Annotated in this window: 45 protein-coding genes and 1 tRNA gene (1 of these 46 running past the window's edge); 19 read left to right on the top strand and 27 right to left on the bottom strand. The window is 60.4% G+C overall.

The window, feature by feature from the left end; translation table 11 throughout:
- The 7 genes from GNZ12_RS11005 to def form a co-directional block, all read right to left on the bottom strand.
- Positions 1-633 carry the 5' end (the start) of a sensor histidine kinase gene (locus GNZ12_RS11005; protein ID WP_172310369.1) on the bottom strand. It extends 1782 nt beyond the left edge of the window, so only the first 633 of its 2415 coding nucleotides appear in the window; the start codon lies at positions 631-633; its stop codon lies off the left edge, out of view.
- On the bottom strand, positions 623-1222 hold the full coding sequence (locus tag GNZ12_RS11000; protein WP_172310368.1) for a DUF4390 domain-containing protein: 600 nt from the start codon (positions 1220-1222) through the stop codon (positions 623-625). Before GNZ12_RS11000 ends, GNZ12_RS11005 begins: the two co-directional genes overlap by 11 nt.
- On the bottom strand, positions 1219-2658 hold the full coding sequence (rsmB, locus tag GNZ12_RS10995) for a 16S rRNA (cytosine(967)-C(5))-methyltransferase RsmB (protein ID WP_172310367.1): 1440 nt from the start codon (positions 2656-2658) through the stop codon (positions 1219-1221). The genes GNZ12_RS11000 and rsmB overlap by 4 nt, the downstream gene beginning before the upstream one ends.
- Before the next feature lie 160 nt (positions 2659-2818).
- Positions 2819-3676 (bottom strand): zinc metalloprotease HtpX, encoded by an 858-nt coding sequence (gene htpX, locus GNZ12_RS10990; protein WP_172310366.1) that lies wholly within the window; start codon positions 3674-3676, stop codon positions 2819-2821.
- A gap of 103 nt (positions 3677-3779) precedes the next feature.
- Positions 3780-4421 carry a LysE family translocator gene (locus GNZ12_RS10985; protein WP_172310365.1) on the bottom strand — a complete coding sequence of 214 codons (642 nt, stop codon included), beginning with the start codon at positions 4419-4421 and terminating at the stop codon, positions 3780-3782.
- Positions 4422-4534: 113 nt separating this feature from the next.
- Positions 4535-5521, bottom strand: coding sequence for a methionyl-tRNA formyltransferase (gene fmt / locus GNZ12_RS10980; RefSeq protein WP_172310364.1), 987 nt, complete (start codon positions 5519-5521; stop codon positions 4535-4537).
- 31 nt (positions 5522-5552) lie between these two features.
- Positions 5553-6056, bottom strand: coding sequence for a peptide deformylase (gene def, locus GNZ12_RS10975; protein WP_172310363.1), 504 nt, complete (start codon positions 6054-6056; stop codon positions 5553-5555).
- 244 nt (positions 6057-6300) lie between these two features.
- On the opposite strand from def, the gene dprA reads away from it, so the two are divergent.
- The 3 genes from dprA to GNZ12_RS10960 all read left to right on the top strand — a co-directional run bounded on the left by dprA (position 6301) and on the right by GNZ12_RS10960 (position 10955).
- The gene (gene dprA, locus GNZ12_RS10970; RefSeq protein WP_172310362.1) at positions 6301-7560 is read left to right on the top strand and encodes a DNA-processing protein DprA; all 1260 of its coding nucleotides are present in this window, start codon (positions 6301-6303) and stop codon (positions 7558-7560) included.
- A gap of 89 nt (positions 7561-7649) precedes the next feature.
- The gene (locus GNZ12_RS10965; protein ID WP_172310361.1) at positions 7650-8027 is read left to right on the top strand and encodes a thioredoxin family protein; all 378 of its coding nucleotides are present in this window, start codon (positions 7650-7652) and stop codon (positions 8025-8027) included.
- 249 nt (positions 8028-8276) lie between these two features.
- Positions 8277-10955, top strand: a complete 2679-nt coding sequence (locus GNZ12_RS10960) for a DNA topoisomerase III (protein ID WP_172310360.1) — start codon at positions 8277-8279, stop codon at positions 10953-10955.
- A gap of 149 nt (positions 10956-11104) precedes the next feature.
- On the opposite strand, the gene GNZ12_RS10955 is transcribed toward GNZ12_RS10960, so the two are convergent.
- Positions 11105-12205, bottom strand: coding sequence for a LysR family transcriptional regulator (locus tag GNZ12_RS10955; RefSeq protein ID WP_172310359.1), 1101 nt, complete (start codon positions 12203-12205; stop codon positions 11105-11107).
- A 341-nt stretch (positions 12206-12546) separates the two neighbouring features.
- Positions 12547-14415: a phosphoenolpyruvate carboxykinase (GTP) gene (locus GNZ12_RS10950; protein WP_172310358.1), complete on the bottom strand. Its 1869-nt coding sequence runs from the start codon at positions 14413-14415 to the stop codon at positions 12547-12549.
- Between the two features lie 386 nt (positions 14416-14801).
- On the opposite strand from GNZ12_RS10950, the gene GNZ12_RS10945 reads away from it, so the two are divergent.
- Positions 14802-15815, top strand: a complete 1014-nt coding sequence (locus GNZ12_RS10945) for a D-2-hydroxyacid dehydrogenase family protein (RefSeq protein WP_172310357.1) — start codon at positions 14802-14804, stop codon at positions 15813-15815.
- 111 nt (positions 15816-15926) lie between these two features.
- On the opposite strand, the gene GNZ12_RS10940 is transcribed toward GNZ12_RS10945, so the two are convergent.
- On the bottom strand, positions 15927-16802 hold the full coding sequence (locus GNZ12_RS10940) for a patatin-like phospholipase family protein (RefSeq protein WP_172310356.1): 876 nt from the start codon (positions 16800-16802) through the stop codon (positions 15927-15929).
- 45 nt (positions 16803-16847) lie between these two features.
- Entirely contained in the window at positions 16848-17252 is a 405-nt protein-coding gene (locus GNZ12_RS10935) for a PaaI family thioesterase (RefSeq protein ID WP_028197697.1), read from the bottom strand.
- A 201-nt stretch (positions 17253-17453) separates the two neighbouring features.
- Between GNZ12_RS10935 and GNZ12_RS10930 the strand changes: the two genes are divergently transcribed.
- The 3 genes from GNZ12_RS10930 (at position 17454) to GNZ12_RS10920 (ending at position 19078) form a co-directional block, all read left to right on the top strand.
- Positions 17454-17529, top strand: a tRNA-Lys gene (locus GNZ12_RS10930).
- Positions 17530-17663: 134 nt separating this feature from the next.
- On the top strand, positions 17664-18404 hold the full coding sequence (locus GNZ12_RS10925; RefSeq protein WP_172310355.1) for a UPF0149 family protein: 741 nt from the start codon (positions 17664-17666) through the stop codon (positions 18402-18404).
- Positions 18405-18490: 86 nt separating this feature from the next.
- Positions 18491-19078 (top strand): LysE family translocator, encoded by a 588-nt coding sequence (locus GNZ12_RS10920; RefSeq protein WP_172310354.1) that lies wholly within the window; start codon positions 18491-18493, stop codon positions 19076-19078.
- A 125-nt stretch (positions 19079-19203) separates the two neighbouring features.
- Here the strand turns inward: GNZ12_RS10920 and GNZ12_RS10915 are convergent, their stop codons facing one another.
- Positions 19204-20049, bottom strand: coding sequence for a helix-turn-helix transcriptional regulator (locus GNZ12_RS10915; protein WP_172310353.1), 846 nt, complete (start codon positions 20047-20049; stop codon positions 19204-19206).
- A 243-nt stretch (positions 20050-20292) separates the two neighbouring features.
- Here GNZ12_RS10915 and GNZ12_RS10910 point away from each other — a divergent pair, with 243 nt between their 5' ends.
- On the top strand, positions 20293-20952 hold the full coding sequence (locus GNZ12_RS10910; protein WP_172310352.1) for a PadR family transcriptional regulator: 660 nt from the start codon (positions 20293-20295) through the stop codon (positions 20950-20952).
- Positions 20949-22316 (top strand): FAD-dependent oxidoreductase, encoded by a 1368-nt coding sequence (locus GNZ12_RS10905; protein ID WP_172310351.1) that lies wholly within the window; start codon positions 20949-20951, stop codon positions 22314-22316. Before GNZ12_RS10910 ends, GNZ12_RS10905 begins: the two co-directional genes overlap by 4 nt.
- Before the next feature lie 16 nt (positions 22317-22332).
- On the opposite strand, the gene GNZ12_RS10900 is transcribed toward GNZ12_RS10905, so the two are convergent.
- The 5 genes from GNZ12_RS10900 to cadR all read right to left on the bottom strand — a co-directional run bounded on the left by GNZ12_RS10900 (position 22333) and on the right by cadR (position 26874).
- Positions 22333-23127 carry an ABC transporter substrate-binding protein gene (locus tag GNZ12_RS10900; protein WP_172310350.1) on the bottom strand — a complete coding sequence of 265 codons (795 nt, stop codon included), beginning with the start codon at positions 23125-23127 and terminating at the stop codon, positions 22333-22335.
- Between the two features lie 28 nt (positions 23128-23155).
- Entirely contained in the window at positions 23156-24310 is a 1155-nt protein-coding gene (locus tag GNZ12_RS10895; protein ID WP_172310349.1) for a pyridoxal phosphate-dependent aminotransferase, read from the bottom strand.
- Positions 24311-24664: 354 nt separating this feature from the next.
- Positions 24665-26068, bottom strand: a complete 1404-nt coding sequence (gene dbpA, locus GNZ12_RS10890; RefSeq protein ID WP_172310348.1) for an ATP-dependent RNA helicase DbpA — start codon at positions 26066-26068, stop codon at positions 24665-24667.
- Between the two features lie 44 nt (positions 26069-26112).
- Positions 26113-26313, bottom strand: coding sequence for a hypothetical protein (locus tag GNZ12_RS10885; protein WP_028197690.1), 201 nt, complete (start codon positions 26311-26313; stop codon positions 26113-26115).
- 129 nt (positions 26314-26442) lie between these two features.
- A complete protein-coding gene (gene cadR, locus GNZ12_RS10880; RefSeq protein WP_074285772.1) occupies positions 26443-26874 on the bottom strand; it encodes a Cd(II)/Pb(II)-responsive transcriptional regulator in 432 nt (143 codons plus the stop codon).
- 80 nt (positions 26875-26954) lie between these two features.
- Here cadR and GNZ12_RS10870 point away from each other — a divergent pair, with 80 nt between their 5' ends.
- Positions 26955-29654, top strand: coding sequence for a heavy metal translocating P-type ATPase (locus tag GNZ12_RS10870; RefSeq protein WP_456238560.1), 2700 nt, complete (start codon positions 26955-26957; stop codon positions 29652-29654).
- A gap of 95 nt (positions 29655-29749) precedes the next feature.
- Here GNZ12_RS10870 and GNZ12_RS10865 read toward each other — a convergent pair whose 3' ends face one another.
- Positions 29750-30793, bottom strand: coding sequence for a helix-turn-helix domain-containing protein (locus tag GNZ12_RS10865; protein WP_172310346.1), 1044 nt, complete (start codon positions 30791-30793; stop codon positions 29750-29752).
- 326 nt (positions 30794-31119) lie between these two features.
- Here GNZ12_RS10865 and adh point away from each other — a divergent pair, with 326 nt between their 5' ends.
- Both adh and GNZ12_RS10855 read left to right on the top strand, forming a co-directional pair.
- Complete coding sequence (gene adh / locus GNZ12_RS10860; RefSeq protein WP_120302662.1) at positions 31120-32640, top strand: aldehyde dehydrogenase; 1521 nt, start codon at positions 31120-31122, stop codon at positions 32638-32640.
- Between the two features lie 64 nt (positions 32641-32704).
- Entirely contained in the window at positions 32705-33100 is a 396-nt protein-coding gene (locus tag GNZ12_RS10855; RefSeq protein ID WP_172310345.1) for a DUF779 domain-containing protein, read from the top strand.
- Between the two features lie 185 nt (positions 33101-33285).
- Here the strand turns inward: GNZ12_RS10855 and eutC are convergent, their stop codons facing one another.
- The 3 genes from eutC to eat are packed head-to-tail and all read right to left on the bottom strand — an operon-like array spanning position 33286 to position 36909.
- Positions 33286-34071: an ethanolamine ammonia-lyase subunit EutC gene (gene eutC / locus GNZ12_RS10850; RefSeq protein WP_172310344.1), complete on the bottom strand. Its 786-nt coding sequence runs from the start codon at positions 34069-34071 to the stop codon at positions 33286-33288.
- Positions 34068-35462 carry an ethanolamine ammonia-lyase subunit EutB gene (locus GNZ12_RS10845; RefSeq protein WP_120302664.1) on the bottom strand — a complete coding sequence of 465 codons (1395 nt, stop codon included), beginning with the start codon at positions 35460-35462 and terminating at the stop codon, positions 34068-34070. The genes eutC and GNZ12_RS10845 overlap by 4 nt, the downstream gene beginning before the upstream one ends.
- Before the next feature lie 43 nt (positions 35463-35505).
- Positions 35506-36909 (bottom strand): ethanolamine permease, encoded by a 1404-nt coding sequence (eat, locus tag GNZ12_RS10840; RefSeq protein WP_172310343.1) that lies wholly within the window; start codon positions 36907-36909, stop codon positions 35506-35508.
- A gap of 256 nt (positions 36910-37165) precedes the next feature.
- Between eat and GNZ12_RS10835 the strand changes: the two genes are divergently transcribed.
- Positions 37166-38032, top strand: a complete 867-nt coding sequence (locus tag GNZ12_RS10835; protein ID WP_172310342.1) for an AraC family transcriptional regulator — start codon at positions 37166-37168, stop codon at positions 38030-38032.
- 347 nt (positions 38033-38379) lie between these two features.
- Here GNZ12_RS10835 and GNZ12_RS10830 read toward each other — a convergent pair whose 3' ends face one another.
- Positions 38380-39495: a Fic family protein gene (locus GNZ12_RS10830; RefSeq protein ID WP_172310341.1), complete on the bottom strand. Its 1116-nt coding sequence runs from the start codon at positions 39493-39495 to the stop codon at positions 38380-38382.
- A 288-nt stretch (positions 39496-39783) separates the two neighbouring features.
- Here GNZ12_RS10830 and GNZ12_RS10825 point away from each other — a divergent pair, with 288 nt between their 5' ends.
- The 5 genes from GNZ12_RS10825 to GNZ12_RS10805 all read left to right on the top strand — a co-directional run bounded on the left by GNZ12_RS10825 (position 39784) and on the right by GNZ12_RS10805 (position 48184).
- Positions 39784-41238 (top strand): DUF3375 domain-containing protein, encoded by a 1455-nt coding sequence (locus GNZ12_RS10825; protein WP_172310340.1) that lies wholly within the window; start codon positions 39784-39786, stop codon positions 41236-41238.
- Positions 41239-41240: 2 nt separating this feature from the next.
- Positions 41241-41888, top strand: coding sequence for a DUF4194 domain-containing protein (locus GNZ12_RS10820; protein ID WP_120302667.1), 648 nt, complete (start codon positions 41241-41243; stop codon positions 41886-41888).
- Entirely contained in the window at positions 41881-45255 is a 3375-nt protein-coding gene (locus tag GNZ12_RS10815) for an ATP-binding protein (RefSeq protein WP_172310339.1), read from the top strand. Before GNZ12_RS10820 ends, GNZ12_RS10815 begins: the two co-directional genes overlap by 8 nt.
- Positions 45252-46427: a Wadjet anti-phage system protein JetD domain-containing protein gene (locus GNZ12_RS10810; RefSeq protein ID WP_172310338.1), complete on the top strand. Its 1176-nt coding sequence runs from the start codon at positions 45252-45254 to the stop codon at positions 46425-46427. Before GNZ12_RS10815 ends, GNZ12_RS10810 begins: the two co-directional genes overlap by 4 nt.
- 536 nt (positions 46428-46963) lie before the next feature.
- Positions 46964-48184 carry a reverse transcriptase family protein gene (locus GNZ12_RS10805; RefSeq protein WP_328805981.1) on the top strand — a complete coding sequence of 407 codons (1221 nt, stop codon included), beginning with the start codon at positions 46964-46966 and terminating at the stop codon, positions 48182-48184.
- Positions 48185-48536: 352 nt separating this feature from the next.
- Here GNZ12_RS10805 and GNZ12_RS10800 read toward each other — a convergent pair whose 3' ends face one another.
- The 5 genes from GNZ12_RS10800 to GNZ12_RS10780 form a co-directional block, all read right to left on the bottom strand.
- Entirely contained in the window at positions 48537-48800 is a 264-nt protein-coding gene (locus tag GNZ12_RS10800; RefSeq protein WP_172310404.1) for a PAAR domain-containing protein, read from the bottom strand.
- 467 nt (positions 48801-49267) lie between these two features.
- Positions 49268-50917: a type VI lipase adapter Tla3 domain-containing protein gene (locus tag GNZ12_RS10795; RefSeq protein WP_172310337.1), complete on the bottom strand. Its 1650-nt coding sequence runs from the start codon at positions 50915-50917 to the stop codon at positions 49268-49270.
- Entirely contained in the window at positions 50914-53022 is a 2109-nt protein-coding gene (locus GNZ12_RS10790) for a T6SS effector phospholipase Tle3 domain-containing protein (protein WP_172310336.1), read from the bottom strand. The genes GNZ12_RS10795 and GNZ12_RS10790 overlap by 4 nt, the downstream gene beginning before the upstream one ends.
- 18 nt (positions 53023-53040) lie before the next feature.
- Positions 53041-55866 (bottom strand): type VI secretion system Vgr family protein, encoded by a 2826-nt coding sequence (locus GNZ12_RS10785; protein WP_172310335.1) that lies wholly within the window; start codon positions 55864-55866, stop codon positions 53041-53043.
- Positions 55867-55953: 87 nt separating this feature from the next.
- The gene (locus GNZ12_RS10780) at positions 55954-56247 is read right to left on the bottom strand and encodes a hypothetical protein (RefSeq protein ID WP_172310334.1); all 294 of its coding nucleotides are present in this window, start codon (positions 56245-56247) and stop codon (positions 55954-55956) included.
- 665 nt (positions 56248-56912) lie between these two features.
- On the opposite strand from GNZ12_RS10780, the gene GNZ12_RS10775 reads away from it, so the two are divergent.
- A complete protein-coding gene (locus GNZ12_RS10775; RefSeq protein ID WP_172310333.1) occupies positions 56913-57269 on the top strand; it encodes a nucleotide pyrophosphohydrolase in 357 nt (118 codons plus the stop codon).
- Positions 57270-57671: the final 402 nt, after the last annotated feature.

The raw sequence follows: 57671 nt of genomic DNA, 5'->3' as shown, positions 1-57671 counted from the left end.
GAGCGTCGCGTAATTGCCGGATGCCTGCGCCACCACATGCATGTCCGGTGTCGCGCCCGACATGCTGCGCGTGGGTTCGACGATCGTCGCGTCCTGCACGCCGAACTGATCGCGCAAGCGCAGGAGCGTGAGCGTGGTGCCGGCGGCATCTGCGCTCGCCAGCTGCTCGGACATCAAGCGGCCCTTGGTCTGCAGATCGGACAGCGACGCGTCGAGCATGCCGCGGCCGAGATTCAGGCCCGAGGTCAGCGCGGTTTCGACGTTCACGTCGAACCACGACTCGATACTGCGCGATACGAACTGGTACGAGACGACGTAAATGATGCCCCCCGGCACCACGCCGACCAGCGCCATGAAGAACGCGAGTTTCGCTAACAGCCGCGTGCCGAACTTACCTTTTTTAAGCCGGGCAATGATGATGATGACGAGCGTCGCCACCACCAGCAAAAAGATCATCGCGACAATGAGGTTGGCCGCGTACAACCACTGGTAATAGCGGTCGAAAAATTCGGTATTCGCGCTCGCCGCTGCAAGCAGCACGAGCAGCAGCACGGCCGTTACGGCGACCGTGGACACCAGCACGCGCACGACGATGCTGCTGACACTGGTGTCGCGGCGCACTCTATTTAGCACGTTCGGTCACCGTGAAGGTAAAGCGCTTCCAATCCGACGAAAGGCTCCAGTCGCGGTTGTTCACCGCGTCGATCTGGAACGGCTTGGGCATCAGCGCGATGTCGAGTTGCATGCGCACCGACGCGTTGTACGTCTCTCCGACATGCACCTGATTGCGGTCGATCACATGCCACGACGTGACGTGCTTGATCACCGCGAGCGCATCTTTCAGCGTCGAGAAGCCGAGCTGCAACCCACCCGACGACACGCTCGACACGCGGTACTCACGCGTGAGCGGCTGGAACGACAGGCGGATGCTCTGCGACACGCTCACCGGCTGTTCGTCGAACCAGTACCAGCGCGGCCGGCTCAGTTCGAAGTCCGTCGTGAAGTACAGCGGAATGCCTTTGTTGACGGCGTCTTCGAGATTGCTGTTCAGGTCAAAATCGAAACGCGCGTCGATATTCCAGCCGGTGTTGTCCGATTGCAGCGAGGCGCGCTGCACCGCGATCGAATCGGCATACGCCGCGCCCGGTGCGGCAAGCCATACGGCCAGCACGATCCAGAGCACGGCAGCGAGCCGAAGCGGGAAGAAGCGTTTGATGGTCACCGTTTCTGAAAGCGCGCGTAGAAAAATCCGTCGTGGTCTGAGTTCGAGCCGGCGCTGTCTTCAGCGGCGTGTCCGGCATGAGAACCGGCCGATGTGTCGGCGGGCGCGCAGGCAACGGAGGGTAAAAGTTGCCCCGGCGCGTCCAATCGTACCGCATCCTGGTACTTGTCTCCAAACCACTGTGCCTGCAACTCGCCTTCTTCGGGGAAGATCGAACACGTAACGTAGAGCAACTCGCCGCCTGGTTTCACGAGCGGCCATAGCGCGTCGAGAATGCGGCGCTGCTCGGCGACCAGCGCAGGGATATCGGACGCGCGGCGCAGCCAGCGAATATCCGGATGACGCCGCACGATGCCCGAGGCCGAACACGGCACGTCGGCCAGAATGCGATCGAACGGCTGGTCGATGTCGTCATGCCATTTTGCGGGCGCACCCGCGTCGCCGATCCGCACTTCCGCTTCGAGCTTGAGCCGCTGCAAGTTTTCACCAATGCGACGCGCGCGCGACGCATCGCTTTCGAGCGCCACGAGCTGCAGGTTGGCGAGTTCGAGCAGGTGGCCGGTTTTACCGCCAGGCGCCGCGCACGCGTCGAGCACGCGCATGCCGTCACGCACGCCAAGCAATTCCGCGGCGAGTTGTGCGCCGGCGTCCTGCACCGACACCACGCCGTCGTTGAAGCCGGGGATGCGGTCGACCGGCATCGGCGTGGCGAGCTTGACGGCGTACTCGCCGGCTCTGCTCGCGGGGATGTGATGGTTTTGCAGTACCTGCAGATAGGCATCGACCGTCGAGCGGCGTGCATTCACGCGCAACGTCAGCGGACCTTGCGTATTGCCGGAAGCGAGCACCGCTTGCCATGCGTCGGGCCAAGCGGCTTTCACCGCGTCGATCCACCACACCGGGTAGTTCCAGCGCGCAACTTCGTCGGCTTGCGCTGCGCTCAGCAGCGCCTCGCGCTCGCGTAGGAAATTGCGCAGCACGGCGTTGACGAGGCCCTTCGCGAACGCGAATTCACGACGCGCGGCGATGGCGCCCACCGCCTGGTCGACAACCGTGAACGGCGCGTAGGCGGCGTTCGCTTCGTCGTCGACGAGCAAGGCGAGCGCGCACGCGAGCACATGACCGACGTGCGGCGGCGGCGCCTTCTTCACCAGTTTCGCGATCAGCCACTCGGCGGTCGCCAGGCGCCGCATGGTGCGGTACGCGATGTCCTGCACGGCGCCGCGCGCAGCGGCGGCGCTGCCCTCAGGCGCGGAGACGAATACGGATTGCAGCGCGGCTGGCAAAGCCGCGCCGAGGCGCACGGCACCGACGGCCTGGCCCGCGCAGTCGAGCGCGAAACCGAGCGATTCGGGCGCGAGGTGCAGCATCGACAAACGGGATTCGCGCGGACGCGCCGATGAGGAAGCAGAACGCGAAGAAGGCTTTGGAGTCATGAAAGAGGCAAAGGCAGGCCGCGCGGTGCGCGCGACGCAAACAGCACCCATTGTAGCGTGGCGCGGGGCGGGGGCCGCCGAGGGCGGCCCGGCGGTGACGCTCGAACAAAAAAGGCGAGCCCGCAGACTCGCCTCTCATCACGCCGGGTTAGTGCGCCCGTTACTCGAAGCGCCCCGTACGCGCCATCTCCATCAAACGTGCGATGCGCTCCTCGGTGGCCGGGTGCGTGGAGAACAGATTCGCAATGCCCCCGCTCGCCAGCGGATTCATGATCATCATCTGCGCGGTGGCCGGATGCTGCTCGGCCGTGGGGAACGGAATCCCGCTCGCGTAGCGATGGATCTTGTCGAGCGCCGAGGCGAGCGCCTGCGGATCGCCGGAAATCTGCGCGCCGCCGCGGTCCGCTTCGAATTCACGCGCACGCGAGATCGCCATCTGAATCAGCGCACCGGCGATCGGCGCGAGCAACGCAACGGCAATGCCCGCGATCGGGTTCGTCGGACGGCCGTTTTCGTCGCGGCTGCCGAAGAACATCGCGAAGTTCGCCAGCGCGGAAATGGCGCCGGCCATGGTCGCCGACACCGTGGAGATCAGGATGTCGCGGTGCTTCACGTGCGCCAGTTCGTGCGCCATCACGCCGCGCATTTCGCGCTCGGACAGCACGCGCAAGATGCCGGTGGTGGCGGCAACCGCCGCATGCTCCGGATTGCGGCCGGTGGCGAAGGCGTTCGGCGCGTCTTCGTTGATCAGATAGACGCGCGGCATCGGCAGATTGGCGCGGGTGGCGAGCTCGCGCACCATGCGATAGAACTGCGGCGCGCTGTTTTCGTCGACTTCCTGCGCGTTGTACATGCGCAGGACCATCTTGTCCGAGAACCAGTACGAAAAGAAATTCATCCCAAGGGCGATCACGAGCGCGATCATCATGCCGCGCGACCCGCCGATCATCCCGCCGATCACGATGAAAAGGGCCGTGATCGCGGCCATCAACATCGCGGTTTTGACCCAATTGAACATGTCTGCAACTCCTTGCCCTGACGCGGGTTCATATCTGCGCCGCATGATCGCGGCGGCCGATTGTAAGCTAAATGTTAGATATGGGCGCGTGAGGAAAATTCAATCATCTTGATGCGGTGGCGAGCTTGATGCCCAAGCCGACGAATGCGCTGCCGACGCCGCGATCCAGCCACCGCTTGACCGACGGCTTGCCCGAGAAACGCCGGGTCACACTGCCGGCGATCCACGCGACAAAACTGTTCCAGATCATGCTCATCACGACGAATACCGCGCCGAGCGTGAGAAACGCCAACGCCTTATGGTCGCTGCCCGTTGTGACGAATTGCGGAAAGAACGACACGAAGAACAGCACGACCTTGGGGTTCAGCACATTGGTCCAGAAACCCTGCAGGAAAAGCTGACGCAGCGATTTCGGCGCGCCGGCCGCGCGCGCTTCGCCCACCGCCTGGTCTGCCTCCGGTTTCGCGAAAACCAGGCGCACGCCGAGATAGATCAGATAAATAGCGCCGACGAACTTGATGACGGTGAACGCGGTGGCCGAAGCGGCCAGCAGCGCCGTCAAGCCGAACGCACAAGCCAGTGAATGAACGCAGCAACCGGCAGAGATGCCGAGCGCGGACATCAGACCTGCGCCACGCCCCTGAGCGACGCTGCGCCCGACGATGTAAGCCGTATCGGGGCCGGGCGTCACGTTCAGCAGAAAGACCGCGACGACGAAAAACTCGAAATGGGTGATGCCGAACATGGGGATCCTCGGAATGCGGGGCGTTGCATAGAGGATTCTAACGCGCCGCGGGCTTGCGGCGAGGGTCTTGACCATCGGCCGAACGGACGATGGTCAAGGTCTGCGCAAGACGGTTATTTTGCTTCCGGAAGCTGGAAACGCTGACCCGGGGCCAGCGTTGCGCCGGCCAGGAATTCACGCACCGGCAAGCGCTTGCCGCCGGGTTTCTGCAGTTGCGTGAGACGCAGCGCGCCTTCGCCACAGGCAACCACCACGCCTTCGAGAGAGACGTCGGCGATCGTGCCGGGCGCTTTGTTGCCTTGCGCCTCGAGCGGGACCGCTGCCCAGATTTTGATCGACGTGCCATCTTCCAGCGTCCCCACGCCGCCGGGGAACGGGTCGAACGCGCGCACCTGACGCGCCAGGACTGCGGCCGGCTTACGCCAGTCGAGCGCGGCTTCGTGCTTGCCGATCTTTTCCGCGTAGGTCACACCGTCTGCAGGCTGCGGCGTTGCCGGCAGCTTGCCGCTGCGCTCGAGTTCGATCAGCGCTTCGACGATCAGTCTCGCGCCGTCTTGTGCGAGGCGGTCGTGGAGGGTGGCCGTGGTGTCGTCGTCCGAAATCTGCGTGCGTGCTTCAGAGATCATCGCGCCAGTGTCGAGACCGACGTCCATCTGCATCAACGTGATGCCGGTTTCAGCGTCGCCCGCCTCGATCGCGCGGTGGATCGGCGCGGCGCCGCGCCAGCGCGGCAACAACGACGCGTGAATGTTGATGCAACCCAGCAGCGGAATATCGAGCACTTCCTGCGGCAGGATCAGGCCATAGGCAGCCACCACCATCACGTCGTGGGGCGTAGCGTGCAACTGGTCAATCGCAGCGACGGCTTCAGCCGGATATTTGCCGGTGCGGCGCAGCGAAGGCGGCTGCGCCACGGTAAGCCCATGCTCCTGCGCGTAACGCTTGACCGGGCTCGCCTGCAATTTCATCCCGCGTCCGGCGGGCCGGTCGGGCTGGGTCAGCACCAGCGGCACCGGAAACCCGGCGCTGTGGATCGCGGCCAGCGCGGCCGCGGCGAACTCCGGCGTACCGGCAAAGATGACGCGCAACGAATGACTCATGAAGGGGTGCGGTAGGCGAGGTGGACGCGCATTACATCGCGTGGGCGAGCTTCTTCATCTTGCTCTTGATGCGCGTCTGCTTGAGCGACGACAGGTACTCGACGAACACGCGGCCCATCAGGTGATCCATTTCGTGCTGAATGCACACGGCCAGCAAGCCTTCGCAATCCAGCTCGAAGGTTTCGCCCTTCTCGTTCAGCGCCCGCACGCGCACTTTCTCAGCGCGCTCGACGTTGTCGTAAATGCCCGGCACCGAGAGGCAGCCCTCTTCCGAGAGCTTCTTCTCGTCGCTCGACCAGATGATTTCCGGGTTGATGAAAGCGAGCAGTTCGTCGTGCGTTTCCGACACGTCGATCACGACCACGCGTTCATGCACGTCCACCTGGGTCGCGGCGAGACCGACGCCGGGCGCCGAGTACATCGTTTCGGCCATGTCGGCGACGAGCCGGCGGATGCGGTCGTTGACCACGTCGACCGGCTTCGCAATCTTGTGCAGCCGCTTGTCCGGGTAATTGAGGATGTTCAGTAAAGCCATGATCTTGAGTGTGTTTTTTCGGCGCCGCTGACCAGTGGAAGGCTAGCGTTGGCCATTCGGCCAGGTTGTGGGCGCATCGCGTTACGCAGAGGATAGAGGCTGTCGAACCGGTTCGATTCAACGCGCCACGTGCGCTAAACGACGAGCCCGCGCGGGTGGGCGCGGCGCTGCAGTTATTTCGGATGATGAAAATTTTAGCATGGCGCCCGCCTGCCCGCTGGCCCTGTATGAGGATCGACTGTCAATGCGTACCTTGCCCGCAACCGATATTGAACTCGCCGCCTGGCTGCGGCTCTCGCTCGCGCCGGGGCTGAAACCCGCTACCCTGCGTTTACTGCTGGCCGCTTTGGGACTGCCGGAAGCGATTTTCAATCAATCGCCCGAGGCGCTTGCCGAGATCGCGGGCGAGGCTGCGGCGCGCGCGGTGCTGGCCCCGCACATTCCAGACTTCGACGCGCGACTCGACGCGGTCATTGCATGGCGCGAGCTACCCGGCAACCACCTGGTGACACTCGACGATCCTGCCTACCCGCCCACGCTGCTCACCATGCCCGATCCGCCGCCACTACTATATATAAAGGGTCGGCTGGATCTGTTGCACACGCGGGCGGTCGCCCTGGTGGGCAGCCGCAGCGCGACCCCGCAAGGCGTTGAAGACGCCGAGCGCTTCGCGCGTGAGCTTTCACAAGCCGCCGTCACGATCGTGTCGGGGCTGGCGCTGGGTATCGACGGTGCCGCGCATCGGGGCGGACTGGAAGGCGTCGGCGGCACGGTAGCCGTGATCGGCACCGGCGCGGACATCGTGTATCCGGCCGCGCATCACGCGCTGGCGCGGCAGATTGCAACGCAAGGCGCGATCCTTTCGGAATGGCCGCTCGGCACCCCGGCGCGCGCCGCCAATTTTCCGCAACGGAACCGTTTGATCGCCGGCCTCGTCAGCGGGGTTGTGATCGTCGAGGCCGCCATGCGCTCGGGCTCGCTGATCACGGCTCGGCTCGCCAATGAAATGGGGCGCGATATCTTCGCGTTGCCCGGCTCGATCCACGCGCCGCTGTCGCGCGGTTGTCATCGAATCATCAAGCAGGGCGCCAAGCTGGTGGAAACGCCCGATGAGGTGCTGGAGGAACTGGGCTTCGCCAAGCCCGTGGCAACGAACACCGCCAGCAAGCAGGCGGCTCTTTGGGACGGCGCGGGCGGGCGGGATGCCTCAATGGGGCTGGCGTCGGTGGCAGATCAATCGGATCCGGTAGCCACGCCAGCATCAGGTGCGATTCAGCCCGAATTGAGGGCGGCGCCGGCATCACCCACTGCCCCGCCGGCCATGAGCGCCGAAGCGCTGCAACTCCTCGACGCACTCGGCCATGCCCCCGCCACGCTTGAAATTCTTGCCACCCGCACCGAGATGGGGGACGCGGCATTACAAAACACGCTGCTGCAACTCGAACTCGCCGGCCAGGTGACCGCGCTGCCCGGCGGCCGCTTCACGCGAGCGACCCATGGCTGACCCCGCATTGACCAGGGTTGACCACGATTCGGGATCGGCCATGCTACATTCGCGCCAAAGCACCTGATAAAAGTACGCAAGGAACCACCATGCCCGCGCTGAATCTCGACACCGACCAAGACCGGATTGCCGAGCGCGTCAACGAACCCGACACGCTGTTCGTCGCCTGCCTGTGCGCGGAGTGGTGCGGGACCTGTCGTGACTACCGGGACGCCTTCAACCGGCTGGCGGATAAGCATCCGGAGATCTGTTTCGCATGGATTGACATCGAAACCCATGCGGACCGCTTCGACGATCTGGATGTCGAGAATTTCCCGACCATCCTGATCGAAGACTCGGTAACGACACGTTTCTTTGGCACGGTTTTGCCGCAAGCGGCGATTGTGGAACGGATGTTGTCTGATCTGACGGCCGTGCCCGGCGTCAGCGGCGCGCCCAAACTGCGGCCCGCGCTGGCCGTCGCGTGAATGTGGCCACCTGCCGCCGAACCTTGCGGCACGGGCGTTGCAAGCGGTACACGCCGCGTTTTCCGCAGCTTGCCCAGTTACTGAGTGCGCAATTATCATGGCGCGCTTTTTATGGCACTTGACACGCCGCTCTCGCGCCGTGTGCTATAAAGCGGTCGTTATTGGGTCGCAAAGGTCGCAAACGAGGGTCGCGCTAATTCAAGCGCACTCAAGGCCATCAACCCGGATCTACCAACCTCACATCGAGTCATGTCCAAAGCACTGATCATCGCCGAAAAGCCTTCCGTCGCGAACGACATCGCGCGCGCTTTGGGCGGTTTTACCAAGCATGACGAATACTACGAAAGCGACGACTACGTGCTTTCCTCGGCAGTCGGCCACTTGCTGGAAATCGCCGCGCCCGAAGACTATGAAGTCAAACGCGGCAAGTGGAGTTTCGCCAACTTGCCCGTCATTCCGCCGCATTTCGATCTGAATCCGATCGCCAAGAGCGAGTCGCGCCTGAAGGTGCTGACCAAGCTGCTCAAGCGTAAAGACATCGACCGTCTGATTAACGCATGTGACGCGGGGCGCGAGGGCGAGCTGATTTTCCGCCTGATCGCGCAGCACGCGAAAGCCAAGCAGCCGGTGCAGCGCCTGTGGCTTCAGTCGATGACAGCCGGTTCGATCCGCGACGGTTTTGCCCGTCTGCGTAGCGACGAAGAAATGCAGCCGCTCGCCGATGCGGCACGCTGCCGCTCGGAAGCGGACTGGCTGGTCGGCATCAACGGCACGCGGGCCATGACCGCGTTCAACAGCAAGGGCGGCGGCTTCTTCCTGACCACGGTCGGGCGGGTGCAGACGCCGACGCTGTCGATCGTCGTTGAGCGCGAAGAAAAGATTCGCCGCTTCGTGCCGCGCGATTATTGGGAAGTGAAGGCGGACTTCGTCTGTGCGGGCGGCTTCTACGAAGGCCGCTGGTTCGATCCGAAATTCAAGCGCGACGAGTTCGATCCGGAAAAACGCGATTCGCGTCTGTGGGCGCTGCCCGCGGCTGAGACGATCGTCGCGGCCTGCCGTGGCCAGATCGGCACGGTGACGGAAGAATCGAAACCGTCCACGCAACTGTCGCCGGCGCTGTTCGACCTGACCAGCTTGCAGCGTGAAGCCAACGGCCGCTTCGGCTTCTCGGCCAAGAACACGCTCGGCCTCGCCCAGGCGCTGTACGAAAAGCATAAGGTGCTGACCTATCCCCGGACCGACGCGCGCGCGTTGCCGGAAGACTATATGGATACGGTCAAGGAAACGCTGGTCATGCTCAAGGAGAGCAACAACTATCTCCCGCATGCCAAGCAGGTGTTGGACAAGGGCTGGGTGAAGCCGAACAAGCGCATCTTCGATAACTCGAAGATCAGCGACCACTTCGCAATCATCCCGACGGCGCAAGCGCCGAAGAATCTGTCCGAGCCGGAACAGAAGCTCTACGACCTGGTGGTGAAGCGATTCCTGTCAGTGTTCTTCCCGGCCGCCGAATACCGGGTGACGACGCGGATCACGGAAGTGGTCGGCCATCACTTCAAGACCGAAGGCAAGGTGCTGGTCGAACCGGGCTGGTTGCAGGTCTACGGCCGCGAAATCAGCGGCGAAGACGCGAACCTCGTGCCGGTGCAGAAGGACGAGAAGGTCAAGACGGACAAGATCGCCGCCCAGCAACTGGTGACGAAACCGCCCGCACGCTACAACGAAGCGACCTTGCTGTCGGCCATGGAAGGCGCGGGCAAGCTGGTCGAAGACGACGAATTGCGCGAAGCCATGGCGGCCAAGGGGCTCGGCACGCCGGCCACGCGCGCCGCCATCATCGAAGGGCTGTTGGGCGAAAAGTATCTGATCCGCGAAGGCCGCGATCTGATTCCGACCGCCAAGGCGTTCCAGTTGATGACACTGCTGCGCGGCCTCGGCGTCAAGGAATTGACCGCACCGGAATTGACGGGCGAGTGGGAATACAAGCTTTCGCAGATGGAGCGGGGCAACCTGCCGCGCGACGCGTTCATGCAGGAAATCGCCCGCATGACGCAGACCATCGTCAAGCGCGCGAAAGAGTACGATTCCGACACGATCCCGGGCGATTACGCGACGTTGCAGACGCCGTGTCCGAATTGCGGCGGTCAGGTGAAGGAAAACTACCGGCGTTTCGCGTGCTCGAAGTGCGAGTTCTCGATCTCGAAGATTCCGGGCGGACGTCAGTTCGAAATTCCGGAAGTTGAAGAGCTCCTGCAGAACAAGACGATCGGTCCGCTGTCGGGTTTCCGCAGCAAGATGGGCCGCCCGTTCTCCGCGATCCTCAAGCTCTCGCTCGATGACGAGATCAAGAACTACAAGCTCGAATTCGACTTCGGTCAGGACTCGGGCGGCGAAGACGGCGAACCGCCTGACTTCTCCGACCAGCAGGCGGTCGGCGCGTGCCCGAAGTGCAAGGGCCGCGTGTTCGAACACGGCATGAGCTATGTCTGCGAGAACTCGGTTGCGAATCCGAAGACTTGCGACTTCCGCTCGGGCAAGGTGATTCTGCAGCAGGAAATCGCGCGTGAGCAGATGGCGAAATTGCTTGAGGAAGGACGCACCGACCTGCTGACGAACTTCAAGTCGTCGCGTACCGGCCGCAACTTCAAGGCGTTCCTCGTCAAGCAAAACGACGGCAAGATCGGCTTCGAATTCGAGAAGAAGGAGCCGTCCGCCAAGACGGCGGCGAAGACTGCGGCGGCCAAGGCGGCAGCCAAGGCAGCGCCGGAGTCGGATGACGAAGATGCACCGGTCGCCGTGAAGGCGGTGCCCGCCAAGAAGGTCGCGGCCAAGAAAGCACCCGCTACGAAGACTGCGGCTGCGAAGAAGACCGCTGCTGCCAAGAAGGCGCCGGCCAAGAAAACGGTCGCGCGCAAGACGGGCTCGTAAATCGGGCGCATGGGCCGGAAGGTTATTCAGCTTCCGGCAAGCGTCGAACTTGCCTGAAAAAAGGCGCAGTCACTTTCGTGACTGCGCCTTTTTATTTGTCGGCCAGATAGCGCTCACCTCAAGCGCTGCCGGCACCCTCGCCCGAATCGTTACAGCGGCGACAGCGCGGTGGGCCGTGGACGATTCGTCGTCTTTGCCAACGTCTTCGGTATCGGCGATAACTCGCTATCCAGCAGCCGTGACAGCGGCTCAGCGCCATCGAATGCTTCCGGCGGCATGAGGTTCGCGGCATCGAGCGCGGCGGACGTAGCAGGCCTCTCAAGGCCGTCCTTGATCCACTGCTCACCGAGCAGACTGTTCGGCGTCTGGCTGAAATGCTCGACCAGATGATCGATGAACGTACGCACCTTTGCCGGCAAGTGGCGACGGCTCGGATACGCGATGTTGATCTCGACCTGCGGCAAACGGAAATCGCCGAGCAAACGCACGAGCCTGCCGCGCGTCATGTCACGGCCGATCAGATAGCTCGGCAAAATCGCGATGCCCATGCCAAGCAGCGCGAACTGTCGCAGCATTTCCGTGTTGTTGGCCACGATCACGTTGGACGGACGCACGCGCACTTCACCTTCTGAGCCCGTGAATACACGCTCGTCGCCCCAATACTCGGACGGCAAGCTCAGGCACGGATGCTCGAGCAGATGTTCGGGACGCGTCGGCGTGCCGTGCTTTTCCAGATACGCGGGCGTCGCGCACACCGTCATACAACCGGTGGTCAAACGCCGCGTGACAATGCTCGCGCTGCGCATCTGCCGTGTGACCACCACGCCCACGTCGAAGCCTTCTTCGACCAGATCGACCTGACGGTCGACCAGCGTGACATCGGGAATGACTTTCGGATAGCGCTCTGCATACGTCTGCAGCACGGGCGCAAGGTTATGCAACCCGAACACAACCGGTGCGACGATTCGCAATGTGCCGACGGGTTCGTGATTCCGCGCGACCACCATCTGCTCGACGTCTTCCAGTTCGTCGAGAATCTGGCGCGCGCGCTCAAGATAAACCTGGCCGGATTCGGTCAGGGACAAGCTGCGGGTTGTGCGATTGAGCAGCCGCGTACCAAGACGGCCTTCGAGATCGGCAACGTGACGGGTGGCAACTGCGTTGGAAATATCCATCGCGCTCGCAGCGCGGGCAAAACTGCCGAGATCCGCCACTTTGACGAAAACTCGCATCGACTGCAAATGATCCATGGGACAACTCCTGCCGTGTTACTGCTTCCTGACAATTAGTGAAAACCAGTGAAGCGAACTTGGAATTCTCCTACGACTCGCGAAATCGTGCAGAAGTTGCCCGCCAAAGCGGAAATATTGTCGATATTTGTGCGACTGTGTCCCTCAATGTAGGACATGAACCTCGATTGTTCCGACAAGAGCAACAATCTGCTGCACTGCAGCTTGCACTGTCTTTTTTGTTCGAACAGATGCAAAGGTCACCTCGCATTGCGGAATCGGAAAAAGTCGCGATGCGGGGTCGGACCGGAAATGAAAAGCCGCCCGAAGGCGGCTTTCGTACGAAGTGAATACTCACCTTATCAGGCAGCGAGTTTTCCTTCGAGCGTGAGTTTAGTCTGCGTCAAAGCCGGCGGCAGACCTTGCTGCAATGTGTCAAACAGTTTGGCATGTAGCGCGAGTTCATCGCGCCAGGCCGCGTCGTCGACGGAAATTACCTGTTGGAATTGCTCGCGGCTGAAATCCAGGCCGCGCCAGTCGATGTCTTCATAGTGCGGCGAAATGCCGAACGTGTGTTCTTCACCTTGCGCCTTGCCTTCGACGCGCCCGACCACCCAGCTCAACACGCGCATGTTCTCGCCGAAGCCCGGCCAGACGAACTTGCCGTCCGCGCCCTTGCGGAACCAGTTGACGCAGAAGATTTTCGGCAGCTTCGCGTTCAGTTTCTCGAGACGCTCGCCGGTTTTCAGCCAGTGCCCGAAGTAGTCGCTCATGTTGTAGCCGCAGAACGGCAGCATCGCGAACGGGTCACGGCGCACTACGCCCTGCTGCCCCGCCGCCGCCGCAGTTGTTTCCGAGCCCATGGTCGCCGCCATGTAGACGCCTTCGACCCAGTTGCGCGCTTCGGTGACGAGCGGCACGGTGGTCGAGCGGCGGCCGCCGAAAATGAACGCGTCGATTGCGACGCCCGCCGGGTCCTCCCAGTCGGCATCGATCGACGGACATTGCGAAGCCGGTGCCGTGAAGCGCGCGTTCGGGTGCGCGGCCTTGCGCCCGCTCTCCTTCGCGCTCGCCGGCGTCCAATCCTTGCCCTGCCAGTCGATCAGGTGCGCGGGCGGCTCGTCGGTCATGCCTTCCCACCAGACGTCACCGTCGTCCGTCAGCGCGACGTTCGTGAAGATGACGTTTTCCTTCAGCGTGGCCATCGCGTTGAAGTTGGTTTTTTCGCTCGTGCCCGGCGCGACGCCGAAATACCCTGCCTCAGGGTTGATCGCGTACAGACGGCCGTCCTTACCCGGTTTGATCCACGCAATATCGTCACCGATCGTGGAGATTTTCCAGCCGTTCAGGCCTGCCGGCGGAATCAGCATGGCGAAGTTGGTCTTGCCGCAAGCTGACGGAAACGCAGCTGCAACGTGATGTTTTTGCCCTTCCGGCGACGTCACGCCGAGAATCAGCATGTGTTCGGCGAGCCAGCCTTCGTCGCGGCCCATCGTGGAGGCGATGCGCAGCGCGAAACACTTCTTGCCCAGCAGCGCATTGCCGCCGTAGCCCGAACCATAGCTCCAGATTTCGCGCGATTCGGGGAAATGGACGATGTATTTGGTGTCGTTGCACGGCCACGACACGTCTTTCGCGCCCGCGGCGAGCGGCGCGCCGACCGAATGCACACACGGCACGAACTCGCCGTCTTCGCCCAGCACCTCGTACACCTTGCGGCCCATACGCGTCATGATGCGCATGTTGGTCACGACATATGGGCTATCGCTCAATTCGACGCCGATGTGCGCGATCGGCGAACCGAGCGGCCCCATCGAGAACGGCACCACGTACATGGTGCGGCCGCGCATGGCGCCATCGAACAGGCCGTCCAGCGTCGCGCGCATCTCAGCCGGTTCGATCCAGTTGTTGGTGGGCCCGGCATCTTCCCGGCGCTTCGAGCAGATGAATGTGCGGTCTTCGACACGCGCCACGTCTGATGGATCGGACCATGCCAGATAGGAATTGGGACGTTTGGCGGGATTGAGTTTCTTGAGGGTGCCGGCTTCGACCATCTGGGTGCAGAGGCGGTCGTACTCCTCCTGCGAACCGTCGCACCAGACGATTCGATCGGGCTTGGTCATGGCGGCAACGCGCTGGACCCAGTCGATCAGTTTTCGGTGTTTGACCCACGCGGGTGCACCTGCAGACGCCTCAATGGTGGGTTTTCCTTCGAATGAGGGATGATTCATCGACTTGTCTCCGTTTTGAAAGCAATAGAAAAACGGTACAAGCCCAGCGACGCTGCATGCGAGAGGCGTTCAATTCATTGCATCGACTTTCCTGCAAGCCGACGCGCAATTGTGCAGGTCATCGTGGGCTACATGGCCTGTTGCGCGGAGGCTTCCGAACGGCCTTGCCGACGGCCGTCTGCAACCGTCTGTAAAGCGACTTGCCTCAACACGCAACAAACTGTTAAAAACGATGTCAATCGGCCTTGCCGTGGCGCTGCCGTTCTACGCGGCAGCTTCTACGGTAAGGCATCCAGCCAGACCGGCATGTGACCTAGGTCACATGGTGGGACAGTCAGCATAACACTCCGTTCCGCACCGCTATTGTGCGTCGCAAGACACATACCATGAAGATTGCCATCCTCGACGATTACCAGGACGCCGTCCGCAAGCTCGACTGCTTTCAACTGCTGGCCGACCATGAGGTCAAGGTTTTCAACAACACCGTCCGCGGTCTCGGCCAACTGGCGAGCCGCCTTTCTGAGGTCGACGCCCTCGTCCTGATTCGCGAACGTACCCGCATCAACTCGCAACTGCTCGACAAGTTGCCGCGTTTGCGCATGATCAGCCAAACCGGCAAGGTTTCCAGCCATATCGATCTGGCAGCCTGTACCGAGCGCGGCATCGCCGTGCTGGAAGGCAGCGGCTCGCCAATCGCGCCGGCCGAACTGACTTGGGCCCTTATCATGGCGGCTCAGCGGCGGATTCCGCAATACGTAGCAAACCTTAAGCAAGGGGCCTGGCAACAGTCCGGTTTGAAGACATCGGCGCTGCCGCCGAACTTCGGCTTGGGCCAGGTGTTGCGCGGTCAGACATTGGGGATTTGGGGTTACGGCAAGATCGGGCGGCTGCTTGCCGGATACGGCAAGGCGTTCGGCATGAACGTGCTGATCTGGGGCCGCGAGCATTCGCGCGAAGCGGCGCTCGCGGATGGATATGGCGTGGCCGAGAGCCGCGAGGCGCTGTTCGAGCAGAGCGATGTGCTGTCGTTGCACCTGCGTCTGCATGACGACACGCGCGGCATCGTCAAGCAGGAAGACCTGATGCGGATGAAGCCGACTGCGTTGCTCGTGAACACGAGCCGAGCTGAACTGCTCGACGAAAACGCGCTGGTGAACGCGCTATCGCACAACCGTCCGGGGATGGTCGCGATCGATGTCTACGAAAGCGAGCCGATTCTGCAGGGCTACAGCCTGCTGCGCATGGAGAACGTGATCTGCACACCGCACATCGGCTACGTGGAGCGCGAGAGCTACGAGCTGTATTTCACCGCGGCATTCCAGAACATTCTGGCTTTCGACGCCGGCGATACGTCCAGCGTGGCGAATCCGGAGGCGTTGCAGGGCGGGCGGCGGCGGTAATCTTCGCGCGGTAGTTGTGCGGGCTTCAACCCTGCGCGCCAATCTCGTTGGCGCGCGGTCTACGGCTCACGCAGCGGTCCTGGAAACCGGACCCTCGTTACTCACCTCGCCTCAGCGCGCTTCGTGCGCACCGGCTTCCAGCAGATCGGGCATGCGTTCCAGAAAGGCCTCGCCGTCGGCGCGGCCGAGGTTGTACGCCTGCACCATCTGCGACGGGCTGGTGTAATCCCAACTCGAAATCGGCACCTTGCGCGACGGCTGCACGTAGAGCCGTTGCTGCACGCCGTGCGGTACGACGAACATCTGTGGCCGCGGATAAAGGCGCGTCACCATGACCAGTACGTTGCCGGGTGCCTCGGCATCGAGCGCCCCGACCGGCACGTTGTCGACCATCCCACCGTCGAGCACCGGCCGGCCATTGCGCCGTAAGACCGGCGTGAACGGCGGCGTACTCGAGGATTGCAGAATCAGATCGGCGAGGTCCTCGACCGTCGCACAATCCTGCGCGCGCACGAATTCCGGATGAAAACCGAGCGTCTGACCCAGTGTCGGATGCAGCGTTTTGCGCACGTATTTCTCGATGTTGTACGCAATCAGGCCCGCGGCGACCGCGCTGCGCGCGCCAAGCCAGCGCGGCAGATGCGACACGCCGATGCGGATTTCGGGCGCGTCCGCGAGCGTGGAGAACTTGTCACCATAGATGTCGAGCAGCGCCTGCCGGTAGATCCGGTAATGCGGAAACACCGATTCACCACGCAGCAGATTGCCCCAGTACGCGTTGCGGGTGTTGTGGCGCAGCGCGTCTTCGTAATAGCGCATGACCCAGTCGGAATCGCGCGTGTAAAGCATGCACGCGGTCGCCGCGCCGGCTGAAATGCTGGTGATGACGCGCGGACGGATATCCAACTCCGGCTGCACCACGTCCCAGAATCCCGCCTGCCACCAGCAGCGATTGCCGCCGCCGGCGAATACGACCTGATCGAACATCTTGGCTTTTTCCTCTAATACGGCTTGCGGGCCCGTTTTCAGGTTTCAGTCGAGCAGCGCATAGGTGGTGGTCGCATGGACGGCCATGTTGCCGGCTTCGTCGAATAACTCGACTTCGCCGAACACGAGATTGCGGCCCATGCGCAGCACGCGCGCAGTGATCAGCACGTCGCCGTTGCGGACCGCGCGCATGAAACTGATGTTGAGCGAGACGGTGCTCATCGGCTTGAAGCCGCCCAGCGCGGCCGAAATCGCGACGATCATTGCCGTGTCGGCGGCTGCCATGAAGACCTGGCCGCAGATCACGCCGCCCGAATGGCGCAGCCCACCGGAAAACGGCAGGCGCAAAGTCGCACTTTCTTCGTCGACCTTGACCGGGGTCAGCGTGAGCGCGCGGACCCACGGGGCGAGGATGCGGTCGAGCAACTCGTTAATCTCTTTGTCATCCATGGTGGTTCCCGGTCGAAAGCCGCGCGACGCTTCGAGCGGCAGGTGTCCGCGACATGATACCGGGACGGTGACCCGCGCGCCTCTCTGGTGCCTGACGGCAGGCAGCGCACGCGCCGGGCGTGCCAGCTCCAGATTTTTATAAGAAATCTGCTAAAGGGGCTTGGCAATCTCGGAAAGTTTCGGCATAATTTCGCTTCTGTTGGGGCGTTAGCTCAGCTGGTAGAGCAGCGGACTCTTAATCCGTAGGTCGACAGTTCGAATCTGTCACGCCCCACCAAAGTATTCAACAAAAAGCCCGGTCCTTGCGACTGGGCTTTTTGCTTTGCGGGGCCGGCACCGTGTGAAAATGCCGGCTCCGCATTCCCCTGACATGCCATCGGGACCCACGATCCGAAGCGCCGGAGCCGCACTATGTCCAAGTCAAAGTTACGCCCCGGCGATCTGGGTGCCCCGCTCTCCGAAAAAGAGTTCGAAGAACTCGATGACTTTCTGATTTCCGACCAGACGTCGGACGAGACCCTGACAATCGTGGGCCTGGACGGTTATCTGACCGCCTTGGCCATCGGCCCCACTACCGTACCCCCAAGTTACTGGCTGCCACGAGTCTGGGGCCCGAGCGAGGATGACGCTCCCAAATTCGAGACAACGGATCAGGCGCAGCATATTCTCGGGCTGATCTTGCGAGACATGAACGGCATCATCACCAGCCTCGAAAACGACCCGGACGATTTCGACCCAGTGCTTACCTTGAGACCGATAGGTGACCGCGAATACCTCGACGGCGAAGCGTGGGCTTTGGGCTTCATGGAGGGCCTCATGCTGGTTCGGGCAGATTGGCAAGCGCTGTTCGATAACGAGCAGGGCCGGGAATGGCTGAATCCGCTTTACCTGATGGGCTCAGATGAGATCCTGCCGGAAGAGCAGCAGTTGATCGCCACGCCAGAACAGCGCGAAGTCCTTACCAAAAAGATCCCCGCCAGCGTCGCTGCGATCTATCGTTTCTGGCTTCCTCACCGTCAGGCCGTCCATGAGCGGAATCTCGCCGCCGCGATGCAGCGCACCGAACCCAAGGTCGGCCGCAACAACCCCTGTCCTTGCGGCAGCGGCAAGAAATTCAAGAAATGCTGTGGCGCTGCGGCGGAACTTCACTGAAAGTCATTTCCTTCAATACACCCCGCCCCACTGCCCGATACCGTTGAGCGTCGCAAATCCTGCGCACTCACGTATCGAGGCATCAGATGACCGTCTTACTCTCCATGGCCGCCTTTGCGTTGGCCTCGTCGATTTCGCCCGGGCCGGTCAATGTCGTCGCACTCAGCGCCGGCGCGCAGCATGGATTCGCCGCGAGCATGCGGCATGTGACCGGCGCGACCGTCGGGTTCACGCTGCTGCTGTTGCTCATCGGCCTAGGCCTGCATGAGTTGCTCGCGCTTTTCCCCAATCTGATCGACATCGTCAAATGGGCCGGCGTCGGCTTTCTGCTTTACATGGCCTACAAACTCGCCATCGATGACGGCAAGCTCGGCGCGGACAAGCCCACTCGCGGGCCGTCCTTCGCCTACGGCGCGGCGATGCAATGGCTCAATCCGAAAGCATGGCTCGCTTCATTGGCCGGCATGGGCGCCTACGCAGCCGATGGCGACGGCCGGCTCGTCTGGCAATTCACCGTCGTGTACTTCGTGGTTTGCTATCTGTCGATTGCCAGCTGGGCGTATGCCGGCACGTTCCTGCGTCGATACTTGCAGGAGCCGAAGCGCGTGAGATTATTCAATCGTGCGATGGCAGCCTTGCTCGCGGCAAGCGCGTTGTATCTGCTTGTAGCGTGACGCGGACGGCAGGACGCACTCACAGGCGCAGCCGCTACTTCAACCACCGCCCTTGCACCCGCGCAATCGCAATCAGCCGCTTGAAGGTCTCTCGCCCGTGCGCCTGGTCGGCCGGCCACCTAGCGTCAACTTCGATACTGACCCGGCGTCGCCGCAACCAGCCGCTTGAAGGTCCGCTGCAAATGCGCCTGATCGGCAAAGCCCGCATCGAGCGCGACGTCCGCTATCGGGTAGCCGCGCCGGAGTTGTGCGCGGCTGTACTGGATGCGCCGATTGATCAGATACGCGTGCGGCGTCATGCCATAACGCTGCTTGAAAGCGCGGATCAAGTGCGAGGCGGAAAGCTCAGCCGCCTTGCAGACATCCTCCAGCTTCAGCGGACGAGTGCAGTTTTCGTCGATGAATTCCGCGGCTCGCGCGAGTTGACCGCTCGCGTCGTGATCCGGCAAGGGCGCCGGATTCAACTTCTGTTGTACGTCCGAGAAGAAAGTGACCACAGCGCTTTCCTTGCGCATGGGCTCGCTATCGGCGTCGACGAGGACCGCGTATAGACGGTTCAAACCCTCGAACAACGCCGGTTCCATCGTCATGGCCTGCGAGAAAGCGCGAAACGCGTGGTTGTCGCTGAACCCCAGGTCGTGTTGCAAACCCGTGAGCCAATCAACCTCGACATGCAGCATCCGATACGACCAGCGCTCGTCGGCAACCGGGTTGCACGCGTGCACGTCGTCCGGATTCATCATCACGACCGCACCGGCGCCGATCCATTCACTCTCGTGGCGATTCACATACACGCTGTGGCCGCCAGTGACGGCGCCGATCGAGAACGTCTCGTGTGAGTGTTTGGCATAGCAGACTTCTCGGCCGTCTTCGATAGAACGCGCCTCGATGAACGGCAAGGCTTCATCACGCCAGAACTTTGGCGCCGCAGCCGTCACCGCTGAATCACTCCCGTCATTCGTCCCGCTCATCGCGTGCTCCTCGGTCATGCGCTTGATCCCATCACTGCCTGATCCCACCGCTGCCTGATCCCACCGCTGCTTTACCGCCCGTACACGTCGGCCCGAACCACATCGTAACGGCGCAATCCGCCGCGGACCAGCGCCGGAACCATGGCGCCCGCGGAAAACTTCGAAATTCCGTACTTGCCAATCCCGAAAATATAGTTATATTATGACTAGCAAAACAAAGACTAGCTCGCCAACACCCTGACTATGGTCCGCCACTCTCCGCTCGCCCTCGCCGTCCTCGCCATGCTGACTGAAGCGCCGATGCATCCGTACCGGATGCAGCAGCTCATCAAGGCACGCGGCAAGGACGAAGTCATCAACGTCGGTCAGCGCAACAGCCTGTACCAAACGATCAATCGCCTGGTGCGCGGCGACCTGATCGCCATCCGCGAAACGGAACGCGACGGCGCGTTCCCCGAACGCACGGTCTATGAAATTACCGAAGCCGGCCGCGACACCGCCCGTCTGTGGTTGCGCGAACAGCTCGCGCAACCCGCCCGGGATTTCCCGGCCTTTCCGGCCGCGCTCTCCTTTCTGCCGCTGCTTTCGGCCGACGACGCCTGTCGTCAACTCGAGACCCGCATCGGCGCACTCGAACGGGAATTGATCCGATTCGACGAGGCCACCGCCCACGCCACCCAGCTGCAAGTGCCGCGGCTTTTCCTGCTCGAAGGCGAATTGGTGCGCGCGCAACTGGTTGTCGAGCTGGACTGGGTGCGCACCGTGGTGACCGATCTGAAGGCCGGCACGCTGACCTGGAGCCCGGAATGGCTCGAAGAAATTGCTCAACGTTTCACGCTGCCGGCCGGCGAATACAAGTACAGGCCGGCCCAACCCGCCACAAAAAAGGAGGCGAAGTCATGAACCGTGAACCCATGAATGTGATTGTGATTGGGGCCGGCACCGGCGGCCTCTGCCTTGCGCACGGATTGAAGCGCGCCGGCATCAATGTGAATGTGTATGAACGCGACCGCACGCGCGCGGACGGTTTGCAGGGCTACCGCGTCGGCATCAATCCGCACGGGCTCGCGTCGCTGAAAGCGTGCCTTCCGCCCGAACTCTATGCGACATTTCTCGCGACTTGCGCACGCACGCCCGGCCACTTCAACATCCTGACCGAGCGGATGACCGAATTACTCACGGTGCCGCTCGAAGACGAATCGATGAGCGGCGGCAAATCGGTCAGCCGGATGACGCTCAGGCAAGTGCTGCTGACGGGTCTCGAAGCGCAGGTGCATTTTGGCAAGACCTTCACGTCGTACGAACAGCATGCCGACGGTAGCGTCACCGCGCATTTCGAAGACGGCACCCACGCCACGGCGGATCTGCTGATCGGCGCGGACGGCGCGCGCTCGAAGGTGCGCCGCCAATTGCTGCCGCACGCGCGGCTGGAAAACACCGGCATCGTCAGCGTTGGCGCAAAGGTGCCCATGGACGAAACGTCACGTGCGCTGCTGCCGCCCAAGGTGCTCGACGGCATCACGCTGATCAACGCGCCGAAGGGCTTTGGCGGCATCGTGCATGTGATGGAATTTCCGTGGCGTGCGGACGGCGACGGCATGAAGGAAGGCATCGGCAGCAACGACGCCGAGTTGCTCTCGCGCTGGCCGGGATTGCTCTACGACAACACGCGCGACTATCTGATGTGGGGTGTGTGGGGCGCACTGCACAACTTGCCGGCCGATCCCAAACCGCTCGGGCAGGCCGCGTTACTCGCACTCGCCACGCAGATCACCGACGGCTGGCATCCCAATCTGCGCGCCCTGATTCGCGCTTCGGATCCTTCCACCGCCTTCAGCGTCGACGTGCGCACATCGGTTCCGGTCGACGCATGGCCGACCAGCAACGTCACGGTCCTGGGCGACGCGGTGCATCTGATGACGCCGGGCCGCGGCGTCGGTGCGAACACCGCGCTGCGCGATGCCGCGCTCCTTGCTGCGCGTCTGGCCGATGCGCAGCAGGGCAAGCTGTCGGGCCACGACGCCGTCGCAGGTTACGAGGAGGAGATGCGCCGCTACGGCTTTCACGCGGTCGCGGAATCGCGCAAGCAGTTCGATGCGCGCAGTGCGCTGCATCGGCCGGTGGTCGGAAGAATGGCGCTGAGTGCCATGCGCACCAGCCTGCGCGTGGTGAACAACGTGCCGATGCTCAAGCGCCGCATGATCGACGCCGAGAACGAATTTCGCGGCGTCGATCGCGACGCGGCACCCGCCGCGCACGGTCAGTAACGCGGCGGTCAATAAGTTACTTCGATGAGATGTCGATATTGCCGAGGTACTTCGCCGCCAGCGTCTTGATCGTACCGTCGGCCTGAACCTTGGCGATCGCCGCGTTCAACTGGTCGCGCAGCGCGGTGTCGCCTTTGCGAATCCCGTAGGCGATGCCGCTGCCGAGGATCTTGTCATCGCGCACCGGCTGCCCGACAAACGCATAGTCCTTGCCCTCAGGCTTCGACAGAAAACCCGTCTGGCCGGCCGGCGCGAGAACGAGCGTAGCGTCGAGACGACCCGCCGTGAGATCCGTATAAGCCTGGTTCTGATCCTGATACGGCACCACGGTGACGCCAGCCGATTCCCAATGCGCCTTCGCGAAGGTTTCCTGAATCGACGCCTGCAGCACGCCGACGCGTTTACCCTTCAACGATGCGATAGTCGGCAGCAAACCGCTGTCGCGCTTCGCGATCAACTGCGTCGGCACGCGATACACGACAGTCGTGAAATCGATCGCCTGACGGCGCTGCTCAGTGGCGTTCATCGCCGAATTGATCGCGTCGAACTTGCGGCCTTGCAGTGCGGGAATCAAGCCGTCGAACGACGTTTCGACCCATTTGCACGTCATATGCGCGGCGGCGCAGACGGCATTGCCGACGTCAATGTCGAGACCTTGCAACTCACCGCTCGGCCCTTTCGATTCGAACGGCGGATACTGCGCCTCGAGTCCGAAACGCAGCGTCGATGCATCGGCGGCGATCGCGGCAGACGATGCGGCGATTGCCGCGAATGCGCAGGCCAGCGCCAATAGAGGCTTGAGCAACTTCATAGTGGGTCCCTCCCCTTTACTTCGATAATCAGATTTCGCACAAACGCCGCGCACCTTCGATCAAGGTCGCGTCGTCCTTCGAAAAGCTCAAGCGGATCAAGCCGGAATCCGTGCCGTCGGTATAGAACGCCGACAACGGAATCGTCGCGACACGCGCATCGCGAATCAGGCGCAGCACGAAATCGCTATCGCTTTCCTCGGAGAAACCGCGGAAACGCGCGAGCATGAAGAAGCTGCCTTCGCTCGGCAACAACTCGAAGCGCGACTCGCGCAGCGCATGGGCGAGCAGATTGCGCTTCTTCTGATAGAACGCGGACAGACCGAGATAGCTCTCGCGATTGGCCAACGCATCGACAAACGCGTACTGCATCGGTGTATCGGCAGAAAACACCATGAACTGATGGACTTTGCGAATCTCGTCCATCAGTGCGGCGGGCGCAAGGCAATAACCGATGCGCCAACCCGTCACGTGATACGACTTGCCGAACGACGACACGATCACGCTGCGTTCCGCGAGTTCGGCGTCGCAGGCCATGCTCTGATGTTTGGCGCCGTCGAACACGACGTGTTCGTAGACTTCGTCGGCGAGAATCACGATGTCGGTGTTGCGCGTCACGGCCTTCAGACGCTCGATGTCGGCTTCGCTGAATACGGTCGCGGTCGGGTTGTGCGGCGTGTTGATGATGATCATGCGCGTCTTCGGCGTGATCGCAGCAGCGACCTCGTCCCAATCCACGCGGAAATCGGCGAGCGACAGTTTGATCGGGATCGGCGTCGCGCCTTGCAGCCGAACAATCGGGCCGTAACTATCGAATGACGGCTCGAAGTAAATCACTTCATCGCCGGGATGCACCAACGCGCTGATCGTCGAATACAGGCCTTCGCTGGCACTGGCGATCACGGTGACTTCGCTCGACGGGTCGTAGCGCACGCCGTACAGCGTCTCGACCTTGTCGGCGAGCGCTTCGCGCAAGGCGGCGATGCCGGCCATCGGCGCGTACTGGTTATGACCGGCGCGCATGGCTTGCGCGACACCGTCGATCAGTTTCGCGTCGGGCGCGAAATTCGGCGCACCTTGCGACAGGTTCAGCGCATCGTGTTGTGCGGCCAGTTGACCGATCACGGTAAAAATCGTCGTGCCTACGTCAGGCAGTTTCGAGCGTGCTTGCATGGCGCTCTGCATAAAGCTTTCTCCCTTTCTTCATCCGGCAGCGGATTCGCGGACTGCCCACTGCGCGGCGATCCCATCCGGTTCGATGATTAAGCATCAGCCAAATAACGCTCACAATCGAAACTTTGTCATGCAAGGTATGCGTTTACGTCATGGCTCGCGCAATCCTGCGCCGGGGCGGGCTGATGCAATGAAATCGGGGGTTTGGCGGGAGAAATACAGCCACGCGGGGAGCGTGCAGAACAGCCGAGGTATGACGTAATGTGATGCGCAGCGCTGATGCGGCGTTGTAATGCGTAGCGGTAATGCAGACTAACTTGGCTGCGACCAGGCGGTCGCAGCCGTCAAAAGCACACTAGTCGACGATCAGGCGTCGTCCATCATGCGGACTTTGACCTTCTTGCCCTTCACCTTGCCGCCGCTGAGCTTGCGCATTGCCTCGCGCGCGATGCTGCGCTCCACGGCCACATAGGTCGACATTTCCGTCACATTGATCTTGCCGATCTGCGAACCGGCGAAACCCGCGTCGCCGGTGAGCGCGCCGAGCACGTCGCCCGGACGGATCTTTTCCTTGCGGCCGCCGAGAATCTGTAGCGTTTCCATCGGCGGCAGCAAGCGCTCGTTGCTCGCCGGTTTGAGATCGGCCAGCTTGTGCCACTCGACTTCACGCTTCTGTGCCTGTTCGAGACTACCCACGCGACCCATCTCGTTCATGCTGGCGAGACTGAGCGCCCAGCCTTCCTGATCGGCGCGACCCGTGCGGCCGATGCGGTGCACGTGCACTTCCGGGTCCGGCGTCACGTCGACGTTGATCACCGCTTCGAGCTCCGCGATGTCCAGACCGCGCGAAGCAACGTCGGTGGCAACCAGCACCGAGCAACTGCGGTTCGCGAACTGGATCAGCACCTGATCGCGTTCACGCTGATCGAGTTCGCCGTGCAACGCGAGCGCATGAAAACCCTGCGCGCGCAGCACGTCGAGCAGATCGCGGCACTGCTGCTTGGTGTTGCAGAACGCCAGCGTGCTCACCGGACGATAGTGGTTCAGCAGCAGACCGACGGCATGCAGGCGCTGGTCTTCGGTCACTTCATAGAAGCGCTGACGAATCTTGGTGTTGTCGTGCCGCTCGGCGAGCTTCACTTCCTTCGGATTGCGCAGGAATTGCTGGCTGAGTTTGGCGATGCCTTCGGGGTACGTCGCGGAGAACAGCAGCGTTTGCCGCTCTTTCGGACATTGCTTCACAACCGTGGCGATGTCGTCGAAGAAACCCATGTCGAGCATGCGGTCGGCTTCGTCGAGCACCAGCGTGTTGAGCGCCTGCAACGGCAGGCTGCCGCGCTCGAGGTGATCCATGATCCGGCCCGGCGTGCCGACCACGATGTGCGCACCGTGTTCGAGGCTGGCCGTTTGCGGACGCATCGGCGTGCCGCCGCACAGTGTTAGCACCTTGATGTTTTCTTCGGCGCGCGCCAGGCGACGGATTTCCTGCGTGACCTGATCGGCGAGTTCGCGCGTCGGGCACAGCACCATCGCCTGCACGGCGAAGTTGCGCACGTCAAGGCGGTTAAGCAGCGCCAGCGAAAACGCCGCGGTCTTGCCGCTGCCGGTTTTCGCCTGAGCGATCAGATCGTTGCCGGCCAGGGCGATCGGGAGGCTCGCTGCCTGAATCGGCGTCATCTCGACATAGCCGAGCTGCGTCAGGTTGGCGAGCGTGGCGGGCGGTAGCGGTAGCTGGCTAAACGGCGCGCCGGCTTGAGTGGGACTGTTCATAGGGTGATGGCTCGCTATCGACTGAAGAGGCTGAAGGCTAGGGACTATTCGGCCATGGGGCCGGTGGCGGGGCGACCTTCGATCTGCTCGTACAGCACTGAGCCATCTTCCCCGTCGAAACGTTCGACGTAATTGCGCGCGCCGCACATCGGGCAACGGAACAGGAGTCCCTGCCCTTCATTCTTGATGACGACGTCCGACATCTCCCACTGCTCGCCGCAGGGTTGGTTTCTACAGGTAAACACGTTGATTCTCCAACTGGATTCGATTGTTGATTGGGTGGGCCGTCGACGCGGCCCAGCCGTAAATGCCGTCACTACCTTCACGATCGCCACTACGGCGATCGGCGCCACCGTCAATAGGGGCGGAACGCGTCAACCCAGATGCGTATGCCGCGCACGCGCTGCGCTCACGTCCATTTCGGTCAGACCTTGGACGATGCCGCAGTCTTCAACGGCCTGTTCGCCGTGACATTGCTCACGCAGCGTGGTCAGTTGCACCTTCAGTTGCTTCAATTCTTCGATGCGCGTGTCGACGTGCGCAATGTGCTCGTCGATCAGGTCATTGATGCCGCCGCAGCCGTCCGCCGGTGCGTCTGTCAGACGCAGCAACGCCCGGATTTCGTCGTGGGTCATATCGAGCGCGCGGCAATTGCGGATGAAGCGCAGACGTTCGACGTGCCTCGCCGTATAGCTGCGGTAATTGGCCTCGGTACGGTCCGCTTCGGGCAACAGGCCCTCTTTTTCGTAGAAACGGATGGTTTCGGTCGTGCAATGGGCGATTTTCGCCAGTTCGCCAATTTTCATGGACCCTCCAGATTGCGGCCTTGACCTTGTAGTGGCTTCAAGGTGTTTACTAGACCACAAATCGAACCAGGAAGCCACCCATGCCTCAAGCCAACCTCGCCGAAGCGGACCGCCCGGAACAGGCCAAAGCCTTAGCCCACGGGCACGAAGGGCATGTTCACGCGCATACCGATGATGACGCGCACACCCACGGGCATGGTGAAAGCTGCGGTCACGGCCACGAAGCGCGTGCTCGTGAAGACGCTCACGAGCACGGCGAAAACTGCAGCCATGGCGCCAAAGCACGCGCTCGCGAACCCGAGCACGCTCACGGCGACAGCTGCGGCCATGACCACAAAGCACGTGCTCGCGAACCCGAGCATGAACATGCTCACGCACACGGCGGAAGCTGCCGCCACGGCCACCAGGCGCATGTCACTCAACCGGAGCGCGCGCATTCGCACGCCCACGGCAAAAGCCGCGACCATGACCACGAAGGGCATGCTCATGAACGCCATGACGAACATGTTCACGGTGAAAGCTGCAGCCATGGGCGCGCAGCGCACGACCATGACCACGGTCACGCCCACAGCCGTGCCCACAGCCATGCCCCTGCCCACCGCCACGCCGAGGCAGGCTGTTGTGGTACGGCCCACGCTGCGGCCGTGCCGGTCAAGCTGCCGCAATCCGAAGCCGTCGGCGGCGACCTGCGCACCGCGATCCGCATCATGCAGATGGATTGCCCGACCGAAGAAGCGCTGATCCGCAAGAAATTCAGCCGCATGCCGGCCGTGCGCAGCATGGACTTCAACCTGATGCAGCGCGTGTTGACCGTCGTCCACGCGCCGGACGCGCTCGACTCGATCCTCGCCGCGATCCGTTCGCTCGATTTCACGCCTGAACTGGCAGACGCGAACCCGGGCGCGGCAGCCGCCCCCCAAGCGCCGGCCAAGCCGTGGTGGCCGCTGGCACTTGCAGGCGTGGCTGCGGTGGGCTCAGAGGCCGCTGGCTGGCTCGGCGCGCCTGTCTGGTTAGCTGCAGGTCTGGCGATCCTCGCGATCCCCGCCTGCGGCCTCACGACCTACAGGAAGGGCTGGCTCGCGATCCGCAACGGCAATCTCAACATCAACGCGCTGATGAGCATTGCAGTCACCGGTGCGCTGGTCCTGCAGCAGTGGCCGGAAGCCGCCATGGTGATGGTGCTCTTCACAATTGCCGAACTGATCGAAGCGAAGTCGCTCGACCGCGCCCGCAATGCCATCCAGGGCTTGATGCAGCTCACGCCCGAACAGGCGAGCGTGCAGCAAGCGGACGGCAGTTGGCAACTCATGGACCTCAAAGCGATCGTGCTCGGCGCGGTGGTGCGCGTGAAGCCAGGCGAGCGAATCGCGCTCGACGGCGAAATCGTCACGGGTCGCTCGAGCGTCGATCAGGCACCGATCACTGGCGAAAGCCTGCCGGTCGACAAGACCGTGGGCGATGCGGTGTTCGCCGGCACGATCAACCAGGCCGGGTCGTTCGACTATCGCGTCACGGCCGCAGCCAGCAACACAACGCTCGCGCGCATCATTCACGCGGTCGAAGAAGCGCAAGGCACCAAAGCACCGACGCAGCGTTTCGTCGATCAGTTCGCGCGGGTCTATACGCCAATCGTGTTCGCTGTCGCGCTGGCCGTGGCGGTGCTGCCGCCGCTGCTGTTCGGTGGCCTGTGGCACGAGTGGGTTTACAAGGCGCTGGTGATGCTGGTGATCGCCTGTCCGTGCGCGCTGGTGATCTCGACGCCGGTGACGATCGTCAGCGGTCTCGCGGCTGCCGCCCGCAAGGGCATCCTGATCAAAGGCGGTGCCTACCTTGAACAGGGCCGCAAGCTGAGCTGGCTCGCGCTCGACAAAACCGGCACGCTCACGCACGGCAAGCCGGTGCAAACCGAGTTCGAAATGCTTGCTGATGTCGACATGGTTCGTAGCAAGACACTCGCGGCGAGCCTTGCGGGTCGTTCGGATCATCCGGTGTCGATGGCGATTGCGGCGGCGGCGAAAAGCGACAGCATCGCCAGCGCCACGGTCGATGCCTTCGAAGCACTGCCAGGCCGCGGCGTGTACGGCGAAGTCGACGGCTTGCCGTATTGGCTCGGCAATCATCGGCTGGTCGAAGAGCTCGGACGCTGCTCGCCTTCGCTCGAAGCGCGGCTGGACGCGCTCGAGGGACAAGGCAAAACCGTCGTGATGCTGGTGGATGCCGAACGCGTACTCGCGCTGTTCGCCGTCGCCGATACGGTGAAGGACACGAGCCGCGCCGCCATCGCCGAGTTGCAGCGCCTCGGCGTGCGGGCCGCCATGCTCACCGGCGACAACCCGCACACGGCAGCCGCGATCGCGCAGCAAGTCGGCATCGGTGAAGCCCGCGGTAATCAGTTGCCTGAGGACAAGCTGAACGCGGTGGACGGCTGGTCGAAAGACGGCGCGACGGTCGGCATGGTCGGCGACGGCATCAACGACGCCCCCGCATTAGCGCGCGCCGATATCGGCTTTGCGATGGGCGCGATGGGCACTGACACCGCAATCGAAACCGCCGACGTCGCATTGATGGACGACGATCTGCGCAAGATTCCGCAGTTCATCCGCCTGTCGAAGGCGACGCATTCGGTGCTGGTGCAGAACATCACGCTGGCGCTGGGCATCAAGAGCGTCTTCCTCGTGCTGACGTTGATGGGTCTCGGCACGATGTGGATGGCCGTATTCGCCGATGTTGGCGCGAGCCTGCTGGTGGTGGCGAACGGCTTGCGGCTGTTGCGCAAGTAGCACGCATTCGCTGAACTACAACTGGCAAAAGACAGGGCGGCCCGCGGGCCGCCCTTTTTTATCGCTTCACGTCAGCGCATCAATGCCCCATGCATTCAATGCGCGAATGAATAGCCATCCGTTTGTGCGCGACCGTTGATCCCGGCCTTCAACGTATCGGAAGGCAGCATGCCGAACAGCTTCCGGTAATCCGTCGCAAACTGGCTCAAATGCCAGAAGCCCCACGCCGCGGCGACATCCTGAACCGAGCGTGATGCGGGCGCCGCATTGCACAGATCGCGCCGCGCACCGTTCAACCGGATCGTACGCAGATAAGTGGCGGGCGCCATCCCGAGCACGTCCTGAAAGCAGTATTGCAGCGTGCGCCGGCTCACATGCAGCCGCTCGCACAACTCCGGCACGTTGACCGCGCGCTCTCGATTAGTCAGGACGTACTCGCGAGCTTCAGCCACGATCGACTGACGGCGCCCGCGCGCAGGCATTGCAACCTGCTTCCCCGCAGACAACGCGCCAACGTCGAATAGCGACGCCAGCACCGACGCCTGCAAATTGTTGCGTGCGAAGGAGGACAGCGGCGTACTGCTCGCCGCGCGGTCATCGAGAAGCTGCCGCAGCGATGCGCACAAGCGCGCCTTGCGAGTCGTGCCGATCGACACGACTTCCGTGTTCGGCAGATGGTCGGCCAAACCGACCCGCTCCACTTCGGCCGCGTACCGGCGCAGCAGGTCCCCCTTCACCACCACACCGAAAATCTCGTAGCCCGCTGAGGTCAGCAACTCGAATTCGATCCCGCCCGGACGAAATGCGAGCGCATCGCCCGCGATCACCTGGGCGTCGATACGGCCGGAGCCCTCGGGGCAAGTCGGAATGCCGAACCAGTAAGCGTCCTCCTGCACCTCACAGGTCTGCCGCAGCGTGTGGCTGGTCGTTTCGACGAACACCTGCATGTGGTCGAGGCACAACTCCGTCAGGCCGCCGACGAAGCGGCCCGCGGTCAGTTGGTCGTAGGTCTGGTTCCAGCCATGAAGATTGCGCGCTTGCTCGTCGGCGTCGTAGGCGACGCAGGTCTGCACGCAAAAGCTCGGCTGTTGCGCGTGAGTCGGTGCGGTCAGGCTGTCGTTTCGGAATTCAATCGTCATACCGGATCTGCGAAAACAGGGTGTTGAGGAAACACGGAAGGCAATTCTCATGCCGAACCGATTCGCGGCTCATGTTGCTTTGATCGCGCCGGCACATGTTCAGGCCATGTTCAATTTGTGAACATGGCTGTGCACACTGGTCAGAAACGAGACGTTCATCCCTAGGCAAGTTGAACAGTGTCACACGCCCTGCTTGGCAGGCGTGCCTGCTGCACGTGCACAACTCACCACCGCGGTGCATTGGCACAGTTCTGGCTCTACCCTTTCGCGGCCAAGCGAAATATCGCGCCGAATATAGCCCATTCAAACATGTGAGGAGCACACAGATGAATCACGCAGAGATGCAGTTTCTGACTACCGAATTCCCGTACAAAAAACAGTATGGCAATTTTATCGGCGGCGAATGGGTCAAACCGGTGGGCGGTGAGTACTTCGACAACGTGTCGCCGATCACCGGTGAGCCGTTCACGTCGATCCCGCGTTCACGCGAAGCCGATATCGAACTCGCCCTCGACGCCGCACATCGTGCGAAGGCAGCATGGGGCAAGACGTCGACCACCGAACGCGCGAACATCCTGAACCGCATCGCCGACCGGATGGAAGCGAATCTGCAACGCATCGCCGTGGCTGAAACGATCGACAACGGCAAGCCGCTACGCGAAACGATGGCGGCCGATATCCCGCTAGCGATCGATCATTTCCGCTATTTCGCCGGCGCCGTGCGTGCGCAGGAAGGCTCGCTCTCCCAGATCGACGACGACACCGTCGCGTATCACTTCCATGAGCCGCTCGGCGTGGTCGGCCAGATCATTCCGTGGAACTTCCCGATCCTGATGGCCGTGTGGAAGCTCGCGCCTGCATTGGCGGCCGGCAATTGCGTCGTGCTGAAACCGGCCGAGCAAACGCCTGCGTCGATTCTCGTGCTGCTCGAACTGATCCACGATTTGCTGCCGCCGGGTGTGCTGAACGTGGTGAACGGTTTCGGCCTCGAAGCCGGCAAACCGCTCGCGTCGAGCAAACGCATCGCGAAGATCGCGTTCACGGGCGAGACGACGACCGGCCGCCTGATCATGCAGTACGCGAGCCAGAACATCATTCCGGTGACGCTCGAGCTCGGCGGCAAGAGCCCGAACATTTTCTTCGCCGACGTGATGAACGAGGACGACAGCTATTTCGACAAGGCGCTCGAAGGCTTCACGATGTTCGCGCTGAATCAAGGCGAAGTGTGCACGTGTCCGTCGCGTGTGCTGATCGACGAAAAGATTTACGACCGCTTCATGGAGCGCGCGTTGAAGCGCGTGGCTGCGATCACGCAAGGCCATCCGCTCGATACGAAGACGATGATCGGCGCGCAAGCCTCGCAGGAACAGCTGGAAAAAATTCTTTCGTATGTCGATCTCGGCAAGCAGGAAGGCGCTGAATGTCTCATCGGCGGTGAGCGCAACACGCTCGGCGGCGAACTGAGCAAGGGCTACTACGTGAAGCCGACCGTATTCCGCGGCCACAACAAGATGCGCATCTTCCAGGAAGAAATCTTCGGACCGGTTGTTTCCGTGACGACCTTCAAGAACGAAGACGAAGCGCTCGAGATCGCCAACGATACGCTCTACGGTCTGGGCGCTGGTGTCTGGACGCGCGACGGTACGCGCGCCTATCGCTTCGGCCGGCAAATCCAGGCGGGCCGCGTGTGGACCAACTGCTATCACGCGTATCCGGCACATGCTGCGTTCGGTGGCTACAAGCAATCGGGCATCGGTCGCGAAAATCATAAGATGATGCTCGACCACTATCAGCAGACCAAGAACCTGCTCGTCAGCTATAGCGATAAGCCGCTCGGTTTCTTCTGAGCGTAACGACCCTGTCCGAGCGGGCCGCATGACGCGGCTCGCTCTTTTTCAGCGAGGGCATGTGATGGCTGATGCGAAGGAAGTGGCCCGCGTGATCGCCACGCCTGCTGCGGTCGATTTGATCGATAAGTTGTGCGCTGAACACGGGGCTGTGCTGTTTCATCAATCCGGTGGATGCTGCGACGGCAGCGCGCCGATGATGTTTCCACAGAGCGAGTTCATGGTCGGCTCGTCCGATGTGAAACTCGGCACGATTGCCGGCGTGCCGTTCTACATGAGCGAATCGCAGTTCGAATACTGGCAGCACACGCAGTTGATCATCGATGTGGTGCCGGGCAATGGCGGGATGTTTTCTTTGGAACGACCGAGTGGGTTGCGGTTCTTGACGCGCTCGAGATTGTTCGAGGATGAGGAGAACGCGTGGCTGGAAACGCATCCGGTAGAACGGGCGGATGCTTAGCGTTTTTTTGTCGCGCTTGAGTTCGGATTGTCACTGACTGCGGGCGTGCTCGCTAACAACGCGTCGCTGTTTTGATTCGCTGTCGACCGCAGGCATTACCAGCGCGTTCTCGTCAGCGAGCGCGTGTCCAATTTGAATCATCACCGTCTGCGAGTGTTGCCGGCGCTTTCACCAGCCGCACGTGTCTAATTTGAATCGTCGCTGACCGCAGGCGTTACCGGCGCACTCGCAAGCAGTGCATCGCTGTCGTCTTTCAAGCCGACGCCGGTCAGTCCCAAGCGCCGTGCGTGCGTCAGCAGGTAGTGCAATTTGTGTGCGGCTGATTCGTAGTTGAGACCTTCTGGACGCACGTTCGAAATACAGTTGCGTTGCGCGTCGCTGCAGCCCACCTTCGGGGCGTACGTCAGGTAGATGCCAAGGCTATCGGGCGAACTCAAACCTGGACGCTCGCCAATCAGCATCACCACCAGTTTGGCATTGAGCAGTTCGCCGATCTCGTCACCGAGCGCGACGCGGGCCTGACGCGCGACGACGACGGGGCCAATCTTCCAATCCGCCAGGCGCGGTATGACAGCTTGCAGCAGCGGGATCGATTGCTTCGACGCAGCGAATGCAGAGAGGCCGTCGCCGATGACGAAAACCACCTCGGGTGAATCGACCGTGAGTTGCCCGAGCGCTGCGCGGCTCTCATCGCTTAAACGCCTACCGAGATCCGGGCGCCGCAAATAATGCTCGCGATCGGGCGCCGCACTATGCACATCCAGCGTGCTGAAACTTTGTGCGCGCAGTTGTTCGTGCAGTACGTCCGTATCGAGCGGATGATGTACGGCGTCGCGCGCCTGCGCATGCGACAGGTTGAACGCCAGCAACGGTGCCGTCGGCAAGCTGTTGCCCGCGCGGCCCAACGCGATGCGCGCATTGGTGAACTGCCGCAGCGCGTTCCATGGGTTCTTTTCAAGGAAGTCGCTCATGCGATCCCCATCCAGTCATTCGCACCTTCCAGCAGCGGTTGCTGTAGCGATGCACTGAGCAACGCGCCGCGTGCGTCGGTGATCTGCATCGACTCCAGCCATTCTTCGAATTCCGGTGCACGGCGCAGGCCGAGCACGTCGCGCACGTAAAGGGCGTCGTGGAAGGACGTGCTTTGATAGTTGAGCATCACATCGTCCGCGCCCGGAATGCCCATGATGAAGTTGATGCCGGCGACGCCCAATAGCGTGAGCAGGTTATCCATGTCGTCCTGATCGGCTTCAGCGTGATTCGTATAGCAGATGTCGCAGCCCATCGGTACGCCCAGCAGCTTGCCGCAGAAGTGATCTTCAAGACCTGCGCGCGTGATCTGCTTGCCGTCATACAGATATTCCGGTCCGATGAAGCCAACCACTGTGTTCACCAGAAACGGATTGAACTTGCGCGCAACTGCATAGGCGCGCACTTCGCACGTCTGCTGATCGACGCCGAAATGCGCATCGGCCGACAATGCGCTGCCCTGACCGGTTTCGAAATACATCAGGTTATTGCCGACGGTACCGCGCTTCAGCGATAGCCCAGCTTCATACGCTTCCTGCAACAACGCGAGCGAAATACCGAAACCCGCGTTCGCCTTCTCCGTACCCGCAACCGACTGAAACACCAGATCGACCGGCGCGCCTTTCTCAATCGCCGAGATCGTGTTGGTGACGTGGGTCAGCACGCACGATTGCGTCGGCACCTGATAGCGCTGGCGGAAGTCGTCGATCATCAGCAACAGCTTGGTGATCGCGGCGAGATTGTCGCTGGCCGGATTGATGCCGATCATCGCGTCGCCACAACCGTACATCAGACCGTCGAGCATCGATGCTGCGATACCTTTGACATCGTCGGTCGGATGATTCGGTTGCAGACGCACCGACATACGACCCGGCAGGCCGACCGTATTGCGAAACCGCGTAATTACCGGACGTTTGCGCGCCGCCGCGATCAGATCCTGATTGCGCATCAGCTTCGAAACCGCCGCCACCATCTCCGGCGTGAGGCCGGCGGTAATGCGCGTGAGCGCGTCGGTATCGGTCGTGCTGCTCAGCAGCCAGTTGCGGAAATCGCCGACCGTCAGATGCGAGATCTCAGCGAACGCTTGCGGCGAGTGATCGTCGATCACCAGACGCGTGACCTCATCGCTTTCATAAGGGATCAATGCTTCGTTGAGAAACGTGCGCAGCGGCACCTGCGCGAGCGCCATCTTGGCCGCGACGCGCTCTTCTTCACTCGCCGCCGCGACGCCCGCGAGCTGGTCGCCCGAACGTTGCGGACTGGCTTTCGCCATCAACGTTTTCAGGTCGGCGAAACGATAAGTGCGGCTGCCGATTGTCTCGGTGTAGCTCATCTCTAAGACTCCATCGCCGGTGCTTGCGCAGCGGCTCGATCCGTCACTCTTCGAGCAAAGCGTCCGACGGCGCTGCTTCGCGTTGATGGCGCGTCAACAGGAAGTAGACATAGCCGAGCGCGAGGAAGATCGCGAACACGATGGCCACCAGGAAATTGAAGTAGACCATCGTTGCCAGACAAATCACCGCGGCCACCAGCGCGAACGCCGGAAAGAACGGAAACAGCGGCGCGCGGAACGGGCGGTCCATGTTCGGGTCCGAGCGGCGCAGCTTGAACAGCGACAACATGCTGATGATATACATCACGATAGCGCCAAATACGGACATCGTCACGATGTTCGCTGTCAGCGTCTGACCGCCGAACTGAATCAGCTCGTCGCTGTAGATCGCAGCGATGCCGACCACGCCACCCGCGATGATCGCGCGATGCGGCGTCTTGAAGCGCGGATGCACCTTGGAGAGCCATTCCGGCAGATAACCCGCGCGAGCCAGCGCGAAAATCTGCCTTGAGTATCCGAGGATGATGCCGTGAAACGACGCGACGAGCCCGAACAGGCCGAGCCACACCAGCATATGCATCCAACCGCTATGTTCGCCGACGATATATTTCATCGCTTGTGGCAGCGGATCGTTGATGTTCGCCAGCTTGGTCCAGTCGCCGGCGGCCCCTGCGAACACCATCACGCCGATCGCGAGCACGACCAAGGTCAGAATACCGGTGATGTAGGCGATCGGAATCGAACGCTTCGGATTCTTGGCTTCTTCGGCGGCCATCGCGACGCCTTCGATCGCGAGGAAAAACCAGATGGCGAAGGGAATCGCCGCGAACATGCCGTGGAACGAGCCCATGCTGAAGGTGTCCGCGCCAGACCAGCCGCCTTTCGTGAAATTCGACCACTGGAAGCCGGGCGACACGACGCCCATGAACACCAGCAATTCGAAGATCGCGAGCAGCGTCACGCACAACTCGAACGCCGCGGCGATCTGCACGCCGACGATATTCAGCGCCATGAAGACGAGATACGCGCCCATCGCAGCGTGTTTCGGTTCGAGGCCGGGAAATTGCACGTGCAGATACGCACCGATTGCGAGTGCAATGGCGGGCGGCGCAAACACGAATTCGACTAGCGTCGCCGCGCCAGCCAGATAACCGCCCGTCGGACCGAAAGCGTGACGCGCATAGGCGAACGGGCCGCCCGCATGCGGAATCGATGTGGTGAGCTCGGTGAAACTGAAAATAAAGGTGGTGTACATCGCGGCAATGAACACCGCCGTGATGACGAAGCCGAGCGTGCCGGCGCTTGCCCAGCCGTAGCTCCAGCCGAAATACTCGCCGGAAATGACCAGACCGACCGCGATCCCCCACAGTTGCCACGTGCCGAGCGTCTGCTTCAACTCGTGATGCGTGACTTTACCGACGTGCTGATTTTTGGACTCTGATTTCATCGGGCGCTCCCTGATGTTGCCGCTTGCTCGACGCCGCAAGGCTTTGCGGTGCGTGGGCGGACAGGCTTCAGCCGATGGTAGTGAGCCATTATTCGAGGTGTTATCGAAATTCGGCAAAGTTCGAGGGCGGGTGTGTCAGTGAATGCTTAACTCCGTTCGCGCGCGTTTGGGTGAAGTTCGCAGGATTTGGTAAATGGGGACGTGGTACTTTGGTTCACGTCCATTCGGCAATCTTCTCCTGGTCGGCTACTTAATCATGAACCAATCGGACAATCGGGCTCGCTACGAAACTCGGCTGGGCCGCGTGCTGGACCATATTTACGATCATCTCGACGAACCGCTGGATATCGACCGTTTAGCGGACATTGCCTGCATGTCGCCGTATCACTGGCATCGCATCTTTCAGGCGATGTACGGCGAGACGGTGGCGACGACCGTGCGACGCTTGCGGCTGCATCGCGCGGCAGGATATCTGGCGAATGGCTCGATGCCGATCGCGGAGATTGCCGAGCGCTCGGGCTATAGCAGTTTGCAGTCTTTCTCTCGCACCTTTCGCGCGGTGTACGGCATTCCGCCGGCGCAGTACCGCAAACAGGGAACTCATAGCCGGTTTCGTCCGGCGCTTTCAGGAGACGATGAGATGACGATGCGTGAAGTGGTGATTCATCACGTTGAACCGATGGAGGTTTTGTCGGTGGATCACGTTGGGCCATATATGCAGATCGGCAAAGCTTTCGATGGGTTGTTCGGCTGGTTGGCGAAACACAATTTGCTGGCGGGGCAGATGCGCATGATCGGGATTTACTACGACGATCCCGGGGTTGTTGCAGAGAATGCGTTGCGGTCGAAGGCTGGGGTGTTGTTGCCGCATCCGGTTCAGGCTTCGGTGACGGTGAGTACGCCGGTTTCAGTGGCTCATGTGAAAGGCGGTGAGTACGCGGTGTTGCGGCACAAGGGGCCGTACAGCGACATGCGTGCGGCTTATGAGTGGTTGTATGGGACGTGGCTCGTACAGTCGGGGCGTGAAGCGGCGGATGCGCCGGTGTTCGAGGAGTATCTGAATAGCCCGAAGGAAACTGCGCCAGCGGAGTTGCTGACGGAGATTTGTTTGCCGTTGGTTTGATGGTTTTGGCGTGGTTCTGTTTGTTCTGCCTGCTTTGTGCATGTTTACGCAGCGTGCTTTCCGGATGCCCCTCTGGTTTTTATAGTCTTTGTATATGTATACGTAGTAATAGTTAACAAGCCTCGCACCTGGCTGTGGATAACTTGAATCTTCGTTTACGGATCAAGGGACTGCGGAATCCATAACCCTGCGGAGCGTGGGCGAACAGGAGCAAGGAGCCAGGGAAAACTTTTGAGCGGCTTGATGAGGTCGCCGTCTTATCAAAGTTTCGCCCACAACGTGTCAGGGGGGTTGTACAAAAGTTGTCCAGAGGGGGCTGTGGATAAGTCGGGCTATTTACGTAGCGATCAATCCGCTAACTCGTACGACGTGCTGCGGCCCCCTGCTGCTGACTTTTTCAAGACCCCGAATGCGACCAGTTCGCTGATGTCGCGCAACGCGGTATCAGGTGAACACTTTGCAATCGCTGCCCACTTGCTGCTGGTCAACTTGCCGTCAAAACCGCCAAGCAGACGGCTCAGCAGTTTGACTTGCCGCTCGTTGAACGGCGTGCTCGCCCAACGCTGCCAGAAGCGCGCCTTAGACAGCACAACGTTCAGCGTGAGCTGGGCGTGATCGATTGCTCGATGCAATGCATCGAGGAACCATGCCAGCCACTCGGTGATATCGAGTGTGCCCTTTTGTGTGCGCTCGAGAATGTCGTAATAGTCTTTCCGCTCACGCTGGATCTGTGCCGACAAACTGTAGAAGCGCTCTGCGCTGCCGTCAGCGCGCGCCAGAAGCAGATCACCAATGGCGCGTGCAATGCGCCCGTTACCATCGTCGAATGGATGCAGCGTAACGAACCAGAGGTGAGCGAGCCCCGCCTTGAGCACTGGTTGATCGGCCGTATCGGTATTCAGCCAGCCTAGAAACCGGTCCACCTCCATTTCCAGCCGTGCTGCGGGCGGCGCCTCGAAATGGACTTTCTGACGCCCGATCGGACCGGAAACAACTTGCATAGGCCCTTTGGAATCGTCGCGCCAGTTGGCAACGCTGATCCGGGACATACCGCTGAACCCGGTTGGAAAAAGCGCGGCGTGCCATCCAAACAGGCGCTCTTTCGACACCTCGGCCGAGCAATTCAGGGTGGCGTCGAGCACCATCTCTACGACACCTTCAACGTGGCGGTCGACCGGCGCGAGCGCGCCAATATCGACGCCGAGCTTGCGTGCTATCGACGAGCGCACCGATGCAACATTGAGCTGTTCGCCTTCTATCTCGCTGGTTTTGACGACGTCGTCGGTAAGCGCGACAAGACTGGCCTCGCTGCGTAGCGCCAGCCCCACATCGGCAAGCCGCCCGAACAAAAGCCCTTGTGCTCGGGACACCTCCGCGAGCGGGGCCGCAAGGCGTGACAAGTCATAGCGCCATGCGGGCCATTCGGGTGATTCCCAGATGTATAACCAATCTCCGCGATTCATGCGGAGATTATGGTCCATTTTCCCCGCAGATACAAATTATTTTCCGCAAAATATGCGGAGAATAATGGAGCTATTCGCCGCTCGGGGCCGTCGGATCTTCGCGGGCGACCGATTTTCCGCGCGGATCGGGCTGCATGAGGTGACGAAATTGAGGCGGACCGCTTCATATGCGGGAAGGTCTCGAGCGTAGCCGCACGTCGAGACTCACAAAGCATCGGGGGCGAAAAGGCTAGACTATCATCGCGTTTCGCGACACCGATCGTTGCCGTTTTTTCTCACCCTTGCACCATGAACTTCGACTATTCCACGCTCGACGCATTGCGCCAGAACCATCCCGCATGGCGGTTGCTGCGCTCGGATCACGCGCCGCTAGTCGCAAGCTTTTTGAATCGCACTTTCACGGCGCCCAATGTGCGCGTGATATCGCAAGCGGACCTGGCCGAAGCGCTGGAAGACGAGCTGTATGCATTGCGCGAGCAGCTCGGTCCCACCGCCTTTCCAAAAGCAGCGTCCGACTATCTAAACGACTGGGCCGCGAACGACAAAGGCTGGCTACGCAAGTTTTATCGTCAGGATTCGGACGAGCCCCATTTCGATCTCACCCCCGCTACGGAAAAGGCCATTGCGTGGCTTGGCACATTGACGGCACGTAGTTTCGTCGGTACTGAGTCGCGCTTGCTTACCTTGTTCGAATTGCTCAAACAGATGAGCGAAGGCAGCGACAGCGACCCCGAGACACGTCTTGCCGAACTCCATAAGCGCCGCGCTGAGATCGATGCTGAGATTGCGCGTGCGGAGGCCGGAGACATTTCGATTCTGGATGACACGGCGCTGAAAGACCGCTTCCAGCAGTTCACAGCGATCGCACGTGAACTGCTGACCGATTTCCGCGAAGTCGAACACAATTTTCGCGGTCTCGACCGTCGGGTGCGAGAGCGCATTGCCCTGTGGGACGGCGCAAAAGGCGAACTGCTAGAGGAAATCATGGGCGAGCGCGATGCGATCGCCGACTCGGATCAGGGGCGCAGCTTCAGGGCGTTCTGGGACTTTCTGATGTCGAGCAGTCGCCAGGAAGAGCTGACGGTGTTGCTCGACCGCGTGCTGGCGCTCCCGCCCGTGGCGGAACTCAAACCCGACGCGCGCACACGGCGGGTTCACTATGACTGGCTGGAAGCTGGCGAGCATACGCAGCGCACCGTCGCTTTTCTATCACAGCAGTTGCGGCGCTTCCTCGATGATCAGGCATGGCTCGAAAACCGCCGCATCATGGATATCCTACATGGCGTGGAAGCTAAAGCGCTGGCCTTGCGAGACACGCCACCAGCCGGTGAAGTCATGACGATCGCTGACACGGCAGCCGAGATCGAACTGCCGATGGAGCGGCCACTCTATGCACCGAGCCTCAAACCGCGAATTGCCGGCATCACCATCGAGGCCGGCGATGCCGACATCGACGCCGCGGCGTTGTACTCCCAGGTCGTAGTCGACAAAGCCAGACTGGTATGGCATATCCGTCATGTTCTGCAGGACCGTTCGCAAGTGACACTGCGCGAGCTTTGCGACACCCAGCCTCTGGAGCAAGGTTTAGCTGAACTGGTCGCTTACTTGCAACTTGCCGGCGACACGTTCAGCACGGTAGTGGACGAGCAGGTCAGCGAGACAATCGTCTGGCGTAGCCGGAAAGACAGCGGCGAACAACAGACCCGGCAGGCAAGCCTGCCACGCGTTATTTTCGTGAGATAAGGATATTGGAACAGGAACATGACGCAGCGGCCTCGACGCACGATCTGTCGAGCCTACTGATTCCGTTGCTTAAAGGCGTGATTTACCGGGACGCGGATGCGGTCCTATGGAGCGCCCTGCTCGACTTACAAGCGCGCGTAAGGGATTACGTCACGGTGTTGAATCTCGAGTTGGTGCTGGACGAAGCAGAGGGCTACGCGTTCCTGCGCTCCCGCCCCGATAACGACGATGACGATTCGCCTGCGTTGCCCCGTCTTGTCGCAAGACGCCCGTTGTCTTTTCCGGTGAGCCTGATGCTGGCATTGCTGCGCAAGAAGCTCGCCGAGTCCGACGCCGGCGGTGGAGACACTCGCCTCATTCTCACGCGCGAGCAGATGGTGGAAATGATTCGCGTGTTTCTACCGTCAGGCAGCAACGAAGCCAAACTGATTGACCAGATCGACACGCAAATAAACAAGATCGTCGAACTCGGTTTCTTGCGCAAGCTGAAGCCAGCCGCCGGCAAGCGCGAAGGCCAAGCCGCCGCATTCGAAGTACAGCGAATCCTCAAAGCGTTTGTCGACGCCCAGTGGCTCGCCGATTTCGACGCACGGCTCGCGGTCTATCAAGCGCAACTCGGCACAGCAGCATCAAGGAGCGCAGATGACTGACATGCAACTGCCCGGACTCGATTTCGTCGCCGACGACGCGTTATCCGGTTTTCGTCTGCATCAACTGGAGGTCTTCAATTGGGGGACCTTCGACCGCCGGGTGTGGACGCTGAACCCCGACGGCAAGAACACGCTGTTGACGGGCGACATCGGTTCCGGCAAATCGACACTCGTCGATGCCGTGACGACGTTGCTGGTTCCCGCGCATCGCATCGCCTACAACAAAGCAGCGGGCGCTGACAGCAAGGAGCGCACGCTGCGCTCGTACGTGCTCGGCCATTACAAGTCGGAACGCAACGAGACCAGCGGCACGGCTAAACCCGTGGCTTTGCGGGACCCCAACAGCTATTCCGTCATTCTGGGTCGCTTCCACAACGCAGGCTACGATCAAACCGTCACGCTTGCCCAAGTGTTCTGGATGAAAGACGCGCACGGCCAACCGGCGCGGCTATTCGTCGGTGCGGAGCGAGCGCTTTCGATCGCAGCGGACTTTGCCGACTTCGGACCGGACATCGCTGGTCTGCGCAAAAAGTTGCGTGCGCTCGGCGCGGAGCTGTTCGACAGTTTTCCGCCCTACGGTGCATGGTTCCGTCGGCGCTTCGGGATCGAGAACGAGCAGGCGCTGGAGTTGTTTCATCAAACGGTGTCGATGAAGTCGGTAGGCAATTTGACGGATTTTGTCCGTAGCCACATGCTCGAACCGTTCGATGTCGCGACGCGCATGACTGCGCTGATTGGCCACTTCGACGACCTGAATCGCGCTCATGAAGCGGTGTTAAAAGCCAAGAGGCAGATGGAACGGCTAGGCCCTCTCGTCGAGGATTGCGAGCGGCACGCGCTGCTTGTATCGCAAGTCGACGATCTGCGGGCCTGCCGGGAGGCGCTTAAATCATATGCAGCCGACCTCAAGGTCGGTTTGCTCGACCGGCGAATTGAGAATCTCACCGCGGAATGGGAGCGACAGGATGCGCATGTCAAGCGACTCGACGCAATGCGCTCCGCGCAGCGTATCGAGGAAGGCGAACTGCGGCGTAACATTGCCGAAAATGGTGGGGATCGGTTAGAGCGGCTTGAGGGTGAAATTCAATCGAAGGATGCAGAGTGTTCCCGGCGCAAACAGAAAGCCCAACGCTTCCACGACCTTGCACAGGTTGCCGGCGAGTCCGTTCCTGAAGATGAACCTGCCTTTCTTGCGCTGCGCCGGCGTCTCAGCGAGCGTGTGGAAACCGCGCAATTGGACGAAGCGCGCCTGCAAAACGATCTGACCGAACACGGTGTGAGTTTTCGCGCAGGAAAACAGGACCACGATGCGCTGTTGGCCGAGATCGACAGTCTGAAGAGCCGGCGCAGCAATATCCCGGCCGAACAGATCGCGATGCGTACGGCGTTGTGCAATGCCCTCGCGCTACCCGAAGCAGATCTATGCTTCGCCGGCGAATTGCTACAAGTGCGCGAAGACGAGCGCGATTGGGAGGGCGCCGCCGAGCGTTTGCTGCGTGGTTTCGGCCTGTCGCTTCTGGTATCCGACGAACACTACGCCGCTGTCACCGAATGGGTCGACAAGACCCATCTGAAGGGGCGGCTCGTTTATTTTCGGGTGCGACAATCTGCGAGACGTGAGCGCGCCGAACTGCATCGCGACTCGCTGGCCCGAAAGCTCTCCGTGAAACCCGACTCGCCGTTTTACGACTGGCTTGAATACGAAGTGGCGCAGCGCTTCAATGTTGTCTGTTGCGACACCCAGGAGCAATTCCGCCGCGAAACACGCGCCATTACACGCGCCGGTCAGATCAAGGCGCCGGGCGAACGGCATGAGAAAGACGATCGCCATCGACTGGACGACCGCCGACGCTACGTGCTGGGCTGGACCAATACGGAAAAAATTCAGGCGCTCGAAGCACAATCCGGCCAGTTGGCAGCACATCTGGGCGCATTGGGCGCGCTGATCGGCAAGATTCAGGCAGAGCAAAGTGAATTAAAGACACGCCTGAACGCATTGTCACTGCTCAACGAACACGCGGACTACCGCGAACTTGACTGGCATGCCGTCGCGGTAGAAATCGCCGCATTGCGCGACGAGAAAACACGGCTGGAATCGGCCTCAGACCTGTTGCAGGAACTGACGCAGCGTCTGAATCAAGTCAGCGTCGCACTCGCTGACATCGAGACGCAACTCGATGGGCACAAAGCGGAGCGCACGCGCACGGAAGAACGCCAGCGTATTGCGCATGATCTGCACACGCACACCCGGGCGATTCTCGACGACCCGGGTTACGCAGCTCATACGGCTTATTTCGCCCGGCTCGCCGAGCTATGGTCCGAGGTGCTCGGCAAACACCAGTTGACTGTCGAATCCTGTGACAATCGCGAGAGCGATATGCGCAAATGGCTGCAGGACAATATCGACGCCGAAGAAAAGAAGGTTTCGCGTCAGCGTGACAAGATCATCGACGCCATGCGAGCGTACTGCACTGCTTTCCCGCTCGAGACGCAGGAAGTAGATGTCGCCATTGAGGCGGCCGCGGAATATCGCGCCATGCTGGACACATTGAAGGCCGACGATCTGCCGCGCTTCGAAGCGCGCTTCAAGGATCTGCTCAACGAGAACACCATTCGTGAAGTGGCCAACTTCCAGTCACAATTGGCTCGCGAGCGCGAGACGATCAAAGAGCGGATCGCATTGATCAACGAGTCGCTGACGCAGATCGACTACAACGCCGGCCGCTATATCGTTCTGGAAGCGCAATTGAGCCAGGATGCGGAGATTCGTGACTTTCAGAGCGACTTGCGTTCGTGTACCGAAGGCACGCTCACAGGGTCGGAAGACGTGCAGTATTCCGAAGCCAAGTTTCTGCAGGTCAAACAGATCATCGAGCGATTCCGCGGACGCGAAGGGTTGACGGAGCAGGATCGTCGCTGGTCGGCGAAAGTCACTGACGTGCGCAACTGGTTCGTGTTCGCCGCCAGCGAACGTTGGCGCGAAGATGATAGCGAGCACGAGCATTATTCAGACTCGGGCGGCAAGTCAGGCGGGCAAAAAGAAAAACTCGCGTATACGATCCTGGCTGCGAGCCTTGCTTACCAGTTCGGTCTCGAATGGGGCGCTGTGCGCTCACGCTCGTTTCGCTTCGTTGTTATTGACGAAGCATTTGGCCGCGGATCCGACGAGTCCGCGCAATACGGTTTGCGGCTGTTTGCCCAATTGAATCTGCAGCTGCTGATCGTCACCCCGCTGCAAAAGATTTATATCATCGAACCGTTTGTTGCCAGCGTTGGATTTGTCGACAACAAAGAGGGACGCGAATCGAGGCTGCGTAACCTGTCGATCGAAGAATACCGCGAGGAAAAAGGCAGGAGCGAAACGTGAGTTGGACCACACCGGCCGATCTCCGCACGCAGGTCAGCAGGCTCTGGGAACGAGGTGAACTGCTCGCCGGCCTCGCAACGGGCGCGTCGTTATTTCCGAAACGTCTCGTGCTGAAAAGCCCTACATCCGCTGAGATCACGGAGCGCTTCGAGGACATTCGCCAATGGAGTAGTTCGCTCAGGGCGATTGCACATTGCCGCCTTGAGATGCGCGAGTTTCGGCATCGGGTTTTCGGCACCAATGCGCTGCCAGTTGAAGTGTGGATCGACTCATTCGAGGATGCGGTCGCTTTCATTGGAAAACAGCGCGAAGCGGCGCGGTTTCTTTCACTTCTGGATATGACACGGGCTCGCGAGCCTCGCCTCGTTCCGTGGCTTGCGAAAAGGCCGATAAGGGCTCTTGAACTTGCTGAAGTATGGGGTCGCCTGGTGGACGTGTGCGTTTGGCTGGAGGCGCATCCGCGGCCCGGGGTGTATCTGCGGCAGATCGATATCGCGGATGTACACACCAAATTCATTGAAGCACATCGTGGTGTGCTCGCCGAGTTGCTGGACTGTGTATTGCCGGCGGACTCGGTGGACCCCGCACGATCCGGACTTAGCCAGTTCGCAGCGCGCTATGGATTGAGAGAAAAACCATTGCGTATCCGCTTCCGCGTGCTGGATGCGAGGAAGGCTCTATTTCATCCCGCCAGCACCGAGCAGGACGTCACACTGGACGCCGCCAGTTTTGCGCGCCTTGACCTCGACGTTCGCCGGATTTTTATCACGGAGAACGAGGTTAATTTTCTGGCGTTTCCGCCGGTCGACGACAGCATGGCGGTCTTCGGCGCAGGATATGGTTTTGAAATGCTCGCAAACGCCAACTGGCTTTCGCGTCGACGCATTTGTTACTGGGGCGATATAGATACGCATGGGTTCGCGATTCTCGATCAGTTGCGCCATCAGTTTGATCACGTCGAATCGTTTTTGATGGACCGGGAAACGCTGTTGGCGTTCCAATCGCAATGGGATCGGGAGGACAAGCAAACGTTGCGGGATTTGCCACGTCTGACCCAGGACGAGCGGGCGCTATATGACGATCTGCGCGATAACCGCTTGCGCAAGAATCTGAGGCTGGAGCAGGAGAAGATCAGTTTCGGGTGGGTTGAGGCGGCGCTGCGAAAGATGTGATCGCTGTCGCAACGTCAAAGCAGGATTTGTTGTCTTGGTTATCGGATACCGTCTCAGAGATGGCGGGATAGCACCCTGTCCTATTGCTGATCTTTCTGCTTCACTTCGTCGACGGTGGACTGCAGTGTCTTCTGCGTCAATCGATGCTGCTTCCGCAGCACTTTGTTGTAAAAATCGATTCGCACTGCCGATGCGTTGACAACACTTAGGCGCGTCGCTTATCTTCGGCTCGCGGGTCGGCTGGTCAAGCTTGCCAAGGTTCGGGTCGTAATCGTTCCAGGCACTACGGGGCTACCCCGTGGATCAGAATGACCTCCGCAGTTCGTCGCATGAGCGTGCCTTGCGCGTTGCGCAAATGAGCTCACGCAGCACAAGACGTGTTGACTGGTCGCCCCGCCCCCTCTCTTTGCTCTATGCCGTCATCTTCTCTGCAATTTGTCACCTACGCGATCGCCGATGCCATGTTGGCCGGGCCGCCCGAGGCGGCCGGGATGGTCGAGCGGATGACGCTTGTGTTGGGTGAACCCGCGGATTGAATGAATCGATTGGCGCGCAGGGTTGCGAAGCGATTTGGTCCGCGGTGGGATAGCGTCGACAGTAAAGAATTGTCGAAGGTTGTTGCTGAGAACGCGGGTTTTGTCGCGGCTTGGAGGGGTGAGGACCGGCCGAGGGTTTTGCGTGTGTTGCCTCGCCCGCCTGTTCAGCGGGCAGCTCCCCCTTGGTTGCATGATGCGGTGCTGCCGCAGTTGCCGACGCTCGGCGATCTGGCCGCGTGGCTGGAAATCGAGCCCGAGGAACTGGACTGGTTTGCTGATCGCTGGCGTGTGCCTGCTCAAAATGCGGGGACGCCGGTTCATCACTATTCGTACAAAGTGGTCGAGAAACGCGACGGACGGTGCCGGATTATCGAAGTTCCTAAGTCGCGCTTGCGGGCTTTGCAGAGGAAAGTGCTTCATGGCTTACTCGATCGGGTTCCCGCTCACGATGCGGTGCATGGTTTTCGACGTGGGCGGAATACGGTTACGTTCGCGGCGCCACATGCGGGTAAAGCGGTTGTGATTCGGTTCGATTTGACGGATTTCTTTGCGTCTGTCCATGCGGGACGCGTTTACTCCTTGATACGTGCTTTGGGTTATCCGTTGGGGGTTGCGCGTGCGTTGACTGCGCTGTGTGCCAATCGGGTGCCGAGTGCTGGGCTGCTGGCGCCGGATGTGCGGGACAGGATCGATTGGCAGGAGCGGCAGCGGTATCGGAACCGACATTTGCCGCAAGGGGCGCCGACTTCGCCGGCGTTGGCGAATTTGTGTGCGTTTCGGCTGGATCTGAGGCTGGCTGGGTTGGCGCGGTCTCTCGGCGCGACTTATACGCGCTATGCCGATGATCTGGCGTTTTCCGGTGGGGACGATCTCGCGCGGATGGCGGAACGGCTTGAGCTTCGTGTGGCGGCGATTGCTATTGAGGAAGGATTTGCGGTCAATCTAAGGAAGACACGCGTGATGCGTCGTGGCGCGAGGCAGCATCTGGCTGGGGTTGTAGTGAACAGCCATCCGAATCTTGCGCGGCCGGAGTTTGATGCGTTGAAGGCGGTGCTGACGAATTGTGTGAGGCACGGTCCGGCCTCGCAGAATCGCGACGGTCACTCGAATTTTCGTGCACATCTCGCCGGTCGCGTCGCGCATGCTGCGATGCTGAATGCGGCAAGGGGCGCGAAGCTGAAGGGGATCTTCGATCAGATCGAGTGGAACCTTGGCCCTTAATCGGCCAACGAGGTACCGATAGTTGTCGGATTTGTTCCAACGTGTGCTCTCATTGGGATGTCCTCGACGACAGTTCCTCTGGCCATTGATTTGTTGCCGACAGGCAAGCCGATGAACGCATTGAGCGGCAAGTCCGTGCGCGTCGACAGACACGCCACGTGCCCAACAATGCCTGAGCACAGACCCTCGCTGATGTCGACGCGATGCGCGATCAGTACTGGATCAAGGCTCGACTGGGCCGAGCCCCAGTGTAGGCGGAAGGCGCGATTGGCGTGCGTCAGGGACGGAGAGACGAGTATGTCGTGAGGCGCGGGCTTTCGCTGTCAATGGTGTCCACCGTAAAACACCTACGCTACAACCGACCGGATGACGGCAGCGAAGAGATTAGTGTCGCGCCGCAAGATATTTTATGTCCGTCGAATGCTACCGCTTTGCCTCCGACGATAACGTTTGGATCGCCTTCAACAATCACGCAATCCCGGTGGCCCGCCATAGGGCAGGTGCATTTGTCGCCAACGCGGGCGATGCTGCGATCCATTACAAGCGAAGCGTCATAGCCAGTAACAACTTTCCCGCCATGACTCGTGCCATCGCCCACGCGTATCACGCCGCGCATAATCACCTCAGCTCGCTAGACTTTACAAATTCGAATACCTACCCGTTTGTGGCAATCCATCAGGCGAATCAGAGTATTCGGCAACTATCTTTGCCACCTGCTATCAATGTGGCAACGGCTAACAAAACGTAGATAGCGATTACAGCGATACCGAATCGACTCCATGTCAACCTGAACGGAACATATGTAAGCGCTGCCGCGGCCGAGATTGCCAAGAACGCCCACATCGCGAAATCCGTTGGCTCGTTAAACGCGGTGTAAAAAACTGGGCCAAAGGTAATAAGCGCACTCCATAGGAATGTCGACACCAATTCCTGGCAACGTGCCGTTGAGTAACCCAACACCCCCGCGGCAACTAGAGCAACGATCACCGCAAGCATCACAAAGGTGGACTGCCAAAGAGGTCGCTTGCTGACCACATCCGATGTGTGGTCGACTTTCTGCCCGCTTGTATCGCTCAAGTTAATTTACCGGTAATTGAATGGGTCATCGCCACGATGCAGCGCATTTTTTGCCTTCTCCGCTGCTGTGGGCGGCGTCACGATCGAGATTTCCGCAAACCCGTGGTCGCTGACACTCACGGCTGCGCTTGCTTTGCCGTCTCCATAACCCGCCATGAGCGCCAAACCAATCTCTACCAACGCAGAAGAAACGCCTGTATCCCCTATACGATAGCCGACGTCGTACCCGTCGTGAAGATCGGTGGGTGAAAGCGACTCAGGTCCGCTATTTAACGCCTGACTCAACGGGATTACCCATTCCCGGTTGGCACTGGTATCGAAGAAAATGCGTTCTGGCTTTGCGTGCTGAGTACCTTGCTGCTGCGCGGCCTCCCATCCTTCGCGGATCGATGTTGCCTGGTCAGCGTGTTTGAGCCATGCGTTGTCTTGGTCCTTCAAAGGTGCGCGTATTGGCCTGCCAAGATAACCAAGTACCGGCGACTCGTCGAACTCCTGTAATTGCCAGGTTGTCCACCTAACTGGCAACCAGGGGTTCTTCCTGAAATCCCCGGGTCCCTTGTTCTCTGTTTGAGCCCATAACCCAGGAAGTTTTGACTGCCACCAAGCCGTGGTCATGATGTGCGGTCCAACGGGAAATAGGCTGCCATGCTCCTTGAGCTTCTTCGCGTAGTCCGTGTCGAAAGCCTCGGTCTCGTCCCAGTAGAGATTCCACATCTTAACGATGTCGAATTGGGTTTCGCGCATATCGACACTTTGAGGCTCTTTAACAACGAAAGGACGAATCAGACGATCGACTCGATCTGGACGCGCCACTAGCAGTGCAACGGCACTGTCCAATACCTTGGGCACAGCCGGTCCGTCGGGCGTCAATCCCGAGCCGGGCTTTCCAAGGTAGTTCCGGACCACCATCCCGTCCGACGAAAAGATCACGGCGGCCGGCACATCGGGATGCTCGTCGAAGAAACGGAATAGATCTTCAAGCGGCGTGGCCGAACCGGTGTCGTTGACTGACTCCTGCGAAAGAAAGAGTTGAAACGCTAAGCTGGCTTTTTGCCGTGCGGACGCTATTGAGAACGCTGCTGTTGAATCATTGGTGGGATCCTTTCGGGGTCCTACAGCTACTACCGGAATTGGCCAGTACTCTACAGCCTCGCCGGCGCCAGACTTGAATGCCGACCCGATACGTAGTGCGGAAAGACTTTCTCGCGTGTCGTGGTCAGAAGGATAATCCGCCGCGGCATTTGAAAATATCGACGCATGGGTGTCGCCTTTGCGCTGAATGTGCTGCCATATTTCACTCTGCCCGAGATGGTCAATGGTTATCCCAAGTCCCCTTACCTGTAGCGCAGTGATCTTGTCCACGCTCGAGGATTCACCATCGACGGAGCTGCCAACAACCGAAGAAGCCGACAGCTGAGTCTTCGTCGATTGCGCAGCGTTTGCCGCGGTAACCCCTAGGTGGGCAATGAACACTGTGAGCGTCATGACGGCGGCGGAAAGAATGCCGTTGCGCACAAAGTGAAGTGTGCTCATGCCAGCGGTCGCGTCGATGTTGTCTGGCGCTCGACCAAAGAGGGCATATGCGACAATTGACAATGTAGCAATGAAAAAAACGAGCGCATAGCGCCTCACATGGGGTAGTTTGCTTGTATTCATCTCAGCCCGCTAAAGTTCCAGTCGATGGGCGGCGTTTGGGGGCGCTCCGGATTTTTGCGCTGATCCATGGTTTGCGATTCAACCAAACTGGGGAGAGTCTTCGAGACGTATTTGGTCGGAAATTTCCCGGACGCGTAGTATTCGCAATTTGCGAGAACTAGTTCTTGCCCGCCTGAGGTCAACGAGGAGAATTTTGACAGTGCTTTGATCTTATCCAGCGGCGTCTTCCAGTCAGCAATGGCAACCCAGAGGGCCTGCCAATCCAGATTATCCAGGCTTTTGGCTTGTCCGACTGCGACGTCCATCGCAGTCACCCAACGGTGATTTTGCGGGTCACGCAAAATTGCTGAGTGGTACGAGTTCTCGGTAAGGACGCCAGTGGGATCTTTGTCCGCAAGAGCAGCGGGATTTTGCGACATTCGTTGACGCGCTTCAGCAGGAGTTTCCTCGCGTAAAACGTACGGTGTCGCACCTATGCCACCAGTGAACTCGACGCGCACGGCATTGGTCTGGTCGTCGGTTCCTTTGCCGACATTAAACTGCTGTTTGAGCGCATCGGGAGTCGTATTCCAACTGGGCGGATCCGGCATGCGGACCCACTGAAGGTTTGCGTACGAATTGCCCAAGGCGAGGTTTTGGGAGACAGCATCAGGCGCTTCCAGACCTGCCTTGTCGGGAGTTCCGCGCTTCGCTTCCCCCCCATACAAACTTGGCTCAACCGTTGGTTTTAGCTGATCACCATTGATGAAAAGACGGCCCGACTTATAGACGTCGACGTATTGCGGTGCCGTGCCGACGAGCAGAGGCTTGTTTCCAGAAAGGTGTTTTGTCCAGACTCTTTGGCGAAAATTGAGCTCCTTGAGCTTGTTCATTGCTGCAAGTGCCTCAGTCTCGCTCTGAGGCCTAGTGTGATTTCCGTCCCAATAATAATCGTCAGCAGTCACTGTATCCGGGACGCCGTGAGTGCCTATTCCTTTGACGATCGGCAAATCGACGGTGCTGTCCTCGGGACAGAAATACAAGTAAACGCGCCCACGGTTATCACGTTCCGGAAACACACACAACTGGCGCTGTTGGTCTTCGCGCGTACCGCTTTGGGGTGTCCATTTATAGCCTGCTCGCCCCCCCGATTGAACGTTATCCAAGCATAGCTGGTCTAGCGGGGGCTGTCGGTGCGGCGCTTCTGTTACCGCAGTGACAATATTGATCAAGGTATTTAGCTTCGCTTGCGAAGTCTGCTGAGTTGCGTTCGGCTGAGTCGCCCAAGTCATCAGTCCGTGCTCGCCTAGCGAATAAGGACTATCGACCATGATTACGCAATCTGCGCAGCGTAGGCCCTTGTCGTGTAGTAGAGCCTGGGCCAATAGGGTAATTATCGTTCCTTGGCTGTGCCCCATGATGTTTACCGTTTCATCTGGCGCCACAGCACGTATTTCAGAAACCAACATCGCGAGACGCTCAGCCGCAAGAACAAAGTAATGTCGTTCCGGACTAGTGCCCGAGAACTGATAGTTAGACATCGCAGTTTTGAGAACGGTGCGGGAGACGTAACTTGATGCAAAGCCCGGACCATACATATCTGGAATGTTTGTCGTTGCGTTGTTGAACATCCCGCCGGCTTTGGCGAAGTTAGCGTCCAGACGGTTGCCTCGAACGTCCTGATATTGGCTGCGGAGCTGGGTAGGTTTGCCAGCCTTGTCCTTCAGGATTTCTTTGGGATCTGCCCGATAGCCCCAATAGAACGGAATGAAAACGCTATGAGCGCCCTTACCCGTTCTCTGATAAAGATAGGTGTCAGGATCGGCCAAGACGACTTCAGTCTCACGATCCGATTGCCCCTTAGCCTTCTGCTTCGCCTTGTCCTTATATGCGGCACCATAGGCACCCGCAACAAAATCGGGGCGATTCAATCGTTCACCCAAACCCTTGCAAAGCCCCTGCTCGACCGTTTCGTAGTTCGCACCGGGGTCATTCACTCCGTGCAAAAAAATAACGATGCCCGGCAGATCGCGCGGTCTTGCTACGTTCCGGTCATTCGCGCGGTTCGACTCTGTTATACCCGCGCCCGAGCCGATGACTTTTTGGCTATTTGCAGTATCTGTCATGTTCGTCCGACTCCCGGCTCAAAGATCGGGCTTCAAAATATCAATCTTCAGGATTTTCATCGCATCGTCCTTTACCAATTCCGTCAGGCCATTGGCATCGCTTGTCCCTTCGATGACTCGCCCATCGTCCGTGGTGATGCGATACGGCTGGTGCGCTGCGGGCGCTGGTGCGTCCGGCGAATCACCGGGGTAATGCAATCGGAAGCGCTGATCCGTGGGCGCGTTATTGAATGAGCTTTTCACTGCTTGATCAGTGGATGGACCACCCCATTGGTGCGACGCAGACAGAATCTTCACGTCGGCGTTAGTACCGAGAGTTACTCCTCCACCGATCTTCAGATAGCTGCCGTCTTCGGCCACCAGTCGTATAGTTGGCGCGGTGATCAGCACTTCGTTTTCGTTCGTACTGATTTTGACGCCCTTCTGTGCGTTTGCGGTTAGCGCGTCGGCCTGCGCCTGGATAACAACTGGACCTTCACCAGCGATTGCCTTGATGCCAGCTCCTCGCGCAAACATTTGCACACCCTGGCCTGCGGTTGCGTTTAAGCGCTGACCGCTCATGAGTTGCAGGTGCTGCTGTGCCACTTGGTCGATGTTCTCCCCGGCGTAAGTCAGGTGAGTTTTTGGTGTAAGTTGAACAGAGCCTTCTGCGGCTCCGAGCGCGAAAATGGCATGAGGGTCGGTCGACGCAGACGCGGATGGCGCCGTGGTCTCGCCGACACTAGAGTTCCAGTTTTTGAACGCACTGGCCAGCGCACTTTGTGAGGTGGTGTCGGCAGCTTGCCCGCCGTGCTGCCCAGCATAGTCTCCAAGCGACTTGAACAAATCGGTGCATTCGCCAAGCAGTTGCGTCAACTCGTCCCTGTCAAGATGGTTTCCGACTGCTTTGTTGCGAGCATACGTCGTTAGCAGAATGCCTTTGGCAGCACGCAGAGCCGCTGCGGCATCTGTGCGCACCTCGGCCCCCTCTCCGCGCGCCTCCCCGGCGCCGTCCGTACGCGGCTGCGTCAGATACCCAAGATTGAGTTGGCTATCCGCATGCTGACTCGCGAGCTGGCTACTGATCTGCCCAGCGGTGTCGTCGAAGCGCAACTGGTTATACCGATTCCCCTTAATCTCCTTCGTCTTCACCCCCGACAAAAACCGATTCCCCGGCAGCGCCCCGGTATGACTAAAGGTGGCGGGCATATTCGGCCCGTTGTGCAGCACACCGGTCACGAACATCTTGTCCGGATCCCCATTCAGGAAATCCAGCGCGACCTCCATCCCGATGCGCGGCAACGTATCGTGCCCGTAGTTCGTCCCTGCCCAGCTACTGCTCACCCGTACAAACGCGCTGTCCTTATCCGTCCCGCTCGTACCCGCCCCTTGTGCGTGCGCATGATCATCCGGATCCAGGCCCTGAAGCTGCACCTTGATCCGCCCAAGCGAATCGCAATACACCTCCTCGCCCTGCGGCCCGACCACCAGCGCGGTAATCGGATAAACCCGTGGCAGATCAATTCGCGGATCGTAGGCTGGCGTCAGCGGCACGCCGCGTCGCACGCAACTGAAGGTGTTTTCATAGCGGCTCTCTTCCTCATCCGCACTACTCGCCGCCCTTCCCTGCCCAGCCGACGGTGAAGACGAAGCACCCGTCGAAGGCCCCTCCACCCTCCACCGATTCGCCTCAAACAACGCCTGCGCGCGCTCATTCAACGTCTTCGGCAGACTATTCTCCCCACGATGATGCAGCGTGGTGACAATAAACTGCCGCTCCTCCTGCGGATGCGTGTCCACCTCCGGATGCCCGGTCAACTCGAACCATCGGCCGACAGCCAGATCCCGCACCCCGCTCACGCCATCGACATTCGCCGAGCGCAACTCATGGGCGAGCATGCGCGCCTTGCTGACGCGCTCATAGTCCGACCACGAATCGCCCGCGTGCGGCACGTCGATGACCGCATCGCGCAGCAGCTGCGCGAGGTCGTTGCCGGCTTCGCCCTGATCGACGATGCTCGTCTCCGACGCCTGCGCCACCGTCGCGCTCTTGTAGTCCCAGCTCGCGCGCTGCACGTTGCCCGGCACGAGCTGACGCGAGGCCGACCACAGCGTGATCGAGTCGCGCGCTTCGGTGGCCGCGTCGCGGTGATAGCGCACCGTGCCGGCCGACGACTTCGGCAGTTTCATCGGGTCGTCCAGCAGCACCAGCGTGTGCACCGGCGACTCACCGGCGCCATCGGACGACGGGTCCGCGCCACGCTTGCCCGCCGCCGTGAACCACGCAATGCCCTCGCGACGGCACAGCCGCCGGATGAAATCCGCGTCCGACTCGTGAAACTGCAACAGCGTCTCGCGCACCGGATACTTCGCGCGATCCAGCGACGACAGATCGAAATCGAACGCGCGCGCGAGCGCCGGACTCTTTTTCTGCCATTCGCCCAGCAGCTTCTCAATCACATCGGGCACACTCAGCGTGCGGAAGATGCGCGTATTGGTTCGCCCCTCCAGCACCGATAACGCATCGCGCATGGTCAACTGGTAGGTCGCCAGCGACCCGTCCGACTGGCCCGCGCGCGCGTCGGTGACAATCGCGCAGATCGGGTGCAAGGCGCCACGGTCGGTGACCATCTGCACCGACAGCGGCAAGCCGATGAACGCATTGAGCGGCAAGTCCGCGCGCGTCGACAGACACGTCACGTGACCCACAATGCCTGAGCACAGGCCCTCGCTGATGTCGATGCGATGCGCGATCAGCACTTGCTCAAGGCTCGACTGGGCTGAGCCCCAGTGCAGGCGGAAGGCGCGATTGGCTTGCGTCAGGGACGGGGAGGCAAAGGCACGCAACAGGTCGGCGGAATTCACGGTGGTCTCTTTTGATGTCGCTGGGTCGCTATGGTTTGTTCGGCTCGCGGGTTCTTCTGGCGGTTTGTTTTTTGGTTTGCTTTTGCGTTATTGATCGGTTTTATTTTCCGATTCAAACGGAAAAATTTTCCGGTTAATGCATTTAGCTTGAAGCCCTTGAGATTGACAATTAATGACGGCAATGAGTGGATCGAGCATGCGGGCTTCGCCGATAGCGCGGCTTCCGATTAGCCAATTGCTCAATGGGCTCAGCGGCCCACGGCCCTGCTGACGCCGCGCGCCAAGGTGTGACAGACGCTCTCCCCGCGCGGGTCCGCCATTAACGCTGCCGATTATGTGATGCATTCCCATACCGCCTCTTTTAGTTTTCGTTGCTTTCACGCGCCCCCGCGTAATCGCGCGATTCTACAAAACATTTACGGGATAAGGCAAATCGATTTATTGGAGAATGTTAAATGCCTCTTATATTGGTCATCTAGTATGCATTGGGCATTGTTGGCGGGTTTTATTGAGGCGTTGCTGGGGCGGCTTTGTGTGGAAAGTTGGGCGATGCGGGGCGTCGGTCGGGCTTCGACATGCTCGATCTCATGCGACGTCTGCGGACAAATAAGCGAGACGCGTGGCTTCGATGGCAATAGGTGGCCAACTCTTATTTGGTCACTACAACGGCGATAGACCAACTGCGCTATTAGCGCAAAATTGCTAGTTTCTTGCGCGGCAGGTTGTTTCCCTAGCCCGTTTTGGAGCGTTAGACGCATTGAGGTATCCGGCGCCCCCTGTGCAACAACAACCTCTGCCCACGTCCTTGAGCCAATACAGCTTGCTCGCGCATTGCGTCATCTGCGACGCGAAGACTCGCGCCAGCGTAGCCAGCTAAATAACGCACGCATCAAACCCCTCTCTTATATCATCACCTCTTATTGAGATAAGGACGACGCGGCCCACTCGAGCAGGGACGCCTCTAGTGCCCTATTTCACCCAGCAAGACCGATCCGATTAGTTATCCCCAGCCGTCTGGGGGAGCCATCACACGAAGAGATTTTGAGATGCAAAGTGACCTTGCTAGCTTACGTGACCTCGTTCGTCAGTTTGCGGATGAGCGCGACTGGGACAAATTTCACACGCCAAAGAATCTGGCGACGGCATTGAGCGTCGAGGCAAGTGAGCTACTGGAGCCATTTCAGTGGCTGACTTCCGGAGACAAGAGCGAACTGGATGAAGGCAAACAAGCTGCCATTCGTCACGAAATGGCGGACGTATTGCTTTACCTCGTCCGCCTGGCAGACAAGCTTGATGTCGACCTCTATCAAGCCTGCTTGGAAAAAATGGATGTCAATCGGACGAAGTATCCCGCCGAAAAAGTCCGGGGAGATTCGCGTAAGTACTCCGATTACCAGGACTAAGAATCAAACCAAAACTACAACGAAAATCGAAGACCAATACGACTGCACGCCCTGCTTCGCGGACGATGAAACCGAGGCCTACTTTAGAAGTCACGCTGCGGAGCATTGCAGTATGTAGCGTCTTGAGGGGGCGCACTGGATCGCTCCTTCTCCCTAGCGCCGATAACGCATGGCGCACCCTTACCGAGCAGTTCGCAGACGCCCCTCCCGACTGGCTCGCGCGACCGTCGGTCAGGCCTCGACATGCTCGATCTCATGCGACGTCTGTCAGGGCGCCTGAGTTCGACAGTTAATCGCGCAAGCACCTGATTTTATTGATGTCGATTTTAAAAATTGCCACTACAACAGCGCGAGCTGCTGCGGGGCGACCGGTTTTTTCACGTTCAGTGCATTGAGTACCTC

It is taken from the genome of Paraburkholderia solitsugae (assembly GCF_013177695.1).
GTDB classification, from domain to species: Bacteria; Pseudomonadota; Gammaproteobacteria; order Burkholderiales; family Burkholderiaceae; genus Paraburkholderia; species Paraburkholderia solitsugae.
Note: the sequence above shows the minus strand (reverse complement) of the source record. Positions and strands in the feature narration are given on the sequence as shown.

Bases quoted from the DNA above. Each gene is read 5' to 3' on its own strand.
- rsmB (WP_172310367.1), bottom strand. From the start codon at position 2,658: ATGACTCCAAAGCCTTCTTCGCGTTCTGCTTCCTCATCGGCGCGTCCG.
- htpX (WP_172310366.1), bottom strand. From the start codon at position 3,676: ATGTTCAATTGGGTCAAAACCGCGATGTTGATGGCCGCGATCACGGCC.
- GNZ12_RS10985 (WP_172310365.1), bottom strand. From the start codon at position 4,421: ATGTTCGGCATCACCCATTTCGAGTTTTTCGTCGTCGCGGTCTTTCTG.
- fmt (WP_172310364.1), bottom strand. From the start codon at position 5,521: ATGAGTCATTCGTTGCGCGTCATCTTTGCCGGTACGCCGGAGTTCGCC.
- def (WP_172310363.1), bottom strand. From the start codon at position 6,056: ATGGCTTTACTGAACATCCTCAATTACCCGGACAAGCGGCTGCACAAG.
- dprA (WP_172310362.1), top strand. From the start codon at position 6,301: ATGCGTACCTTGCCCGCAACCGATATTGAACTCGCCGCCTGGCTGCGG.
- GNZ12_RS10965 (WP_172310361.1), top strand. From the start codon at position 7,650: ATGCCCGCGCTGAATCTCGACACCGACCAAGACCGGATTGCCGAGCGC.
- GNZ12_RS10960 (WP_172310360.1), top strand. From the start codon at position 8,277: ATGTCCAAAGCACTGATCATCGCCGAAAAGCCTTCCGTCGCGAACGAC.
- GNZ12_RS10955 (WP_172310359.1), bottom strand. From the start codon at position 12,205: ATGGATCATTTGCAGTCGATGCGAGTTTTCGTCAAAGTGGCGGATCTC.
- GNZ12_RS10950 (WP_172310358.1), bottom strand. From the start codon at position 14,415: ATGAATCATCCCTCATTCGAAGGAAAACCCACCATTGAGGCGTCTGCA.
- GNZ12_RS10945 (WP_172310357.1), top strand. From the start codon at position 14,802: ATGAAGATTGCCATCCTCGACGATTACCAGGACGCCGTCCGCAAGCTC.
- GNZ12_RS10940 (WP_172310356.1), bottom strand. From the start codon at position 16,802: ATGTTCGATCAGGTCGTATTCGCCGGCGGCGGCAATCGCTGCTGGTGG.
- GNZ12_RS10935 (WP_028197697.1), bottom strand. From the start codon at position 17,252: ATGGATGACAAAGAGATTAACGAGTTGCTCGACCGCATCCTCGCCCCG.
- GNZ12_RS10925 (WP_172310355.1), top strand. From the start codon at position 17,664: ATGTCCAAGTCAAAGTTACGCCCCGGCGATCTGGGTGCCCCGCTCTCC.
- GNZ12_RS10920 (WP_172310354.1), top strand. From the start codon at position 18,491: ATGACCGTCTTACTCTCCATGGCCGCCTTTGCGTTGGCCTCGTCGATT.
- GNZ12_RS10915 (WP_172310353.1), bottom strand. From the start codon at position 20,049: ATGAGCGGGACGAATGACGGGAGTGATTCAGCGGTGACGGCTGCGGCG.
- GNZ12_RS10910 (WP_172310352.1), top strand. From the start codon at position 20,293: ATGGTCCGCCACTCTCCGCTCGCCCTCGCCGTCCTCGCCATGCTGACT.
- GNZ12_RS10905 (WP_172310351.1), top strand. From the start codon at position 20,949: ATGAACCGTGAACCCATGAATGTGATTGTGATTGGGGCCGGCACCGGC.
- GNZ12_RS10900 (WP_172310350.1), bottom strand. From the start codon at position 23,127: ATGAAGTTGCTCAAGCCTCTATTGGCGCTGGCCTGCGCATTCGCGGCA.
- GNZ12_RS10895 (WP_172310349.1), bottom strand. From the start codon at position 24,310: ATGCAGAGCGCCATGCAAGCACGCTCGAAACTGCCTGACGTAGGCACG.
- dbpA (WP_172310348.1), bottom strand. From the start codon at position 26,068: ATGAACAGTCCCACTCAAGCCGGCGCGCCGTTTAGCCAGCTACCGCTA.
- cadR (WP_074285772.1), bottom strand. From the start codon at position 26,874: ATGAAAATTGGCGAACTGGCGAAAATCGCCCATTGCACGACCGAAACC.
- GNZ12_RS10870 (WP_456238560.1), top strand. From the start codon at position 26,955: ATGCCTCAAGCCAACCTCGCCGAAGCGGACCGCCCGGAACAGGCCAAA.
- GNZ12_RS10865 (WP_172310346.1), bottom strand. From the start codon at position 30,793: ATGACGATTGAATTCCGAAACGACAGCCTGACCGCACCGACTCACGCG.
- adh (WP_120302662.1), top strand. From the start codon at position 31,120: ATGAATCACGCAGAGATGCAGTTTCTGACTACCGAATTCCCGTACAAA.
- GNZ12_RS10855 (WP_172310345.1), top strand. From the start codon at position 32,705: ATGGCTGATGCGAAGGAAGTGGCCCGCGTGATCGCCACGCCTGCTGCG.
- eutC (WP_172310344.1), bottom strand. From the start codon at position 34,071: ATGAGCGACTTCCTTGAAAAGAACCCATGGAACGCGCTGCGGCAGTTC.
- GNZ12_RS10845 (WP_120302664.1), bottom strand. From the start codon at position 35,462: ATGAGCTACACCGAGACAATCGGCAGCCGCACTTATCGTTTCGCCGAC.
- eat (WP_172310343.1), bottom strand. From the start codon at position 36,909: ATGAAATCAGAGTCCAAAAATCAGCACGTCGGTAAAGTCACGCATCAC.
- GNZ12_RS10835 (WP_172310342.1), top strand. From the start codon at position 37,166: ATGAACCAATCGGACAATCGGGCTCGCTACGAAACTCGGCTGGGCCGC.
- GNZ12_RS10830 (WP_172310341.1), bottom strand. From the start codon at position 39,495: ATGAATCGCGGAGATTGGTTATACATCTGGGAATCACCCGAATGGCCC.
- GNZ12_RS10825 (WP_172310340.1), top strand. From the start codon at position 39,784: ATGAACTTCGACTATTCCACGCTCGACGCATTGCGCCAGAACCATCCC.
- GNZ12_RS10815 (WP_172310339.1), top strand. From the start codon at position 41,881: ATGACTGACATGCAACTGCCCGGACTCGATTTCGTCGCCGACGACGCG.
- GNZ12_RS10805 (WP_328805981.1), top strand. From the start codon at position 46,964: ATGAATCGATTGGCGCGCAGGGTTGCGAAGCGATTTGGTCCGCGGTGG.
- GNZ12_RS10800 (WP_172310404.1), bottom strand. From the start codon at position 48,800: ATGCGCGGCGTGATACGCGTGGGCGATGGCACGAGTCATGGCGGGAAA.
- GNZ12_RS10795 (WP_172310337.1), bottom strand. From the start codon at position 50,917: ATGAATACAAGCAAACTACCCCATGTGAGGCGCTATGCGCTCGTTTTT.
- GNZ12_RS10790 (WP_172310336.1), bottom strand. From the start codon at position 53,022: ATGACAGATACTGCAAATAGCCAAAAAGTCATCGGCTCGGGCGCGGGT.
- GNZ12_RS10775 (WP_172310333.1), top strand. From the start codon at position 56,913: ATGCAAAGTGACCTTGCTAGCTTACGTGACCTCGTTCGTCAGTTTGCG.